Raw genomic sequence first — 57196 nt, forward strand, 5'->3', positions numbered from 1 at the left:
CAACGACGTCGCGCGCGAGAAGATCGACTCCCGGGCTCAGCCCGGCCGTTCGGTGGTCAGGTGCTCCGGCCGGACCGGGATCCGGTGGAGCGCCAGCCCGGTGGCGTCGCGGATGGCGGCCACGATGGACGGCGTCGCCGAGACGGTCGGCGCCTCGCCGACCCCGCGCAGCCCGTACGGGGCGTTGGGGTCGGGCAGTTCGAGCAGTTCCACCGGGATCGGTGGGGTGTCCAGGATGGTGGGGATCAGGTAGTCGGTGAAGGAGGCGTTGCGGACCTTCCCGTCCCGCAGGATGATCTCCTCCATCACCGCGAGGCCCAGCGCCTGGGTGCAGCCGCCCTGGATCTGGCCGACCACGGAGAGCGGGTTGAGCGCCCTGCCGACGTCCTGGACGGCGGACAGCTCGACCACCTTGACCAGGCCCAGCTCCACGTCCACGTCCACCACCGCGCGGTTGGCGCAGAAGGAGTACTGGACGTGGCCGAAGCCCTGGCCGGTCTCCTTGTCGAAGGGCTCGGTGGGCCGGTGGCGGTACTCGCGGGTGGACTCGACGGCCTCGTCGCCGAGCAGGTCGACGATGGAGACCAGCACGCCGGCCCCGGCCGAGACCACCTTGCCGCCGGCCAGCGCCAGGTCGTCGTGGGTCCAGCCGTAGCGCCGGCGTCCCTTGTCGAGCAGGGCCCGGCGCACCGCCTCGGCGGCCAGCTTCACCGCGCCGCCGGTCATGTACGTCTGGCGCGAGGCGGAGGTCGAACCGGCCGACCCCACCGCGGTGTCGGCCGGCTGGATGGTGACCTGCTCGACGCCCAGCTCGGTGCGGGCGATCTGGGCGTGCACGGTGACGCCGCCCTGGCCGACCTCGGCCGCCGCGGTGTGCACCAGGGCGACCGGCTCGCCGCCGATCGCCTCCAGCCGCACCCGGGCGGTGGAGTAGTCGTCGAAGCCCTCGGAGAAGCCGACGTTCTTGATGCCGACCGAGTAGCCGACGCCGCGGACGATCCCCTCGCCGTGCGAGGTGTTGGACAGCGCGCCGGGCAGCCGGCGCGGGTCCGGGTGCTCGGTGTCCAGCGGCGGCGGCAGCGGCATCTCCTTGGCCCGGCGCAGCAGTTCGGCCACCGGTGCGGGCGCGTCGATCCGCTGTCCGGTGGGCATGAAGTCGCCCTGGGCGACGGCGTTGAGCTGCCTCAACTCCACCGGGTCCAGGCCGAGTTCGGTGGCCAGCCGGTCCATCTGCGACTCGTAGCCGAACGCCGCCTGCACCGCGCCGAAGCCGCGCATCGCCCCGCAGGACGGGTTGTTGCTGTACAGCCCGACGGCGTGCATCCGCACGTTCGGGATCACGTACGGGCCCATCCCGAGCGAGGCCGCGTTGCCGACCACGGCGGGGGTGGTGGAGGCGTAGGCGCCGCCGTCCAGCACGATCCGGCAGTCGGCGAAGACCAGCTTGCCGTCCCGGGTGGCGCCGTGCTCGTAGTGCATCCGCGCCGGGTGGCGGTGCACATGGCCGAAGAAGGACTCGTCCCGGGAGTAGACGATCTTGACCGGCCGGCCGGTGCGCAGGGCCAGCAGGCAGGCGTGGATCTGCATCGACAGGTCCTCGCGGCCGCCGAACGCGCCGCCGACACCGGCCAGGGTGAGCCGGACCTTCTCCTCCGGCAGGCCGAGCACCGGCGCCATCTGCCGGCGGTCGGCGTGCAGCCACTGGGTGGCGATGTAGAGGTCGACGCCGCCGTCCTCGGCGGGCACCGCGAGGCCGGACTCCGGGCCAAGGAAGGCCTGGTCCTGCATGCCGACCTCGTAGTCGCCGCTGACCACGACGTCCGCCAGCGCCCGCACCTCGTCACTCACGCCGCGGCCGGAGACCAGCCGCTGCTCGTGGCAGATGTTGCCGTGCCCATGGGACTTGTACTCGTGCGGCTCGTGCACATAGCCGTACGTCCCCGGGTCGAGGCACTGCTCCTCGGTGACGATCGGGGTGAGCACCCGGTACTCGACCGCGATCCGCTCCACCGCGCGGCGGGCCGTCTCCGGGTGGTCGGCGGCGACCAGCGCGATCGGCTCCCCCTGGTAGCGGACCTTGTCGATGGCCAGGGCCGGCTGGTCCTGGATCTCCAGGCCGTAGTACTTGGTGCCGGGGATGTCCTCGTGCGTCAGCACCGCGTACACCCCGGGCACCTTCAGCGCCTCGGAGACGTCCACCGAGAGGATGTCGGCCCGGGGGTGCGGCGAGCGCAGCGCCATGCCCCAGAGCATGTCCTCGTGCCACAGGTCGGAGGAGTAGGCGAACTCGCCCCGGACCTTCAGGTTGCCGTCCGGGCGCAGCGGCGAGCCGCCGACGCCGTCCTCGGACGCCTGGTTGATCTTCTGGAGGTTCTTCTGGCCCTGGATGGCCCGAGCGTTCACTCCGAATCCTCCGCCCCCGCGGACCGGCGGGCCGAGGCCAGCCGCACCGCGTCCATGATCTTCTCGTAGCCGGTGCAGCGGCACAGGTTGCCGGACAGCGCCTCGCGGATGTCCTCGTCGCTCGGCCGCGGGTCGCTCGCCAGCAGCGCGTCCGTCTGCACCAGCAGGCCGGGCGTGCAGAAGCCGCACTGGACGGCGCCGGCGTCGACGAACGCCTGCTGGACGACGCCGAGTTCACCGTCCGGCCCGCTCAGGCCCTCGACCGTGCGCACCTCGCGGTCCTGCGCCTGGCCGGCCGCGACCAGGCAGGCGCAGACCGGGACGCCGTCCAGGTAGACGGTGCAGGAACCGCACTCGCCCTGCTCGCAGGCGTTCTTCGAACCCGGCAGGCCGATCCGCTCGCGCAGCACGTACAGCAGGCTCTCGCCCTCCCACACGTCGTCGGCCTCGACCGGCTTGCCGTTGGCGGTGAACGTGACCCTCATGCCGCGCTCCTGATCTGCTTGCCGTAGTCGTTCCAGGTCCAGGCGAGGGTGCGGCGGGCCAGCACGGCGAGCGCGTGCCGCCGGTATTCGGCGGTGCCCCGGACGTCGTCGATCGGCGAGGCCGCGGCCTTCACCAGCTCGCCGAAGCGCTGGACGACCTCGGTGCCCAGCGCCTCGCCGGACTCCCACAGGCCGCGCTCGGCGAGCACGCCCCGCAGGTACTCCTCGGCCTCGACGGCGCGCCGGGGCGTCGGGGCGGCCGACCCGATGCCGGTGCCGACGGTCCCGCTCCCCGGGTGCAGGGCGAAACCGAACGCGCAGACCGCGATCACCATGGCGTTGCGGGTGCCGATCTTGGAGAACTGCTGCGGCCCGTCCGCCACCGGGACGCGCACGGCCCGGATCAGCTCGTCGGCCGCCAGACTGTTGCGCTTCACCCCGGTGTAGAAGTCGTCGATCGGGATCAGCCTGGTGCCGCGCACCGAGGCCGCCTCCACGCACACGTCCCGCCCGGCGGCCAGCAGCGCCGGGTGCGCGTCGCCGGCCGGGGAGGCCGCACCGAGGTTGCCGCCGACGCTGCCGCGGTTGCGGATCTGCGGTGAGCCGACGGTGCGGGAGGCCAGCGCCAGACCGGGCAGCGGGCCGGACAGCTCCGCGATGATCCGGGCGTACGGGACGGCGGCGCCGAGCCGCACCACACCGCCGTCCTGCGACCATTCGGCGAGTTCGGCGACCCGGTTCAGGTCGAGGATCGCGGACGGCCGGTGCACGTCGAAGTTCAGCTCGACCATGACGTCCGTGCCGCCCGCGATGGGCAGCGCGCTCGGGTGCTCGGCCTTCGCCGCGAGCGCCTCGCCCCAGGTGGCGGGCCGGAGGAACTCCATCCGGGTGTCTCCTTCGCGTCGTCGCCGTACACGTCGCCGGCTTCACGTCGCCGGCTTCACGCCGCCGCTTCACGCCGCTGCCCGGCGGCGTGCCGCCGGTCGTGCCGCCGGTCGTTTCGCCAGTGAACCGCTGTGACGCGCCCCACTGGCAGTCACCGATGGCATGAAGCCCCGGCTGTGAGCCGACCCGGCATCCTGTACGTTCCTCTAAGGAGGAGAGTCCCGCAGCCCAGGTGTCCGCCGGGTGCTACCTACGACCGTAGATCCGGCCGTGGTGCGCGGGCTACGGGCCGGGCGTACTCCGTCCGGCCAGGCCCTATCGTTACCCCTTCATCCCTCCCCCCAAGCCCCGTTAAGGAGTCCGCGGATGCGTGTCCGTGATCTGCTCGCCCCCGGCGCCCCGCGACTGCGCCTGCTCGCGGCCGAGGAAGAGCTGGACCGGCAGATCAGCGGCGTGATGACCACGGACCTCCAGGACCCGGGCCGCTACCTGCACGGGGGCGAACTGGTGCTCACCGGCATGCTCTGGCGTACCGTCCCGGCCGACTCCGAGCGCTTCGTGCGCACCCTCGCGGCCGGCGGGGCGGTGGCCCTGGCGGCCGGCGAGGCCGAGGTCGGCCCGGTGCCCGAGGACCTGGTCGAAGCCTGCCGCCGGCACCGGATGCCGCTGCTCGCCGTCCCCGACGACATCGCCTTCGGCACCGTCACCGAGTTCATCGGCCGCCAGGTCTCCGCGGACCGCGCCGCCGACCTCGCCGCCCTGGTCGACCGGCACCGGATGCTGGTCTCGGCGGCCGGCGGCGGGGGACTGGACGCCGTGCTGGACCTGCTCGGCGGCGACCTCGACCTGGACTGCTGGGTGCTCGCCCCGACCGGCGCGGTGATCGCCGGCCCCGCCGACCGGCTCTCCGCCCAGGACCGCGACCAGCTGGTGCGCGCCCACCTCACCGCCCAGCGCCAGCGCCGCCGCCCCCCGCACCGGGTCAAGCTGGCCGCCGGCTCCTACTCGCTCCTGCCCGCCCCGGCCTCCGCCGGGCACGAGGCCCCGCACGACACCCCGCCGCGGGCCGCGCACGACACACCGCAGGCCGGTTCGCCGCTGGCCGACTGGGTGCTCGCGGTGGCCGGCGACGTCACCGAGTGGACCACCAAGCGCCAGCAGCTCGCCGAGAACCTGGCCCGGCTGGTCGCCGCCGAGCGCCACCGCCGCGACGAGGGCCGCCGGCTGCGCCGCGGGCTCGCCGACGAACTGCTCGCCCTGCTGCGCCGCGACGCCGACCCGGCGGAGATCGGCCGCACCCTGTACGCCTCCTCGGCGATGGCCGCCCGCTACCCGGGCCCCGGCTCCAAGTCCCCGGCGGAGCAGGGTTCTTGGCTGGTGCTCAGCGCCGAGGGCGGCGGCCTGCCCGAGGGCACCGTACGGGCCGTCCTGGAGGAGGTGCTCGGCGGCACCACCGACCGTGCCCTGGTCGCCGGGACGGGCACCGGCGCCGTGGTGGTGCTGCCCGCCCCGGCCGGTCCGGTGCCCGCCGACACCCTGCGCGACCTGCTCGCCCCGCTGGAGGCGGGGCTGGGCCCGGAGAGCCGGATCACCCTCGGCGTCTCCGCTCCCGCCGCCGAGGCGGGCGGCCTGCGCGGCGCGCTGGAGGAGTCCCGGCACGCCCGCCGGATCGCCGCCTCCCGGCCCGGCCGGGTGTGCGTCGCGGGCCCCGAGGAACTCGCCTCGCACGTACTGCTGCTGGCCGCCGTCCCGGACGAGGTGCGCCGCGCCTTCCGCGGCCGGCTGCTGGACAAGGTGATCGCGTACGACACCGAGCACCAGGCGGACCTGGTCCGCACCCTGGAGGCCTTCCTGCGCTCGGACGGCTCCTGGACCCGCTGCGCCGCCCAGCTGCACGTCCACGTGAACACCCTGCGGTACCGGATCGGCCGGATCGAGGAGCTGACCGGGCGTGACCTCTCCCGGCTGGAGGACCGGGTGGACTTCTACCTGGCGTTGGAACTGGCCTGACGGCCCGCGCGTCGGAATGCGGAAGGGGCCCGCCGCGATCGCTTCGCGGCGGGCCCCTTCCGTGTCCGGTGAGCCGTTACTGCGCCGGGATGACCGAGGTCAGCCACTGGAAGGCGCTCGGGACCATCTTCTTCCACTGCTCGGTGGTGTGCGGGCCGGTGCCCTCCTCCACCTGGACGGTGGTCGGGGCCTTGGCCGCGGCGCGGAGCGCCTCGCCGTCCTCGTAGCCGTCTCCCTTGGAGCCGCTGACCAGCAGGGCGACCTTCGGCGGCTGCGGGGCGGCCTTGAGGATGTTGAGCGGGTTGCTGGCCTCGCGCAGCTTCGGGTCCTTGGCGACCAGCGAGTCCTGCTCCTGGATCGGGTCGTTGTAGCCGGACATCGCGATGGCGGCCCGGTAGCGGTTGGGGTGGGCCAGCGACAGCTTGGCCGCGCAGTGCGCGCCGGCCGAGTAGCCGGCGATCGCCCAGCGGTCCGGCGACGGGTCGGCGCGGAAGTTGTCCAGCACCATCTGCGGGACGTCACGGCTGACCCAGGCGTCGGCGTTGACCTTGCCGGGGATGTCGGTGCAGCCCGCGTCCTGGTTGAGCAGCTTCGTGCGGGGCGAGACCAGGATGAACGGGGCGACCTTGCCCTGCTGCATCAGCGGCTTGAGCTGCTCGGAGACCTTGAGGGTGCCGTACCAGGTGGAGGAGGAGCCGGGGAAGCCCGGGATCAGCTCGACCACGGGGAACTTCTTGTCCTTGAACGCCGGGTCGTTGTACTGCGGCGGCAGCCAGACCAGCACCTCGCCGTCGACGCCGGACACCTGGCCCTTGAGCTCGGTCTTCTGCACGTCGTTCGGGACCAGCGGGTCGTTCACGCCGCCGAAGCTCTGCTTGACCTTCGGCGGCTCCTTGGCGGCGTCACCGCTCTGGCCCGGGGTGGCGGCCGGGTCGACCGGCGCCACCACGGGCACCGCCCGGACGTGGTCGCCGGTGCCGAGCAGGTCGTCCCAGTTGCCGTAGATCAGGTTGGCGTTGTTGACCATCACGAAGACCATCAGCACGGCCGTGACCTGGCAGAACATGATCATGACGATGCGGGTGAGGTAGCGAACCGGCTTCGGGCCGCCGACCTTGCCCCAGAACAGCAACGCCACCGCGATGGACACCGGCACGAGGATGACGGTGAGGAGGAAGAACGGCGTACCTGTCAGTTGCATCGAGTTCTCGTATCCGGATCGCACGCCGCCCGGGCCCCACTCGCCCGAACGCACGTCAATGGCATCAGACGTGGTGAACCGGTGATCGGTTGCCGTCCGAAACTGTGCGGAACCTGAGAGGAACATCACTTTCTCGTGATGAACCTCCTTCGGATCGGCGCTAAGTCTGCCATCCGGACACACGTGGTCCTGACCGGATCTCCAGCGAACTGCCAGGAAGGGTCCCCTGGGGCACCTTACCTCCCAGGCCGATCGCCCTGCCGGGCGAGGCGGTGCGATCCCGCCAGGCCCGGGCAGGGAGACTATGGGGATGAGCATCACCCGCTTTCGCCCGTCCCGCCGCTTCTGGCCCGTCTGCGCCGTCCTGGCCGTCGCGGTCACCGCGGCCGGTTGCAGCAGTACCGGAGGCAGACGCGCCGAGGAGGCCCGCGCCAAGGCCGCGGCCACCGGCGGCAGCGCCGTCACCACCCCGCGCTGGAAGGTCGCCATGGTGACCCACGCCGGCGCCGGCGACGCCTTCTGGGACACTGTGCGCAAGGGCGCCGAGCAGGCCGCCGCCAAGGACAACATCACCTTCCTGTACTCCAACGACGCGCAGACCCAGAACCAGGTCCAGCTCGTCCAGGCCGCCATCGACCAGAAGGTCGACGGCCTGCTGGTCACCCTCGCCAAGGGCGACGCCATGGCCGATGTCCTCGGCAAGGCCAAGGCCGCCGGCATCCCCGTGATCACCATCAACTCCGGACAGGAGTACTCGCAGAAGTTCGGCGCGCTCACCCACGTCGGCCAGGACGAGTCCACCGCCGGCCAGGCGGCCGGCGCCGAGCTGGCCTCGCGCGGCCGCAAGAACGTCCTCTGCGTGATTCACGAGCAGGGCAACGTCGGCCAGGAGCAGCGCTGCTCCGGCGCCCAGTCCAAGGCCGGCGGCGGCTTCCAGGTGCTCTACGTCAACGGCGTCGACATGCCCGACGCCCGCGCCGCGATCTCCGCCAAGCTCCAGGCCGACCCGGCCATCGACACCGTGCTCACCCTCTCCGGCCCGCTGGCCGCCACCGGCCTCCAGGCCGTCCAGGACGCCCACCGCAGTGTCGAGCTGGACACCTTCGACCTGGGCACCCAGGTGGTGGCCGGGCTGAAGTCCGGCAGTGTCGGCTTCGCCGTCGACCAGCAGCCCTACCTCCAGGGCTACACCGGCGTCGACCTGCTCTGGCTGTACAAGTTCAACCTGAACATGCTCGGCGGCGGCCGCCCCGTCGAGACCGGACCGCAGATCCTGACCAAGGACAACGCCGACGCGCTCGCCGAGTACGTCGCGAGGGGGACCCGGTGAGCACCCCCGACCTCCTCGCCCAGGACGGCCTCGTCGACGGGCGCCCGGCGGCCCTGCGGCGGCTCCTCGCCCGCCCCGAGCTGGGCTCGCTGATCGCCGCCATCGCGGTCTTCGTGGTCTTCGCCGTCGTCGCCGAGCCCTTCCTGCGGGTCTCCTCGCTGGGCACCGTGCTGTACGCGGCCTCCACCATCGGGATCATGGCGGTGCCGGTCTCGCTGCTGATGATCGGCGGCGAGTTCGACCTCTCGGCCGGTGTGCTGGTCACCACCGCCGCGCTGACCTCCTCGATGGTCTCGTACCAGTTCACCGCGGTGACCTGGGTCGGCGTGCTGGTCTCGCTGGCGACCACGCTGGCCATCGGCTGGTTCAACGGCTGGATGCTCGGGCGCACCAAGCTGCCCAGCTTCATCGTCACGCTCGGCACCTTCCTGATGCTGACCGGCGCCAACCTGGGCGTCACCAAGGCGATCTCCGGGACGGTCTCCACCAAGTCGATCGCCGACATGCAGGGCTTCGCCGCCTGCCGCTGGCTGTTCGCCTCCGAGGTGAACATCGGCGGGCTGGCGATCAAGGCCACCGTCTGGTGGTGGCTCGGCCTGCTCCTGGTCGGCAGCTGGGTGCTGCTGCGCACCCGCTTCGGCAACTGGATCTTCGCCGTCGGCGGCGACGCGGACGCGGCCCGCGCGGTCGGCGTGCCGGTCGCCCGGACCAAGACCGTGCTCTACCTGGGCGTCGGCTTCGGCGCCTGGGTGCTCGGCCAGCACCTGCTGTTCTCCTTCAACACCGTGCAGTCCGGCGAGGGCGTCGGCAACGAGCTGATCTACATCGTCGCGGCGGTCATCGGCGGCTGCCTGATCACCGGCGGCTACGGCTCGGTGGTCGGCTCGGCGCTCGGCGCGCTGATCTTCGGCATGGTGAGCAAGGGGATCATCTACGCCCAGTGGAACCCGGACTGGTTCAAGTTCTTCCTCGGCGCGATGCTGCTGCTGGCCGCGCTGCTGAACGCCTACGTCAAGCGCCGGGCCGAGCGGGGGCCGCGATGAGCGAGCGAAGCGAGCGACTCATGAAGAGGCACGTACGGGCGAATGCCCCTGCCGAGCGGCGCGAGGTGGGCGCATGAGCATGGACGTTTCGATGAGCACGGACGTTCCGGTGGGCGCCGAGCTGCTCTCCCTGGACGGCGTCGGCAAGAGCTACGGCACCGTACGGGCGCTCCAGGACGTCTCGCTGACCCTGCGGGCCGGCGAGATCAGCTGCGTGCTCGGCGACAACGGGGCCGGCAAGTCCACCCTGATCAAGATCATCGCGGGGCTGCACCAGCACGACGAGGGCCGCTACACGGTGGACGGCGAGGAGGTCCGCCTCGCCTCCCCGCGCCAGGCCCTGGACCGCGGCATCGCCACCGTCTACCAGGACCTCGCGGTCGTCCCGCTGATGCCGGTCTGGCGCAACTTCTTCCTCGGCTCCGAGCAGGGCATGCGCCGCTGGGGCGGCCTGCGGTTGGACGCCGAGGGCATGCGCGCCACCACCCGCGAGGCGCTCGCCAAGATGGGCATCGACCTGTACGACGTCGACCGGCCGATCGGCACCCTCTCCGGCGGGCAGCGCCAGTGCGTGGCGATCGCCCGCGCGGTGCACTTCGGCGCCAAGGTGCTGATCCTGGACGAGCCCACCGCCGCGCTCGGCGTCAAGCAGTCCGGGGTGGTGCTCAAGTACGTCACCGCCGCCCGCGACGCCGGGCTCGGGGTCGTGCTGATCACCCACAACCCGCACCACGCCTACCTGGTCGGCGACCACTTCACCCTGCTCAAGCGGGGGCGGATGGCGGGCAGCCACCCGCGGGCCGAGATCAGCCTGGAGGAGCTCACCACCGAGATGGCCGGCGGCTCCGACCTCGCCGAGCTCTCGCACGAGCTGGCCCGGCCCACGGTGTCCGGGCCGTCCGGCGCCGGCGACACCGGTTCCACTGACTCCGATCCCCGTGACTCCGATCCCCGTGACTTCGATCCCCGTGAGGAGCGTCCGCAGCCGTGAACGGCTCCCAAGGCAGCACCCGGCCGCCCGTCCTGCCCACGCTGCTTGGCCTCGGCCCGCGCGCCGAGCGCCGTCGCCGAGCCCTGCCCGCGGGGATACTGCGGCTGCCCACCATCGGCGTCGACATCGGCGGCACCAAGGTGGTCGCCGGGGTGGTGGACGGCGAGGGCAAGGTGCTGGAGAAGCTGCGCACCGACACCCCGCACAAGAGCAAGAGCCCCACGGTGGTCGAGGACGTCATCGTCGACCTGGTGCTCCAGCTCGCCGACCGGCACGACGTCCACGCCGTCGGCATCGGCGCGGCCGGCTGGGTGGACGCGGACCGCTCCCGGGTGCTGTTCGCCCCGCACCTCAACTGGCGCAACGAGCCGCTCCAGGAGGCGCTCAGCGAGCGGCTGCGGTTCCCGGTGATCGTGGAGAACGACGCGAACGCGGCCGCCTGGGCCGAGTGGCGCTTCGGCGCCGGGCGCGGCGAGGACCACATGGTGATGCTCACCCTGGGCACCGGCATCGGTGGCGCTGTGGTCCGGGACGGCTACGTGGACCGCGGCAAGTACGGCCTGGCGGGCGAGTTCGGGCACATGCAGGTGGTGCCCGGCGGCCACCGCTGCCCGTGCGGCAACCGCGGCTGCTGGGAGCAGTACTCCTCCGGCAACGCGCTGGTGCGCGACGCCCGCGAGCTGGTCGCCGAGGAGTCCCCGGTGGTGCAGCCGCTGCTGGCCCGCGCGGGCGGCACGGTGGAGGGCATCACCGGACCGCTGGTCACCGAGGCCGCCCAGGACGGCGACCCGACCGCCACCGAGCTGCTCTACGAGGTCGGCACCTGGCTCGGCGTCGGCATCGCCAACCTGGCCGCCGCGCTGGACCCGGGCCGCTTCGTCATCGGCGGTGGGGTCTCCGAGGCGGGCGACCTGCTCCTCGGCCCGGCCCGGGACACCTTCCGCCGCACCCTCACCGGGCGCGGCTTCCGTCCCGAGGCCACCATCGTGCACGCGGCCCTCGGCAACGAGGCGGGTCTGGTCGGTGCGGCCGACCTGGCCCGGCAGGTGGCGCGGCGCTTCCGCACCATCAAGCGGCGGCGGGTGGAGCGCAGCGCGCTGTAGCGGCGGAGGGCCGTCGGCGGACAGCTGACGACGAACACCGAACACCGAACAGCGAACAACGAACAGCTAACAGCCGACAGATTTCAGATAACAGATTTCATCTTCTGTTATCTGAAATCTGTCGGCTGTTCTGCTTCAGCGCCGCACCCCCACGCCCCGCACCTCGCGCCCCACACCCCATCGTTCAGTCAACTACCCATTGGTAGCCGCGCGGTGTGGTTGTCCGATGATGACTCCTGTGGAACAACTGATGAGTTGACGTCGACTCAGGAGGACTTGGATGAGGGCTCTGACCCGTTTCGCGCCATCTCTGTTACTCACCACCGCACTGGTCTGGTCCAGCGTCGGGCCGGCCGGGGCCGCGGCCCCGCCGACGAAGGTGCCGGAGGCGGTGGGCTGGGGCGGGGCGGTGGCCACCGTCGACGCCGACGCCACCGCCGCCGGGATCGAGGTCCTGCGCAACGGCGGCAACGCGGTGGACGCGGCCGTCGCCGCCGCCGCGGCCCTCGGGGTCACCGAGCCGTACTCCTCCGGTATCGGCGGCGGCGGGTACTTCGTCTACTACGACCACGCGACCGGCCGGGTGCACACCATCGACGGCCGCGAGACGGCCGGCCGCACCGCCGACACCGGCCTGTTCCTGGAGAACGGCAAGCCGCTGGCCTTCGCCGACGCCGTCACCAGCGGCCTGTCCGTCGGCGTCCCCGGCACCCCCGCCACCTGGGACGCCGCGCTGCGCCAGTGGGGCACCCGATCGCTCGCCCAGAGCCTCGAACCCGCCGAGCGGATCGCCGACCAGGGCTTCGTGGTGGACGACACCTTCCGCAACCAGACCGCGGACAACTACGCCCGGTTCAAGGACTTCCCGGCCACCGCCAAGCTCTACCTGCCCGGCGGCAAGCCCCCCGAGACCGGCAGCGTCCTGCGCAACCCCGACCTCGCCGCCACCTACCGGCTGCTCGCCCAGAATGGCGTCAAGGCCTTCTACCAAGGCGAGTTGGCCAAGGACATCGCCGACACCGTGCAGCACCCGCCGGTCGACCCGGCATCCGGCCGCAACGCCCGCCCCGGCAAGGTCGACACCACCGACCTCGCCGACTACCGGGTCCGCGACCAGGCCCCCACCCACGTCTCCCACGGCGCGTACGACGTCTACGCGATGGCCCCCTCCAGCTCCGGCGGCACCACCGTCGGCGAGGCGCTCAACATCCTGGAGGACGGCGGCGACGTCTCGTCCTACAGCAGCACCCAGTACTACCACCACTTCCTGGAGGCCTCCCGGATCTCCTTCGCCGACCGCAACCGCTGGGTCGGCGACCCGGCCTTCAGCGATGTCCCCACCAAGCAGCTGCTGTCCGAGCGCTACGCCGCCTCCCGGGCCTGCCTGATCAGCCCCGACCACGCGCTCACCAGCCCGCTCGCCCCCGGCGACCCGCGCCACCCGGCCCGCTGCGCCGACACCGGCCAGGCCGTCGCCGAGCCGTACGAGGGCCCCAACACCACCCACCTGACGGTCGCCGACCGCTGGGGCAACATCGTCTCCTACACCCTCACCATCGAGCAGACCGGCGGCAGCGGCATCACCGTCCCGGGCCGGGGCTTCCTGCTCAACAACGAGCTGACGGACTTCGACTTCGCCCCGCTCGCCCAGGGCGTCCCCGACCCCAACCTGCCGGGACCGGGCAAGCGGCCGCGCTCCTCGATGTCCCCGACGGTCGTGCTGCGCGACGGCGAACCGCTGCTCGCCACCGGCAGCCCGGGTGGCGCGACCATCATCACCACCACCCTCCAGGTGCTGCTCGGGCGGCTCGACCGGGGCCTGAGCCTGGAGCAGGCCATTGCCGCGCCGCGCGCCAGCCAGCGCAACACCGCCGCGACCCAGGCCGAGCCCGCCTTCCTGGCGCTGCCCGAGCGGGCCGCGCTGGAGGGCCTCGGACACAGCTTCGCCAGCGGCGGTGAGATCGGCGCCGCCACCGGGGTGGAGCGGCTGCCGGACGGGCGCTGGGTGGCCGCCGCGGAACCGGTGCGACGCGGCGGCGGCTCGGCCGCGGTGGTCCGGCCCACCCGCTGACCGGGCCGGCCTGTCGGTGCCGGGCGGTATGTTCGGGGTGGGCCTCCCTTCTGCGGGGGCGGCCCACCCCGTCCGCACGTCCGTCCGCATGCCCGTCCGCACCGAACCACCGGGAAGGCCGCCCGCCGTGACCGTCCGCATCGCCACCTGGAACATCAACTCCGTCACCGCGCGGCTGCCCAAGCTCCTGGAGTGGCTGGAGAGCGCCAAGCCCGACGTGCTCTGCCTCCAGGAGCTCAAGTGCGCGGCCGACGCCTTCCCGTACCAGGCGGTGCGCGAGCTCGGCTACGAGACGGCCGCGCACGGCAATGGCCGCTGGAACGGCGTCGCGATCGTCTCCCGGCTCGGCCTGGACGACGTCGAGCGCGGTCTGCCCGGCCAGCCCGGCTTCCTCGCCGACGGCGCCCTGCTGCCCGAGGTCGAGCCCCGCGCGATCGCCGCCACCTGCGGCCCGGTCCGGGTCTGGTCGGTCTACGTGCCCAACGGTCGCGAGGTGGGCCACGCGCACTACCAGTACAAGCTGGAGTGGCTGGAGGCGCTGCGCAAGGCCGCCACCGAGGACGCCGCCGGCTCCCGCCCGTTCGCCGTCCTCGGGGACTTCAACATCGCCCCGACCGACGAGGACGTCTTCGACACCGCCGCCTTCGAGGGCCTCACCCACGTCACCCCGGTCGAGCGCGCCGCGCTGACCTCCCTCGGCGAGATCGGCCTCCAGGACGTGGTGCCGCGCCCGCTCAAGTACGACCGCCCCTACACCTACTGGGACTACCGCCAGCTGGCCTTCCCCAAGAACCGGGGCATGCGGATCGACCTCACCTACGCCAACAAGGCCTTCGCCGACGCCGTCACCGACAGTTATGTGGACCGCGAGGCCCGCAAGGGCAAGGGCACCTCGGACCACGCGCCGGTCGTGGTGGACCTCGACCTCTGAGCGACGGCCGCCCGGTGAGCCTTCCAACGAGCCTCCGGGTGACGGCCTTCGGGTGACTTTGCGTGACGGGCGGTCACCCGAACGGCCGTGAGCGCTGGCGGAGCGTGGGGCGGGTGCCTACCGTCGGTGAATGACCGGGTGCGGTTGATCGACCAGTGGACATGGGAGTCCCCGGCCGCGCCCGAGAATCCCGGAGGTTCCGGCATGCGCCCCATGCGTACGGCCGCCGCCGCCCTGATCGGCGCGACGGCGTTGACCGGCCTGACGGCCCCCCTCGCATCCGCCAGGGACGGCGCGGCCTCGGTCAGCCCGTCGAAGGCCGCACCGGGCCAGACCGTGACGGTCACGGTCTCCTGTGAGAAGTCGGACAAGCCCGACGCCAAGAGCATCACCGCCCACTCCGCCGCGTTCGAGGGCGGCCCGGCGACCCTCACCCTGGGCCCCGACGGCAAGCACAGCGGATCCGCCCGACTGGCCGGCCAGCACGCCGGGGACAGCAAGGTCGACGGCACCTGCCCGGACGGCGGCGCCTTCTCCACCAGCGTCACGGTCACCACTGTGGCCGCCACCAACCCCGACAGGGGTCCGGACAAGGGCCCCGACAAGGGCCTCGGTGACTGGGGCCAGGCCGCGGGGGAGTGGGCCGGCTCGCTCGGGCAGTCCGGCGCCGGCGGCCAGCAGGGCGGCCCCCACGGCTCCGTGCAGACCGGCCTCGGCGGCTCGGTCGCGACGAACCCGGCGGAGCTGGCCGGCGGTCTCGCGCTGGTCGCGGGCGGCGTCGGCGGCTTCTGGCTGCTGCGGAGGCGCGGTGCCTGACGGCCCCGCCCCCGCGTGCCACTGCGCGCCCCCCTGCACCGCGCCGCCGGACCCGACGGGACCCGCGGCGCGGCGGTGTGTCAGGCGGGCTGTTCCCCGTACGGCTCTTCGTCTTCGCCTGCCAGGTGGCGGAGGGTGCCGTCGGCCAGCAGGAACTGGGCCAGCACATAGGTCGCCATGATCCAGAACTGATGGCCCGGCAGCTCCCGCCACTTCGCCAACTGGGTGGCGATCAGGGTGTCGGAGAGCAGGAACAGACCCCCGCCCAGCCCGGTCCGCCAGCCCAGCCCGGCCGAGGTGACGGCCGTCGAGGCGAGCAGCAGGCTGTAGCCGGCCACCGGCACCCGCAGGTCCCCGAGGTCCGGCCAGAGCCGGCCGACCAGGGCCGCCCAGGCCGTCGCGTACGCGGCCGCGACCACCAGGGCCCGGCGCCGGTCGGTGAGCGCGCCGCGCTTGACGAACATCGTCACGTAGCAGACGTGCGCCGCCGCGAACGAGCCCATGCCCGCGAGGAACGCGGTGTCGTTCTTCAGCTGGAGCAGCACGTCCCCGCCCGCGCTCAGCAGCAGCGCCGGCGCCAGCAGCTTCGGCACCTGCCGCCCGGCCGTCCGGGCCGCCGTCACGCTGTGCGCGGCCAGCAGCGGCATCAGGGCCGGCTTGGTGGCGTTCTGGAGCACCGAGGCGCCGGACACGATCGCGCCCAGGTGGGCCGCCGAGGTGGCCGCGAAGCCACCCAGCAGGCCGGTGGCCGAACGCAGCCGCGCGCCGAGGCCGGCACGGGTGGTGGTGCGGATACTCATGCGCCCACCTCGCCGCGCTTGGCAGGGGCATCGGCCCACGCGCGCCTCTTGATGATTCGCTCGCTCATGCGCACAGACCTCTCGATGACTCGCTCGCTGGTTCGGACCGACCCTAAGGGAGTCGAACGGCCTGGCGGAAGAGTCGGTTACCGGTGCGTAACCCGGGTGGGGCGCCGCGCAAGGACGGGCGGTCGGCAGGCGGAGCGCGGGCGCCCGCTTCGAGGGCTCTTGCGGAGACTTCCTCAGGAGAGCGGTTGCTGCCCTCGGGTGGCCCGGGCACCGTCTAGTCTGGACCTCGACATGAATCAGCAGGACTACGCGGTCGGTGCCACCCGAGTGGCCGCCGACCGGCCGGACCGACGTAAGGGCGGGGCAGGACGGGGAACCGCCGCCGCCGTCCTCGCCGTACGCCAAGCCGGTCCCGCTGACCGGGTGCCTGCGGCGGTCGCGGGAGGCGGCGCTGACGACGCGCAGACGGCGGAGCGCTCGGCGGACGACGTGGCGGCCGGCGCTGCCGCCGACGTGATGCTCTCGCCCGATCCGGGGCTGCTGCGGCTGGCCCACTGGTTCGCTGCCGCCACCTCCGGCACCGCCGACGACCTCTGCACCGCCTCGTTCGGCCTCTACCCCGCCCGCCACCTCGGCGCCGCCGCCGAGCCCGCCGCCGACCCCGGCGTGAGCTGGTGGCACGGCCCCAGCGCGCACTTCGCCACCTCCCTGCGCGCCCGCGAGGACCGCCCCGATGGCGGTCTGCGTCGCGCCCGGCGGGACGGCGCGGAGCTGCCCGTCGTCCGGTCAGGCGCCAAGCCGGGCAGGCCGGGTCGGCACCGCAAGCCCGAGCCCGCTCGGGTCGCGCCGCTCCCCGTGCCGGCGCAGGACCGTACCGGCGAGGAGCTCCCGGCCGCCGAACGCCGGATCGCCGCCCGGCTGTTGCTCGCCCATCCGCTGGTCACCGCCTCCGGCCCGCACGCCGACGGCTTCCCGCTGATCCGCCGCCACCGCGACTGGCTCACCGAGCGCTTCGACACCCTGCTCGGCTACCGCCTGGTGGTCGGTCCCTGGCACGCCCGGCTCTGCAAGGCCGGCCTCGGCCCCGGCGCCGCCCGCCGCCTTCAGCACCCCGTCACCGGCGTCCCGTTCACCCCGGGCGGCTACGCCCAACTCGCCCTCGCGCTGGCCCTGCTGGTCGACGCCCCGGAGGAGCTGGGCTACCGGCGGCTGCTCGACGCGATGCGGGCCGCCGCCCCCGAACTCGCCGCCGAACCGGCCGACCTGGCCATGGCGTTGGCCGCGCTCGCCGACTGGCAGGTGCTCGGTGAGCTGCCGGCCGACGTCGACGATTCCTTCGTCCTGACCGTCGACCGCGAACTCGCCCGCGCCGTCCCGGCCGGCCCGCCCGCCCTCGCCGACGACCCGGCCGACCAGATCCGCCGCGCCGCCGAGGCCGAGCCCGCCACCGCCGTCCGCCGCCTGCTCGCCGAGACGCCCGCCGTCCTCGCCGCCGACCTTCCCGAGGACCACCGCGCCTGGCTGGACGAACACCGGCTCGGCGGCCCGGCGACGATCGCCGAGTTCCTCGGCCTGGACACCGAACTGCGGGCCGAGGGCGTCGCCCTGCTCGACCCGGCCGCCGAACTCACCGACCTCGCCCTCCCGGGCGCCGGCACCCTCGCCCAGGCCGCCCTGCTGCTGGTCGAGCGGCTGGTCGAGGAGGTCCGCCCGCTGCCCGGCGAGACGGTCGCCGGCGACGTCCCGATCCCGGACGCGTTGATAGACGGCGTCCTCGGCGACATCGCGGACGAGTACGGCCTGCCCGCCCGCTACCTCGCCGACCGCACCGCCCTGCGGCGCGACGCCCTCGACCTGCTGCACCGTCTCGCCCTGATCGTCCCCACCCCCCACCCCACCCGGCCCCCGGCCTGGCGCCTGCGCCCCCCGGCCGCCCGCTACGCTCCGGCCCCGGACTTCCAGCCCGCCCCCGGCACCGGCCGCCACTCCCGCCCCGACCCGCTGATCCCGGCCCCGGCGGCTCCTTGTTCCGAGCGGCGGGTGTAGCGAGGGCGTTGTCCTTCCCCGGGGGCGACGGTCCGTGGGGCGACAGCGAGAAGCACCGCGTCCGGGACGGGGACCGCGGTGCCGGGTGGGGCGGGTGCTACTTGCTGGCGGAGGCGCTGGTGAGGGGGCCGTGTTCGACGGTCTCCACGGTGGCGCCGACGCCCAGGGTGCCGAGGGCGACGGAGGCGAGGACGGCCGTGACGGCGAGGAGGCGGCGGTGCCGCTGGGGCAGGGGAAAGCGCGGGTCCTGGTAGGGCGCCTGAGGGTTGGCGTTCATGACAGGGAGGTTCGCAGGGCGGTGTGAACGCCCGGTACGCGCGGGTGAAGTCCGGACGGGGGTTGGACGTCGTTTGGCCGCATACGCCCCACCCGTCACCGGCCGCGGCGTATCCGCTGGTCAGCGGCTCGGGCGGGGTTCCGTCAGGCCGCGCGCAGCGCGCCGGAGTCGTGTGTGGTGTCGAGGAAGCGGGAGAGCGCCCGGCGGTTGCGGGTGAGCTCCTCGATCCGGGCGTCCAGGTCGGCGAGTTCGCCGCGCAGGGTGGCGATCAGCTCCGGGCAGGGCTCCAGGACGGGGGTGGCGCCGGTGACGCAGGGCAGCAGGTCGCCGATGACCCGGGTGTTCAGACCGGCCGCGAGCAGGCTGCGGATCTGCCACACCCGTACGGCGTCCTCCTGGTCGTACTCGCGGTAGCCGGCCGTGGTGCGGTCCGGCCGGAGCAGGTCCTGCTCCTCGTAGTAGCGGAGCAGGCGGGTGGACACTCCGGTCAGACGTGCGAGTTCTCCGATGCGCATGATCGGGCAACGCGGCCGTCTGCCGGGGTGTTCCCGGCGGGCTCAGCTCTTGAGGAAGTCCAGCATCACGTCCCGCAGTTCGGGCAGTGCCTCGACCATCGGCAGGTGGCCGCTGGGGAGTTGGACCAGGCGCGCGCCGGGGACGAGCTCGGCCGCCAGCCGGTGCTGGGACGGCTGGACGAGCATGTCCTGGGCGGTGCTGACGACCAGGGTGGGGACGGTGACCGCGGCCAGCTCGGCGCGCACGTCGGCGCGGGCGACCAGCCGGAACTGCTGCCGGAAGCCGTCCGGCTGCGGGGACGTGAGCTGTTCCCGCAGCCGGGCGAACTGCTCGGCGGACAGGGCGTCCAGCCAGGGCTGGCCGAAGACGATGCCGAGCATCAGCGAGGCGAGGTCCTCCGGCCGGTCGGCCAGGTCGATGAACAGCTCGGCCGTGGTCCGCAGCCGCGCCGAGCCGTCGGTCACGCCCGCGAGCAGCAGCAGCGAGCGGACCCGCTCGGGGTAGCGGTCGGCGATCGTGAGCGTCCGCGGCGGACCGCGCGCCCGGGCGGCGGGCGTCCTCAGCCGGTGGAGTGGACCTCGTACGGGGCCGGGTACCTCGTCTCGTACGGGGTCAGTACCAGTCGCACCACGTCCTCCAGCCGCCGCCGGGCGTCGCCGAGGGTGGTGCGGCCGGTCACCCACGCGGTCAGCTCGCCCTGCCAGGAGTGGGCGACGATGTGCCGCACCAGGTCGCTCGCGGAGGCCGGGACCTCGGCCGTCACCGCTTGCAGGGCGGTGCTGTCGGCCCGGGCCATGCCTTGGAGGGCCTCGCTGGCGAACGGGTCGGTGGAGGCGGCCACGGCCACCCGCAGCCGGGCGAGTTCGGGCTGCCGCTGGTAGGCCCGCATCCCGCCCCGGACGAACCGCACCGCCCGGTCGGTGGCCCCCAGCCCGGCCCGGGGCCCGCGCAGCTCGGCCACCAGGTCGGCCAGCAGCAGGCGGTGCCATTCGGCGATCGCCGCAGCCAGGAGGTGGTCCTTGGAGGAGAAGTAGCGGTACGCCGTCCCCAGGGCGACTCCGGACCGCTCGCAGACTTGCTTCATCTGCATCCGCTCGACGCCGATCTCGTTCACCAGGGCGAGCGCGGCCGCGATCAGGCTTTCGCGGCGTTCGAGCTGACGCGGAGACATCGCCTCCACCGGCCGTGGTGACAGGTCAACCTTGGTCACCCGCACCATGATACGGGCCGGGGCCGCTGAGGAGTATGACGCCGTCCGGCCCCCGTCCGTTCGTCCGGAGGCCACCGGGGTGCCGGGGCGGGCGGTCGGGGCGTCACGAGGGGTCGCGGATCAGCGCTTCCTGCACGGCGGAGGCGACCAGCCGGCCGTCCAGGTCGTAGAACTCGCCGAGGGCCAGGCCCCGGCCGTCCGAGGAGGACGGGCTGCGCTGGGCGAACAGCAGCCACTCGTCGGCCCGGAACGGGCGGTGGAACCACATCGCGTGGTCCAGTGAGGCCATCACCAGCCGGGGCGGCTCGGTGCGCTGGAAGAAGTTCGGCTGCACGTTCAGCCCGGCGGTGGAGGCCAGGGTGAGGTCGGACAGATAGGTGAGCGCGCCGGCGTGCAGCAGAGGTTCGTCCTGCGGGAGCGGGGAGGCGGTGCGCATCCAGACGAACTGCTGGAGCAGGCCGGGGACGGCCGGCGGCAGGCCCGGGGCGTCCGACGGGACGAACCGCACGTCGAGGTCGCGGAAGCCGCCGGTGGCGGCGAGCGCCCGGCGGACCTCCTCGGGGCCGCGGGCGAGGGCGTCGGGCAGCGCCTCCGGGCGGGGCAGCGGTGGCACCTCGCGCTGGCGGTCGGGGGCCGGCTCGGGGTGCTTGAAGGAGACCGAGAGGGTGAAGATCTCGTTGTCCTGCTGGAGCGCGGTCACCCGGCGGGTGGTGTAGGACAGGCCGTCGCGGACCCGTTCGACCGCGTAGTCGATCGGCCGGGACGGGGAGCCCGGCAGCAGGAAGTAGCCGTGCAGCGAGTGCACCGGTCGCCGGTCCCCGCAGGTGCGTCCGGCGGCGACGAGGGCCTGCGCCGCGACGTGGCCACCGAAGGTGCGCATCGGGGCGCCGGCGTGGCAGTGGCCCCGGAACGTGTTCTCGTCCAGCCGTTCGAGCTCCAGCAGCTCGGCGAACGGGCCGGTCGTTCCGGTGTGCCGTTCGGCCCGGACGTGCTGTTCGGTCAGGTCAGTCACCAGGCCATAGTGGCAGAAGCCGACCGGGCGGTGGTGTGACCTCGGTAACGCCTTCGCCGACCGCCGTTCGATGCCATAGAACACGTTCCAGTCCGAGGCCGTCCCGGAGGGTTGTCAGACCCTTCACCTAGCGTGCTCGGCATGACGCAATCCGCACACGCGTACGCCTATCTGCGCCCGTCGGCCGTCCTGGAGGGCGCCGACGGCCGGCACCTCGACCTGGCCACCTCCGGCGGCGCCACCCCGCTCGGCGCCGCCGCCAACCCGCGCTTCTTCGCGGGCTTCCTGGCCGATCCGGCGCCGGCCGCCGCCGCGCTGCTCGCGGTCGCGGACGTCGCGGCCGCGCGCTACTACCAGCCGCAGCTGCGGGCCTCGCTGGACCCGGTGGTCACCGCCAACGGGGACCGGCTGCGCTTCGAGTCCTTCTCGGGCTGCTGCGGCGTCTACGCCCGGCTCGACGTGCTCCAGGCCGGGCTCGACGGTGGCGAGATAGGCCACGGCACCACCAACGTGGACGTCAACAGCCCGCTGCGCGAGGCGCTGACCAGGATCGGCCCGGCCGATCCGCTGCACCTCGCGGTCGGGCCGGACGCGCTGGAGGTCACCACCTTCGACGGCCCGCTGGTCGAGAAGAAGGTCCCGCTGCCGGAGCGCTGGCTGCGCGGCTTCGCCGAGACCCAGGTGGTCGCCGCCGGCTTCGAGCTGCGCGCCGAGCTGCCCGCCGCCGAAGCGGTCCGCTTCCTGCGCTCGCTGCCGCGCGCCGGGCGCGGCGGGCGGGCCGGCGCCGGCTGGGTCGTCCCGGCCGGGACGACGCTGCGGCCGACCACCCGGCCGGTGCCGGGCGCCGTCTGCCTGCCCGGTCCCGAGCGGCTGGCGGCGCTCCAGCGGGTGCTGCGGCACGCGCTCGCCCTGCGGGTGTACGGGCCGGTGGCGGCCGGGCAGCCGACCGCCTCGGCCTGGGAGGTGGTGCTGCCCGGCATGCGGCTGACGCTGACGCTGTCGCCGGACGCCTCCCGGGGCTTCTCCGGCGAGGGCGGGGTGCTCGACTCGCTCGCCACCGCGGCGGCCGAGCGGGACGCCGAACTGGTCGCGGTGCTGCTCGCCTGGGAGCCCCGGATCGAGGTCGGGGACCTCGCCGCCCAGGCCGGGCTGAGCCCCGAACGGGTCCGCGCCGCGCTCACCCGCCTCGGCACCGCCGGGCAGATCGGCTACGACACCGCCGAGGCCGCCTACTTCCACCGACAGCTCCCGTACGACTCCGGGCGGGCCGAGGCGGCCAATCCCCGGCTGCGGGCCGCCCGGGCCCTGGTCGAGGCGGGCGCGGTGCGGCTGGAGGAGGGCGGGGCGACGGCCGTCGTCACGGTGGACGACCACCTCCAGCGGGTGCGGACGGACGAGTCGGGGCGGCTGAGCTGCACCTGCCTGTGGTGGGGCAAGTACCGGGGCGGACGCGGGCCGTGCAAGCACGCGCTGGCGGTCGCAATGGTGCGGGAGCCGGCTCTCCCGGCCGAGTCCGTGAAGGGGGCCGGAGCGTGAGCACGACGCTGGATACCGACCGGCAGGGCCCGGTCGACGAGCTGGTGACGGCCGTCCGGTTGGGGCGCCTGGCACGGATACCGGAGCTGCTGGCCGCCCTGGACGCGGCCCAGCGGCGGGCCTGCCTGCCCGGCCTCAAGGCGCTGCGCAAGGAGGTGCGCGATGACTGGTCGCAGGAGGGGCAGGCGGTCAGGGCCCGGCTGCTGGTGGCCGGGGCCGGCTGCCACGCCGGTCCGGCCGGCGCCGCCACCTGGCTGGCCGGCGGCGACTTCGGCTCCCGCGAGTGGGCCCGGAACTCCGTGCTGCACCAGGTCATCGAGGCGCAGCCGGTGGAGTGGCAGGTCGAGGTGGTCACCCGGCTCGCCGCCCGCCCGGCGCGCTCCTGGGGCTGGTCGGCGTACCCGGTGATCGAGGCCGTGGTCCGGCGCACCGGCTGCGAGGTGCCGCGCAGCGAGTCCTTCGCCCGGAGCTGGATGGAGCGCAGGGGCGAGTCGGGCGGCCCGCGTCCGACGCTGGCCGGGAAGCTGCGCGAGGACGCCTTCACCCCGGTGCTGCTGCCGGAGCTGTTCGAACTCGCCGACATCGGCTGGGAGCTGACCTACCGGCTCAGCCCGCGCCCCGGCGACGTCTGGACGGAGGCGATCGCCGAGCTGGCCGCGGCCGGCGTGGTCGACCGGGCGGACGTGCTGGACCGCTGCCTGGCCCGGCTGCTGCGCGGCGGCAAGTCGACCGACCAGCGGGCCTTCCTGGAGGTGCTGCGGGCGCTCGACCCGACGCCCGAGGAGTACGCGGCCCGGGTGCGCGACGTGGTGGCGCTGCTGGACGGCCTGTCGGTGCTCGCCGGGCACGCCCAGGAGGTGCTCGTCGGGCTGGACGAGGCCGGGCTGATCGAGCCCGAGGTGTTGGCCGAGGCCTCGGCGGTGCTGCTGTTCCGGGCCGAGAAGAAGCTGGTCCGTGCCCAGCTGGCCTGGCTGGACAAGGCCGCCCGGCGGGCGCCCGAGCGCTCCGGCCCGGTGGTGCTGGCGGCGGCCGAGGCCTTCGGGCACCCGGACGCGGCCCTCCAGGAGCGGGCGCTGAAGGTGGTGGCCCGGCATCTGAAGGCGGCGGGGGAGGCGGTGCTGCCGGAGCTGCGGAGCGCCGCCGAGACGCTGAACCCCGTTCACCACGGACGCGCGGGCGAGCTGTTCGGGGCCCCGGTCGGCGGCGACGACGATCAGGACACCGGATGGAGCGAGTTCCTGCCGCCGGCCCCCGAACCGCGGCCGCTCGGTGCGCCGATCGGCTCGGAGGCCGAACTCGCCGAGGAGTTGTCCGCGCTGCTCGCCGCGGGCGAGCCCGAGGTCGACGTCTTCGAGCGGGTGCTGGACGGGCTGGTCCGGCTGGCCCACCGGGACCGGCAGGCCCTGATCGAGGCGCTGGAGCCGGTCCGCCGGGTGAACCCGTGGAGTTTCAGCAGCAGGGCGGACTGCACGCCCCGGGACATCCTCCACGTGGTGGCCGCGGTGGCCGGTGAGATCCCGCCGCACCGGTTCCGGGACTCCCTGCGCGGACGGGGCGGCTCGGCGCTGCGCGGCCCGCACACCACCGTGCCCGGGGCGGTGCTCGCCGCCCGGCTGGAGGAGGCGGCCTGGCAGGTGACGGCCACCCGGCCGCCGTACCTGCTCGCCACCCCGACCGACGCCACCGGCGCGCTGGATCCGGCCGTCCTGGTCGAGCGGCTCGCCGGGTACCGGGCGGTGGGCGTCGCCCCGGGGGAGACCGACCTGTCCCAGGCCCTGCTGCGGGTCGGGCCGACGGCGGACGAGGCGGTGCTGCGGGCCGCCGAGGCGCTCACCTCCCCGGCCGGACGCCGACTGGCGCACTGGCTGCGCACCGGCGGCCTGCCCGGTCAGCCGTCCGAGCGGGTGCTGTTCGCGCCCGGCAAGGACGTACGGCGCGCCAACGTGTACGGGGACCGCTGGTGGGAGGACGTCCGGCGGACGGCCGTCGCCCAGCCGGGCATCGGCGCCGGGCCGAAGGGGCCGGACGGCGAGCGGCTCGGGCCCGAATTCAGGGTGCTGCTGGACGGCACCGAGCCCAGCGTGGCCCGGGCGCGCCGGGTGTACGACTGGAGCCGGCGGCCCGTCGCGCACTGGTTCGCGATGCTGCCCTGGCACCGGGAGGAGCTGGCCGCGCGCTGGCTCGACCCGTTCGCCGAGGGCGCCGACCGGGACGAGCGCGGCGCCGCCCGCTACCTTCCGCTGCTCGCCGAGGCCGGCGGCCCGGCCGGGCTCGCGCTGCACCTGGCGCTGGCGTACGGCCTGGGCGCCCGGCACGCCGAGGACCGGACGGCGGCGGTGGACGCCCTGCTGGTGCTCGCCGCGCGAGGGGACCTGGACGGCGAGCTGCTCGGGCGTGAGCTGAGCGTCCTGGTGGCCTACGGGACGGTCCTGGCGAGCCGGCTGGGGGCGGCGCTCGCCCTGGTGGCGGAGACGGGCGCCCGGGGGACGGTCTGGTCGGTGCTCGGGCCGGCGCTGCCGGGTCTGCTGGGGGAGGCCGACCAGTCGGCGCGCGGGCTGGGCGACCTGATCGCGCTGGCCGCCGACTGCGCCCGGCGCACCGGGGCCCGCGGGCCGGTCGCCGAGGTGACGGCCGCGGCCGGGCGCGCGGGGTCGGGCCGGGTGGTCAAGGAGGCCCGGGCGCTGCGGGACGTGCTCGCGGGGTGAGTTCGCTGAAAGTCGTCACCCGCCCCCGCACCTCCGCGTCCCCCGGCGCCGCCGCCTCGTCCGGCTCGTCCCCGACCAGCGGCGAGATGCCGCGCGGGGTGGCGGCGACGGCGCGCCACCACAGGCGCAGCGCCGGCGGGGCGGCGGGCTCGAAGGGCTTGCCCGGTCGGGGCACTGCGAGCCGGGCCCCGAGGGCCTGGGCGGCGGCCACCACCCGCTCGGCGGGCTCCTCCCAGGGGTGCAGCGCGAGGTTGAAGGTGCACCAGTGGATCGGCAGCAGCAGCTCGCCGGACAGGTCCAGGTGCGCCCGCACGCCCTCCTCGGGCGTCATGTGCACCTCGGGCCAGAAGTCGCTGTACGCGCCGACCTGCATCATCGTCGCGTCGAACGGGCCGAGCCGGCGGCCGATCTCGGCGAAGCCGGGGAAGTAGCCGGTGTCCCCGCTGTGGAAGATCCGGTGCCCCTCGCCGGCCACCACCCAGGACGCCCACAGGAACAGCGCGCTGGTGCGTGGGCCGCGGCTGCAGTAGTGCCGGGCCGGCGTGGCGGTCAGGGTCAGCCCGGCGACCTCGGCCGACTCCCACCAGTCCAGTTCGACGATCCGCTCGGCCGGCACGCCCCAGCACTCCAGGTGGGCCCCGACCCCGAGCGGGACGGCGAACACCGCGCCCGTCCCGATCAGCGCCCGGACGGTGTCCATGTCCAGGTGGTCGTAGTGGTCGTGGGAGACCACCACGACGTCCACCGGTCCGAGTTCGGACAGCGGCAGCGGCACCGGGTGCAGCCGCTTGGGCCCGGTCCAGGAGAAGGGGGAGCAGCGCTCGCCCCAGACCGGGTCGAGCAGCACCCGCCGTCCGCCGATCTCGGCGAGCACCGTCGCGTGCCCCAGCCAGGTCAGTCGCAGCCCGGATCGCGGAGGCTCGGCCAGGTCGACCGGGAGCAGCCGGTGCACCGGCACGGCGGCGGCCGGCGCCCGGCGGGTCTTGTCCCCGGTCAGCTGGGCCCGGGTGATCTCCAGCGGGCTGCGCTCGTACACCAGGCGGCGGGTCGGCACCGGGTTGCGGAAGGCTCCGTCGGTGAAGTGCGGGGAGCGGCGGATGCGGGCCAGCCGTTCGCCCCGGGGTTCGGCGCCGAAGGCCTCGGCGCGGACCCGGTGCCAGACGGCCCGGGGCAGCCCGGCCAGGCCGGGCACGGCGCGCTCGGCGGGTGGCGGGACGAACTGCGAGGACAGCCCGGCGAGGCGGGAGAACCACGGGGCGGGGCGGGGCACGGCTCCTCCAGGGACGGTCACGGCTACCCGGCTTGCCGGGGCGCGCAGCGCGGCGGCGGGCGGGGCCGCTGCGAGACGACAACCATCTCGTCGGACGTTACTCGCCGTGGGCCGTCCGGACCTGGTGGAGAGCCCCGCACGGTCCAATCGGCGTACCCGGGCGGGGGCGGGCCGGCTCACCGGATCCGGGCGGCTTCCCGCCCGGCCGAGCGCCCGGGTACGCCTGGCCGAGCGCCCGGCTCGCGCCCGGTCAGGCGTAGAAGCGGGTGATCGTCTCCGCGACGCAGTGCGGCTTGGCGCTGCGCTCGCTGGTGACGGTGAACCGCACCACCGCCTGGACCCCGCCCGGCACCTCGGTGGCCGAGAGCAGTTCGGCGGTGGCCCGGATCGCCGTGCCCACCGGCACCGGCGCCGGGAAGCGGACCTTGTCGGAGCCGTAGTTCAGCGCCATCCGTACGCCCTCGACGGCGTAGCACTCCTTGGCGAGCACCGGGATCATCGACTGGGTCAGGTAGCCGTGCGCGATGGTGGAGCCGAACTGGCTGTCCTTGGCCCGCTCCGGGTCCACATGGATCCACTGGTGGTCGCCGGTGGCCTCGGCGAACAGGTCGATCTGCCGCTGCTCGACGGTGTGCCACTGGCTGGTGCCCAGCTCGGTGCCGACGGCGGCGGTCAGCTCGGCGAGGGACGCGAAGGTCGTCACGGTGCGCTCCTGGTGGGGGACGGGCCCGGGGAGGGATCAGGACGCCGGAAGCGTATGCCTACCCACCGGTATCTGTCAGGAGCCGAGCGGAAAACCGGTGTTCACGGACCCGGAGCTGACCGGTCGGCCCGGCCCGGTCGGGAACAGCCGACGGCCGCTGACCAGCTCCGGCACCAACGCGACGAACAGCGGCTCCGGATCGCCCACCCAGGGCCGCAGACCGGAGCGCAGCACCCGCCGGAGCTGGTCGGGCTCGCTCACGACGTCGGCCCGCCCGTGCACCAGCACGCTCCACCCGGTACGGGTGACCGGGTCCAGCAGATCGGCCTGGAAGGCCACCACCGTGCCGTCAAGCCCGCGCGCGGTGGCACTTCCCCGGCGCACGGCGAGCACCAGCCGCCCGTCCAGGACCTCGAAGGAGACCGGCAGGACGGCCGGCAGCGCATGCTCGGTGTACACCACGCGCCCGACGGGCACGGTGCTGAGCAGTCGCAGGCACTCGGCCTCGCTGAGGGTCTCCACCCGGTCCTCACGCTCCATGCGTCCGATCGTCCTCGGCCGGCGCGCACATCGATAGGGCCCATGGTCCCTGAGCGGACGGGCCGGGAGCCCCGTCGGCGGCCGCCCGGGGCGGTAGCCTGCCCGGCGGGTGGAGGAACCGTGGAGGAGGGGGACGGATGGCGGGCGGGGTCGATCTGGTCGTGATCGGGGCGGACGCGGGGCCCGACCGGGCCTTCGGCGGGGCGGCGCTGGCACCGGACGGTGCCCGGCTGCTCGCCGACGTGCTGCCCGGGATGTGCTTCGACACCGGTGCGGCCGGCTGCCGGGTCACCGTGGTGCCGCCGGACGCGGACGCCAACGCGATGCTCACCGCCGTCCGGGACGCCGCCCAGCACCCCGGCCGCTGGCTGCTGGTCTGCCTGGTCGGCCAGCTGGCGGCCGATCCGCGCGGGCGCAGGCTCGCCCTGGTCACCGCCGGCAGCACCGCCGACAACGCCTACCGCCGGGGCCTGGCCTGGGACTGGGTGGTCAGCGCGATGGTGCACGGGGACCAGGAGGAGGCGCTGCTGCTGGTCGACGCGGTGGCCGACCGGGACACCTGGGCGGCGCTGGAGCGCGGCGAGGACGGCGCGGGCGAGCTGCTGAGCTACTCAAGGGTCCCCCTGTGGGGCCGGATCGGCCGCTACACCCCGGGCAGCCGCTACGCCCCGGGCAGACGCGGCCGGGACGCCGTACGGCCGGGCGGGGAGGGCTCGTTCAGCACGGCCCTGACCACTGTTCTGCGCCAGGGCGTCCCGGGTGCCCCCGCGGCCGTCGCCCCGCACGATCTCCAGCCCGCCGTGGCCGCGCTGACGGACGGTGCGGAAGCGGCCGGTAGTTCGGGTGCGCCTGGCGCGCGCCTGCTCGTTCCGCCGCACGCCGGGCGGCTCTTGATGCGCAATCGAGCCGCGGTTCGGGGCGCATTGGCCGGATTGTCGCTTTCCGAAGAACTGTTGGCCGTTCTGTGGCGGGAAAGCGCCCCGACGGAACCGCCTTCCGCGTAAGGTCAGGGGGCCTGAGGTGTTGCCGTGATGGGGTGGGTTGGCGAAGAATCGATCCCCAGCGGAAACACCGGCGGGACGGCGTAATTCTTCTGGCGGCCGTGGATCAGCGGATCGGTTCGGTCGCGACGAGGTGGGGCCATGCGGCAGCGCGGAAATGTGTTGCGCCCTGGGGCGGTTGGGGTCAGTGGGGCGGTTCTGGTGTTGCTGCTCGGTGCTTGTGCGAGCGGTGGTGCCGGTGGTTCCGTCGATCGCATCGGCTCGGCCGCGCCCACCGTTGCGGGAGTGGACCCGGTAACTCCTTCGGGTGGTTCGGCAAACGGCTCGATCGCGCCGACCGAGGGCCCGGAGGGGGCGATGGGGCGGCTGGCCCTGAAGACCTATCAGGACTGGTGGCAGGCGCAGGCCGAGGCGTTCGGCCGTACGGATTCGGACGGATTCTCGCTGGAGGCCTACTCCTCCGGCCGGGCGCTGTCGGACAACCTCGTGAGCCTGCGCCAACTCCACGACGCCAAACTGGTGATGACCGGATCTCCGCGCAATTCCGCGGTGGTCAAGGCGATTGATCTGAAAGCCGATCCGCGGACCGCCGTGATCGAGGACTGCGTCGACGTATCGGGCTGGCACCGCGTCGATGCCGCCACCGGGGCCGCGAAAGATCCGGGCCGGCGACTGAACCGTTACCTGGCGACGGCGTCCCTGCGCTGGTTCCAGGCGCGTTGGCTGATCTACGACTTCAAGCGGGAGGTGGACCGCACATGCTGAACAGACGTCATCTGGTCCGGCGAATCGCGTTTCTCGCACCGTTGTCCGCCGGATTGCTGTTCTCCTCGGCGCTGACGGCGGCGGCGGACGATCCGGGAGGGGGCGCCACCCAGTGCGCTCCCGACAAGATCTGCTCGGACGTCCACACCGGCGGCAGCACACCCGCCCCCGGGTCCACCGGTTCGGGCGGGGGCGGTTCCTCCGACGGTCCGCTGGTGTGCAGCTACCACGGGGTGGAATGGGCCTGCCACGACCCGGAACTCGGCTGGTTCAACAGCGACCAGGGCTGCTACTACAAGGTGCTGGACCCCCAACTCCCGGAGGGCGCGCCGGAGTGGGCCGACCACAAGCCCTCGGAGGGCGCGCTCTACTCGAAGGTCTGTCCGCAGACCGGCGGCGGCGCGGACGGCGCCCAGATCGTCTTCGAGTCCAACGCGCCGGCCGGCCCGCCGGTGCTGGACCTGCGCGCCATCGGCATCAGCCTCGCCCACGAGATGACGTTCCCCAAGCCCGCCGCGGGCGTCGCGCCCAAGGGCACGGCCGTGGTGAAGTCGCCGGTCTGGCTCTGGCTGGACGGGGTCAAGGCGCCCGAGCCCAAGACGCTCTCGGTGCCCGGCGCCTCGGTCACCGTCACGCCCGTGCTGAAGAACGTGACCTGGACCTTCGACCAGGGCATGGAGGTGACCTGCGACACCGCCGGGACGCCGTACGACCCGAAGTACGGCGGCGCCAAGTCCCCTGACTGCGGGTACGAGTTCGCCGTCGGCTCGGGCACCAAGCCGAACGGCGTCTTCGACGGGACGGTGACGGCGCACTGGCAGGGGCACGTGGTCGTGACCGGGCCGAACGCCAAGGTCTTCGACGTCGACCTCCCGCAGTCCTCGGCCTTCGAGCTCAAGGTCGCCGAGATGCAGGTGCTCAACTGACCTTGCCGGAGCGGCGATCCGCGCACTGACCAGCCAGGCGAACCACACGAGCACACGAGCACACGAGCCAGAGACGAACGAGGGAAGGGCGGAACCCGGTGGAGAACCGTACGTTCGCGACGCCGGGAACCGGCACCTCCGCGGGCGCCGCGGCGTCCGTGGCGCTCCCGGAGCAGCAGGAGCAGGGCGGTCAGGGCAAGGGCGGCGGGCGGGCCGCGCCGCACGCGCCCGGGCGGACCATGCGGGCGCGGCGGCGGCGCCCGGCGGTGCTGGCGATGGCGGTCGCGCTGATCGCGGCCGGCGGGCTGGGCGGGGCCGTCCTCTACAACAGCACCGGCCAGCGGGTCGCCGTGCTGGCGCTGGCCCGGGACGTGCCGTGGGGCCAGGTGATCACCGAGGAGGACCTGGTGGTCGCCCGGATCGCGGGGGACCCGGCGTTGCACCCGGTGTCGGCCCAGGACCGGGCGAAGGCGGTCGGCATGCGGGCCGCCACCGACCTCAAGCGCGGCGCCATGCTCACCGGCTCCGACCTGGCGCAGGGCCTGTCGGTGCAGCCCGGACAGATCGTGGTCGGGGTGTCGGCCAAGCGCAGCCAGCTGCCCGCCAGCCGGCTCCAGCCGGGCGTGCAGCTGGTCATCGTCTCCACGCCCGACAACGGCCGGGCCGACTCGCTGGCGGCCACGGTGATCACCGTCGGCCGGGTGGACACCGACGGCAGCCAGGTGATCGACGTGGCGGTCGGCACCGCCGACGGGCCCCGGCTCGCGCAGTGGGTGGCGAGCGGGCGGATCCAGGTGCTGCTGGCACCGCGCGGCGCGGCGGCGGGCGGCCCCGGCGCCGCCGCACCGAGCCCGGCGCCGAGCGGCGCGCCCACGGAAGCCGCCCCCACGCCGGGCAAGGCCGGCACGCCGGGCGCCACGACCCCCGGCGCCTCGACCGGGTCGGGAGCCCCGGCCCCGACGGGTGGCGCCTGATGGCGGTGATCGCGGTGGTCGGTGGCCCGGGCGCACCGGGGGCCACCACCACCGCGCTGGCGCTGCTGCTGGCCTGGCCGCTGGCGCCCGGCCGGCGGATGCTGCTGGTCGAGGCCGACCCGGACGGCGGCGCGGTGCTGGCCGGCGCCCTGGAGGGCCGGGTCGAGGCGGTGTACGGGCTGCGCAATCTGGCCGTCGCCGACCGGCGCGGGCTGCTCGCCCAGACCATCTGGGAGCAGCTGATCGACCTCTCGCCCGAGGGCAACGCCGAACGGCTGCTGCTGCCCGGACTGACCGACCCCACCCAGGCGCCCGGCCTCGCCTACACCTGGGAGCCGCTCGCCGACCTGCTGCACGGCGTGGAGCAGCAGGGCTACGACGTGATCGTGGACCTCGGCCGCTCCGGCGCCACCGGCCACAGCGCGGTGCTCGCCCGCCGGGCGGACGTGGTGGCGGCGACGGTGCGCACCACGCTGCGTGGGCTGAGCTCGGCCCGGCCCCGGCTGGCCGCGTTGGCCGAGGACCTGGCCGCGGCCGGCACCGGGGCGGACGCGCTCGGGCTGCTGCTGGTCTCCGAAGGGCCGTACTCGCGGGCGGAGGTGTCCCGTGAGCTCGGGCTGCCCGTCCTCGGGGTGCTGCCGCACGCCGTCCGGACGGCGAAGGTGCTCTCCGACGGCGGGGACACCACCGACCGGCGGTTCATCCGCTCGGAGCTGATGCGTACGGCGCGGTCGGCGGCGGACGAGGTGCAGCTGCTGGTCCGCCGTCGGCGCGAACGGCTCGCCCCGGGGGCGGCGCCCGCGCAGCTGACGGCGGGCGGCCCGGCGGCTCCGGTCGCGGGGGCGGGTCCGACGCCCGCGATGCAGGCCCCGCCCGCCCCGCCGATACCGGCCCAGCCCGTGCCGTCGGCGCCGCAGCCGCCGACGCCCATGCCCGGTCCGATGCCTCCGTCCGCGCCGGGGTCCGTGCCGTCGCCCGCGCCGGGCCCGTACGGGCAGCCGGGGTACGGGCAGGGCGGCTACGGTCAGACCTCGTACGGTCAAGTCCCGTACGGCCAAACCTCGTACGGGCCGGGCGGGTACGGCTCGACGGCGTACGGACAGCCGGCGCACGGCCGTTCGGCCCAGGGCCAGTCCGGCTACCCGGCGGCCGAGAGCGAGCAGCCCTCGTACGCCCCGCCGCAGCCCGTCCCGCCGGTGATCACCACCGGCCCGGTGGCGCCGCTGGCCGGGCTGGCGCCGCAGCCGGCCGCACCGGCGCCGTTCCCGGCGCACGTCCAGTCCGCGCCGCACGGCGATCCGGACGACCAGTATCCGCTCCAGCAACCGATCGTGACGAATCGTCAGGACAGTGTGAACGGGCAGTATCCGCACAACCCCGGGGAGGTGCTCCGTGCGCGGTAGCCCCCTGCATCAGCGCCCCGCTTCCGATCCGGCCGGCCTGCCCTGGGCCGCGCCGACGCCCGCGCCCGGCCCGGCGCCGGTGCCCGGTCCGGTCGCCCCGCCGTACGGGTACCAGAGCGGCCCGGTCGCACCCCAGCCCGTCGCGCCCCCGCCCGCCGCGTCCCGGCACGGCGCGGCGCAGCCCGGCCCGACCGGTCCCACCGCCGTGCCCCCCCAGCTGCCCTCGCTGGACCTGCGCGGCGCCGCCACCCGGCCGGCCGTCGACCCGCAGGTCGCCCGCGAGCTCAAGCGCCAGGTAGCGGCCGAACTGCACCAGCAGATCAGCCGCTTGACCGCCACCTCCGGAGCCGAGCCGGACCGCGCCACCCGCCGCCAGCGCGGCCGGGCGCTGATCGAGGAGGCCGTCGCCCGCTGGTCCGACGCCTACGCGCAGACCCACGGCATCCCGCCGACCAGGGAGCAGGACCGCGCCCTCGCCGAGGCCGTCTTCGACCTGCTGTTCCGGGCCGGCCGGCTCCAGCCCTACCTGGACGACCCGGAGATCGAGAACATCCTGATCAACGGCTGCGACGACGTCTGGGTCTCCAAGGTGCACCAACCCCTGCGCCAGGTACCGCCGGTGGCCGACAGTGACGCCGAACTCATCGAGCTGCTCCAGGACTTGGCCCGCCAGCACGGCGGTGGCGAGCGCAGTCTGTCCACCGCCAGTCCGACCCTGGCACTGCGCCTGGAGGGCGGCATGCGCCTCCAGGCGCTCACCGAGGTCACGCCCCGCCCGTACGTGGCGATCCGGCGCCACCGGGTGGCCTCCGCGACGCTGCCCGAGATGGTCGAACTCGGCACCCTGGACGCCACCCTGGCCGCCTTCCTGGCCGCCGCGATCCGGGCCCGGAAGAACGTGATGATCACCGGCACCCAGGGCGTCGGCAAGACCAGCCTGCTGCGCGCGATGGCCGCCGAGATTCCGCCGGACGAGCGGATCGGCACCCTGGAGTCGGAGTTCGAGCTCTGGCTGCACACCCTCGGCCACCTGCGCCAGGTCGTCCCGATGGAGTCCCGCGAGGGCAACGGCGAACGCGTCGAGGGGCGCCTGGCCGGGGAGTTGACCATCGGCGACCTCATCCCGGCCGCGCTGCGCATGACGCTCTCCCGGATCATCGTCGGGGAGGTCCGCTCCGGCGAGGTCGTCCCGATGCTGCGGGTGATGACCAACGGCGAGGGCGGCTCGATGTGCACCCTGCACGCCCGCGGCCCGCACATGGTCGTCGACCGCATCGCCGAACTCTGCCTGGAGTACGGCTCGCACATGACCGACTCGCTCGCCTACCGGCTCACCGCCAACGCCCTGGACCTCATCGTGCACGTCACCATGGTCGACGAGACCGCCGTCGGCGGCCGCCGGCACCGCTTCGTCTCCCACGTCCTGGAAGTCACCGGCCTCGGGGAGAGCGGCCGGCCCGCGCTGAACACCGTCTTCGGCCCCCGGCCGGACCTCGGCGAGCCGCGGGCCGTCCCGCACACCCCGCCGCAGTGCCTGGACGACCTGCGCCGGGCCGGCTTCGACGCCTCGCTGCTCGGCTCCCGGTACGGGAGTTGGGCCGCCCCGCTCCAGCTGCGGATCGGCGGTGGCGCGCGATGATGCTGCTCTTCGCCCTGTGCGGGCTGGCGGTCGCGGGCGGCCTGGTCGCCCTGGTGCTCTGGGCCCGCGGCGGCGAGCCCGAGGAGGAGGACGGCGCCGAGCAGGCCGCCAACCCGCTGGCCGGCCGCGCCCACGTGTTCTGGTACGGCGCCCCCGGGACGGCCGGGCACCGGATGGTGCGGCTGCGCCGGCTCCAACTGCTGCTCGCGCTCGCCGGCGCGCCGCTGGCCTGGCTGTTCACCGGCATCCCGCTGACCGCGCTGCTGGTGCCGCTGGCCGTCTTCGGCCTGCCCTGGCTGTTCGACACCACCCGCCCGGACACCCACCGGATCGAGCGGCTGGAGGCGCTGTCCGAGTGGACCCAGCGGATCGCCGACGTGCTGCTGCTCGGCGTCGGCCTTAACCAGGCCATCGTCACCAGCCGCCGCACCGCCCCGGCCGCCCTGGAGGACGAGATCGGCGAACTGGCCGCCCGCCTGCAGGCCCGCTGGCGGCCCGAGGAGGCGCTGCGCGCCTTCGCCGACAGCATCGCCGACGCCACCGCCGACAAGGTGCTCGCCGCGCTGGTGCTGCGGGCCGGCGACAGCGGCCCCGGCCTGGCCCGCACGCTCTCCGACATGGCCGACTCGGTGCGCGAGGAGGTCCGCCAGCGCCGCGCCATCGAGGCCGACCGGGCCAAGCACCGGACCACCATCCGCTGGCTGGTCGGCATCATCGTGCTGGTCGTCACGGTCGGCTCCTTCAACACCGAGTACACCCGGCCGTACGGGACCGTCCTCGGCCAGCTGGTCCTCGCCGTGGTCGCCGCCCTGTTCGTGGCGATCATCGCTTGGATGCGGGCGCTGGCCTCCCACCCGCCGGTGCCCAGGCTGCTGACGCCGGACCGGCGCAGCAGGAGCGGGCGGCGGTCCGCCACGGCGGTTTCCGCGACGGAGCCCGCCGAGCAGCTCGGGGAGGTCCGGTGATCTCCCCCTGGTCCGTGCTGGCCGGCGCCGCCGCGGCCGGTGGCATCGCCCTGCTGGTCTCCGAACTTCGCCCGGCTCCACCGGACCTGAGCCAGGCGCTGGACCGGCTGCACGCCACCCCCGCCGACCGCGAGCAGCACCCGGACGAACGGCCGCGCTGGTACGACCGGATCGGCGAACGGTCCGTCCAGCTGCGCGGGGTCTCCGTCCCGCGCCGCGAACTCGCCCTGATCGGCCGCACCCCGGCCCGGTTCATGGTGCACAAGCTGCTGTTCGCCGCGCTCGGCCTGCTGCTGCCCGCCTACCTGGGCGCGATGGCCCTGCTGATGGACGTCGGCCTGCCGTTCGCGCTGCCGCTGGTCGCCGGGCCGCTGCTGGCCGGCCTGCTCTGGTTCGTCCCGGACGCCATCGTGCGCGGCGAGGCGAAGGAGGCGCGCACCGAGTACCTGCACGGCATCGCCGCCTACCTGGAACTCGTCGCGATGGAACGGGCCGCCGACTGCGGCCCCGCCGAGGCGCTGCGCCGGGCCGCCTCGGTCGGCCAGGGCGCGGTGTTCCGGCGGATCCGCGACGCGCTGGAGCGCGCGACCACCGACCGCCTTCCGCCCTGGTCCGGACTCGACGCTCTGGCCGAGGAGTTGGGGCTCAGTCCGCTCCAGGACGTGGCCGACATCATGCGGCTGTCCGGCACCGACGGTGCCGCCGTGTACGACACCCTGCGGGCCCGCGCCAAGGGCCTGCGCGGGGAGCTGCTCGCCGAGGACCTCGCCCGGGCGAACGCCGACAGTGAGCGGATGGTCGCGCCCGGGGCGGCCCTGACCCTGCTGATGACCGTCCTGATCGTCTTCCCCGCGCTGCACCAGATGCTCAACTGACCTCCGTCCGGCGCCAGTCCAGTCCGTCCAGAGCAGTCGGCGCCACCCACCACACCAGACCGTCAGATCCTCCGGAGAACCCCGATGACCGTACGACTCGTCCAACTGGCAGACCGGGTGCTGCGACCCGTCCTGCTACCGGTCCAGTTCGCGCTGCTGCTGTTCACCTTCCGGCTCGGCCGGCTGCGGGCCGCCCGCGCGCGCGGCGACCGCGGCGCGATCAGCATCGAACTCGCCCTCGCCATCATCGCCTTGGTCTTCGTCGCGGGCGCCGTGGCGACCGCGCTCTACCTGCTGAAGGACAAGGTCGTCAAGAAGGTCGAGCAGGACCCGAACATGCCCGGCGGCGGTGGCGCGGGCGGCGCCGGCAGTGCGGGCGGCGCCACCCCGTGACGCGTCCCGCTCTCCGCCGCAGGAGCGACCGGGGATCGATGAGCGTGAGCCTCGCCATCGTCTTCCCGGTCGTCCTGCTGCTCCTGCTGCTCGTCGTCCAGGCCGCGCTGTGGTGGTACGACCGGCAGGTCGCGCTCACCGCCGCCCGCGAGGGCGTGGACGCCGGACGGGTGCAGGGCAGCGCGACGGACGGCGAGAAGAACGAGGCCGCCCAGCGGCAGGCCCGCGACTTCCTCGACCGGCAAGGCGTGCACGGGTACACGGTGCGCACCGACGGGAGCACGGCGGTGACCATCCGGGTCACCGTGCGGCTGGCCCCACCGCTGCTGCTGCCCGGACTCAAGGGGCCGGAGATCAGCCAGTTCGCCGAGGCGCCGCGCGAGCGCTTCGTCCCGCCGGTGGTGAAGCCGTGACCCGCGCGCCGCGGGGGCGCCGGCGACCGTCGTTCCGGTCGCGGCTGCGCAGGCGGGACCGGGGCGGGATCGCGATCGAAGCGGCGATCGTCGTACCGGGGGTGGTCGGACTGGTCCTGCTGGCCGTCGCCGCCGGGCGGGTGCAGACCACGGCCGGCACCGTGGAAGCCGCCGCCCGGGCCGGGGCCCGGACCGCCTCCCTGCAGCGCAGCGTGGACGGGATGGACCAGCCGGCCAGGGAGTCCGCCCTCGCGACGCTGCGCCAGCAGGGCGTGTCCTGCCGCAACGGGGACATCCGGGTCGCCAGGGGGGAACTGAACCTGCCGGGCGGACCGGTCGCCACCGTCACGGTCACCGTGGCCTGCGACGTGGAACTGGCCGACCTGCTCGGCGGACCGTCCGGGGTACCCGTGACGAAGCACCTCGTCGGCGAGTTCACCTCGGTGGTGGACCGTTACCGGGGCACCTGACGGCGTGCGGTGCCGCCGCCGGGAAGACGGGGGATTGGAGGAGGCCCGAGTGGGGGAGACGCAAGCGGAGAGCGCTCGGGGGATGACACAGCGGTACCGAGTGGCGCCCGGTTGGGGCCGGTGGGGAGAGCGGCGTGCGGAGTGGGGGGAGGGGATGAGGATGGTGAGCCGTCCGCGGCGACGGCTGTCGGCGCGCCGGTCCGACCGGGGCGCGGTGGCGCTCTTCGTGGCGATCTGCGCGGCTTACGTCGTGCTCGTCATCGCCCTGGTGATCGACGCCGGAGGCCGGCTGCGGGTCGCCGAGCGGACGGACGCCTACGCCCTGGAGGCCGCGCGGGTCGGCGGCCAGCAGCTCGACCAGGCCGCAGTCCTGCAGGGCCAGGGCTTCAAAGTGCAGGAGAGGTACGTCCGGGACGCCGCCGACGCCTACCTCGGCCTGTACGGCCTGCGGGCGGGCGGCATCGAGTTCTCCGGTGACGGAAAGGTCGTCACCGTCACCGTGCAGGCCGACTACCACCCGGTCCTGCTGGGTGCCCTCGGGGAACGGAAGGTAACGGGCAAGGGCAGTGCGACCCTCGTCCACGGAGTCGAGAAAGCGGAGACCGACTGATGGCCGCGCCACCTGCCAAGGACCAGGCCCGAACCGCCCAGGCCCGTACCGGCCGGGCCGGGAACTCCCATCGAGCGGGCGGCGCGCGGGGGCCCGCCGCCCCGGCGCCCCGACCACCGCGCGGGCGCGGCCGGGCCGTGATCACCGCGCTCGCCGCGCTGGTCACCCTGCTCGCCCTGCTGCTCGGCGTCCCCGCGCTGCTGCTGTACGGCACCGACGCGGTCGCCGGGATGGGCGACGTCGCCTCGGGCGGGGTGGGCGAGGCGCTCACCGGTCCGGACGACGGACGGCTGTTCCTGTGGGCGCTGGTGGTGGTCGGCTGGCTCGCCTGGGCCTGCTTCGCGCTCTCCGTCCTGCTGGAGATCCCCGCTCAGCTGCGCGGCCGGATCGCCCGCCGCATCCCGGCCTTCGGCTGGAGCCAGCGGCTCGCCGCCGGGCTGGTCGGCTCGGTGCTGGCGCTGCTGCCGGTGGCCGGCTCGGCCTTCGCGGCAGTCCCCGAACTGAACCACAGTCCGGCCGTCCAAGCGCAGTTGACGCCGGGTGTGCAGCGCGCCGCCCTGCCCGCCGCGCAGTCCGCGCCGGCCGTGACCCCGGCCGCCGAGCAGCAGAGCACGTACACCGTGCGGGACGCCCGGCCCGCCGACAGCCTGTGGTCCATCGCCGAGCGCCAACTGGGCTCGGGGGAGCGGTGGGTGGAGATCGCCAAGCTCAACGACAGCCGGGTGATGGGAGATTCGGGCGTCCGCTTCGACGCCGACCGGCCGATCCAGCCCGGCTGGGAGCTGCTGATGCCGGCCGACGCCAAGCCGGACGAGGCGAAGGCCCCCGTGCCGGCCCCCGCGCCCGCCCCGGACCAGGCTCCCGCACCTGCCCCCGCGCCCGCGCAGGGCGTGCCGCAGTCCGGGACGGAGACCGGCTCCGGCGGGCAGCGGACCGTCACCGTCCAGGCCGGGGAGAGCCTGTCCGCCATCGCCCAGCGGGAGTTGGGGGACGGTGAGCAGTGGCCGAAGCTGTTCGAAGCGAACAAGGGGGTGCAGGCACCGGACGGGGAGCAGCTGACGAACCCGGACGTGGTGGTGCCCGGGATGGTGCTCACGGTGCCGGGGGCCGCGGCCGCCTCTCCGGCTCCGGCTCCGGCCGACCAGGCTCCGGCCCAGACTCCCGCTCCCGCTCCGGCCGATCAGGCTCCGGCGGCGGGCGCCCCCGCTCCGGGCGCGCCGCAGTCGGCTCCGGCCCCGGCGCCCACGCACGCGCCGACCAAGGCGCCCGCCCCCGCCGCGCACGCCGACCCGGCCTCCGACGGCGACTACACCGTCGCCCTCACGGCCTCCACCGTCGGCGTCCTGCTCGCCGCCATCATGATCGGCACCGTCGCCCACAAGCGCGGCACCCAGCAGCGCGCCCGCCGCCCCCGGCACCGCATCGCGATGCCCGGCGCCGAGGCCGCCGCCTTCGAGAACGAGCTGATGGCCCGGCAGGACAACGCCGGACTGGACCTGCTGGACCGCGCCCTGCGCACCCTGGCCCGCAACACCGTGCGCGGCGGCAAGCGGCTGCCCGCCATCGTCGCCGCCCGGATCACCCAGGGCCAGACCGTCGAGCTGCACCTGTCCGGCCCGGCCACGCCGATCGCGCCGTTCCGCGCCGCGCACGCCGCCAACGTGTGGTGGTGCAGCGCCGACTCCGGCGACCTGCTCAGCCCCGGCCAGGCCCGGAAGACCCCCGCGCCGTACCCCGCCCTGGTCACCCTCGGCACCTCGCCGGACGGCTCGGTGGTCCTCGCCGACCTGGAGGCCGTCCGGCTGCTCCACCTGTCCGGCCACCCGGACGACGCCCGCGACGTGCTGCGCACCCTCGCCATCGAGCTGGCCCACAGCCCGCTCGCCGACCGGCTCCACCTGCACCTGGTGGACCTCGCCGAGGAGGTGCCGATCAGCGGCCCGGCCGCCGAACGTGTGCACCGCCACCCGACCCTGGAGGCCGCGCTCGCCGCCCTCGGCCCGCGCACCGCCAAGGCCCGCGCCACCCTGGTCGCCGCCGAGGCCACCAGCCCGCGCGAAGCCCGCAGCCGGGGCCAGGCCGACGAGTCCTGGACGCCCGAGATCGTGCTCTGCGCCCACCAGCCCGGCGGGGAGATCCCGGCCGAGCTCGGGCGCCTGCTCGACGCCCGTCCGCGCACCTGCGTCGCGGTGGTCACCCGCGCCCCCGAGCGCGGCACTGGCCCGGTCGCCCGCTGGACCCTGCCGACCTCCGGTCAGGCGGCGATCCCCGGTCTGCACCTCACCGTCGAGCTGCAACGGCTCAGCGGGCAGCAGTACGACCAGGTCGCCGAGCTGCTCCGGGCGGCCGACGACACCACCCAGCACCCGGCCCCGGCCTGGACCCTGGACGGGCCGGAGGACGACCCCGACACGACCGAACTGCCCGTCGCCGTACCGGTGCTGGCCGCCGTCGGGGCCTCGGGTATCGGGGCTTCGGGCATCGGGGCTTCGCGCATCGGGCCGGAGCCGGACGGGGAAGCGGCCGGGGTCGCCGGGCCGCGGCTGGTGGCGCGGGTCATCGGCACCGGGGCCAGCCCGTTCGCGGGCACCGATCCGGTGACTCCGGCCCCGACCCTCGCCTCGGGCTCGGGCTCGGGTGTGGACGCCGTGCCCGGTCCGGCTTCGGTGCCGGCGCAGGTGCCGGCCGGTCCGGCGCGGTTCGCCGTCAACGGGCAGGGCCGGCAGGCGGCCACCGACGAGACCACCCGCGACCTGCGGCGGCCGGGCCCGTCGGAGGGCGAGGAGGGCGCCTCCTCGGAGTCCACGGCCACCGTCGTCCTCGCCGTGCAGCCGGTCGTACCGAAGCCGGCCGTGGAGCCGGAGGAGGAGTCCGCGCAGGCCGAGGCCGTCACGGCCGAGACGGCGGACGTGCCGGAGGCCGCCGAGACCGCGGAGCACGCCGAGACCGGGGGCGCCGCCGGTACGGCCGAACCCGAACCCGAACCCGAACCCGGGCCCGCGGCGGTCGCCCAGGTCGCCCCTGCGGCCCGGACCACCACCGGCCGCAGCGACAGCGACGACCTGCTCGCCATCCTCCGCTCCCCGGAGGCGCACGCCCCGCGCAACGCCCCCCGGATCCGGCTGCTCGGCCCGGTGGACGTCGCCGGAACCCTCGGCGTCGCCGCACCCGGCGCGCCGCCCAGGCTCACCGAACTGGCCGTCTACCTGGCGCTGCGCCCCGGTTCCGACCGCCACGCCCTGGACCACGACCTGCACCCCGGTGCGGCACACCTCGACCCGCACCCCACCGCGGCCGACGCCCAGAGCCCGCTGCCGGCCAAACTCGCCGACCTGGCCGCCTGGTTCGGCAGCTCGCCCGAGGGCCGCGCCTTCCTGCCCACCGAGGGCGCCGAGGGCTACTCCTTCGCCCCTGCCGTCACCTGCGACTGGGACGAGTTCCGCAGCCTCTACCGGCGCGGCATGCGCAGCACCAGTGCCACCGCCGACGCCGCCCTCGCCCACGCCCTGGCCCTGGTCCGCGGCGCCCCGTTCGCCGAGGCCCCGCCGGCCTCGTACGGCTGGGCCGAGGCCGAGCGGCAGGACATGATCGCGGCGATCGTCGACACCGCCCACGAACTGGCCGCCCGCCGGCTCCAGTACGGCGACCACCGCAGCGCCGAGGCCGCCGTCTTCCGGGGCCTCGCCGTCGCACCGGACGTCGAACTGCTGCACCGGGACCTGTTCTACGCGTACGCCTCGGCCGGCGCCCGGGACCAACTCCTGCGCGCCGTCAACCGGTTGGACGCGCTCAGCCGCCGTACCGGGCGGGATCTGGACGCCGACACCGTCGCCCTGCTGCGGGACCTGCTCGCGGGTTCCTGACCAGCCTCGCCGACTGCCCGGCCACTCCCACGGGGGTGGTCGGGCAGTCCTGTCGACGGGCCGACGGCGCGGGCGTGCGGCCGGTCAGACGCTCCGCAGCCAGGCGTCCAGGGCGCTGAAGTCCGCCTCGGTGAGCCCGCGTCGGGGGTCCACCCGGTGGAGGAGGGCGCGGGCGGGGTAGTGGGCGTCGACCCAGCGGCGGTCTGCCCCGGTGATCTCGTCGTCCACCCAGGCGAACGGCCGCCCGCCCGCCCAGGCGGCCAGCCCACGGGTCTTCCAGTGCAGGCCGGGCGGCTCGTCGATGTCGCCCGTCTCCTCCAGCGACCAGTCCACGAAGGGCAGTCGGGGCAGGCCGAGCCAGGGCGCGAGGCACTCATTGGCGTCCTCCAGCCATGTCGTGGCCCAGACCGGCTCGCCCGGCAGACTCAGCAGCCGAGGCCCCAACTCCGGGTCCACACGGGCGATCAGCGGACTCCAGCCCTGGGCCGCGCCGGACGGGACGTACGGGCTGCGGAAGGTCGGGTAGCCGCCCGCGGGCGGGTCGCCGAAGGGGATCAGCGGACCGTCGACGTCGAGGAACACAAAGGGGCGTCCGGCATCGATCATGACGGCACCTTAGCCAGGGCGGCGTGGGCGCTGTGGCGCGCCGATCGGCGACCCGGCCTGGAACGGGCGAGCCGGGATCTCGTAGGGTGGCGCGCACGGAGTGTGGTGGCAGGCACCACGCAGGCAAGGGCATCAGACGCCGCGGGAGCGGCGGGGCGGGGCGGTGACCAGGAGATGGCGGAGACGACAGCGGTTTCCGGAGGTCCCGACCCGGCAGCGGACTCGGGTCCCTGGGACGTCGTACCGCCGCCGCGCCTGCCGGCCGAGGAACATCCGCCCGGTCCGGCCGCGCTGTACGAGCCGCCGCCGGCGCCTGCGGCGGTTCCCGCTCCGATCGCCGCCCCGACTTCCGCGCCGGTTGTCGGGACGGGCGCGCAGGGGGGTGCGCAGCCGGTCGGGCAGGCGCCCGTGCCGCCGCCCGCGCCCCCGGCCGCGCCGCCTGTCGCGCCCACCGGGTGGACCCTTACCGGAATGCCCGCCGTCGGGGCCGCGGCCCCGACGAGCCCGCCGCCGTTCCCGGCCCAGGGCGCGGCGCAAGGTGCCGCCGTCGGCGCGGGCGGGCTCGGGGCCGCGCCGCGCGGACGGATCCTGGTGATCGAGGGCGGGTACGGCAACTCCGGCCGCCGCACCTGGGGCCGCGGCGGCCCGACCCAGGCGCCGGTGCTCTCGGCGATGCTCGCCGCCGTCTCGCCGCAGGTGCTGCTCGCCGCGGACGCGGTGGACGCCGTCCACCTCCCCGGCGCCGGGGACCCGCACACCGTCCTCGCCCACCTGCGCGCCGCCTCCCGGCACCCCGGGCCGCTGCTGATCCACCTCGGCGGCCACGTCGTCGCCGACAAGCGCGGCGGGCAGCTCCAGCTGACCCTGCGCGACGCCAAGCAGGACGGCCTGCCCTGGCAGGCCATCGCCGCCGAGCTGAGCCACCGTCCGGCCGAATGGCAGACCCTCGTCATCGCCGACCTGAGCGCCGACCAGAACGTCTGGCCGTACCTCCAGGGCACCGTCTCGCCGCTCAGCGAGGGCATCCCGCTGTGGGCGGTGGTCAGCCCGGACCCGGAGCAGATCGGCACCTTCACCCGCGCCTTGATCGAGGCGCTGCACGGCGGCCGACCCGGCGCCGGCGAGGTGCTCGCGCCCGAGCAACTGCGGCAGCAGGTGTACTCGGTGCTGCGGCCGGACGTGGTCATCCTGGCCACGCACTCCCCGGACCGCCCGTTCTTCCGCAACACCGCCCGGCGCGGGGAGGGTGCGGTGGCCGAGGTGCCGCCGCCGCTGCCGTCGCGTCCGACGGAGCCGCGGGACGCCGGCGCCGACCGGCCGGTGCCCGCACCGCCGGTGGTGCCCGCGCCGTCGGCCGTGTCGGGCGCGTCCGCTGCGGATCCGGTCACCGTCGGCGGCCCGGTCAGCCTGGTCAAGCCGGGCGTACCGCCCACCCCGCCGCGACCGGCCCGTCCGGTCAGCCTGCTGAAGGCGGGCGAGGCCGCTGCGGCACCGGGTGTCACGCTGCGCAAGCCCGCCCCCGTCGACGCGGTGCCCGTGGAGACCGCGCCCCCGGTGGGCGTCACGCTGCGCAAGCCCCGACCGGAGCCGGAGGGCGTCACCCCGGAGCCCGAACTCCCGCTGGAGCGGGCCGTGGTGGCCTCCGAAGCGGTAGTGGTGGCGGTGGAGGAGACGGAGGCCGTGGAGGCGCCACCCGTGGACGCCGTCCCGGCGGAGCCTGTACCGACGAAGCCCGTTCCGACGGACGAGGCGCCCGCTGAGGAGGTTCCCGCCGCGGGGAATCCCGACAGGGATGCGCCGGTGGACGAATCGCCCGCGGCCGAATCGACGTTGGCCGAGGCGCCCGTGGCCGACGCGCCCGCCGAGGTCGCGCCGGCCGACGCTACGGCTGTCGGCGAGACGGCTGCTGACGAGGTGCCGTCCGAGGCCGCGCCCCGGAACGAAGGGCCGGCCGACGAGCCGCCCGTGGCCGATCGGCCCCGCGCGGACTACCGCGAGGTCATCGGACGGATCGTCCGCAGCGCCGATGCCGGGGACCACGCCGCCGCCACCGACCTGGCCTTCGCTCTCGAACTGGAGGCGATCGCCGAGCACGGGGCCGTGTCCGAGCCGGTGCTCCAGGTGCGGCAGGTTCGGGCGCACGTGTGCCGGCTCGCGGGTCGGCCGGCCGAGGCCGCGGACATCTACCGCGAGGTGGCGCTGACGCTGCTCCGCTCCCAGGGCGCGGACCACCCGGAGACCCAGCGGGCGGCCACCAACGCCGAGGCCTGTTGGCGCGCGATCGCCGACCGCGCGGAGGCCATCCGGATCGCCCCGGAGATCATCGAACTGCGCGCCTACCTCCCGGGCCCCGACAACCGCAAGCTCCGCGCCGCGGAACGCTACCTGGCCCAACTGGCCGCCACCGGCTGACGGGAGGCCGCTGACGGGGGACCGCCGACAGAGAGCGGCGACAGGGAGCGGCGGGCGGCTGGGAACAGCAGGCCGGTGACAGTGGGCCGGTGACAGCAGACAGAGAACAACGAACAGAAAACAGCGAACAGATGACAGATTTCGAAATCTGTCATCTGTTCGCTGTTACTTGTCACCCGCTACCGGGCAGCCCCTCGGCTCAGCGAGCGGCGATCGCGTGCACGAACTTGGCGCCGTCGATGGTGCCCAGGCCGCTGGCGAGGTCGTAGCCCGGGGTGGCGTTGTAGCCGGTGACGCCCTCCCAGCCGTTGTCGCCCTCCTTCACGTCCACGATGCCGCTCCACTGGCTCGGCAGCAGGTTCATGCCGTACAGGCGCCAGTTGAGCTGGCCGAGGCGGTGGCCGGCGAGCTGGTCGGCGAGCGCGACGACGCCCGAGAACAGCGGCGTGGCCTCGCTGGTGCCGCCGGTGAGGTGCCAGCCGACCGAGGTCGGGTCGTAGGACTCATAGGTCCAGGCGGCGCCGTCCACGGCCGCGCTCATGCTGATGTCCGGGGTACCGCGGTGGTTGCCGGTGACATTGGCGACGCCGGCCTGGTACCACGGGCGCTCGAAGATGCCCGAGACGCCACCGCCGCCGGCGCCGGACTTGTCGCGCCACACCTTGTCGGGCGCGGTGCGCTTGCCGGAGTCGTCCAGGGTGAGCTGGGTGCCGCCGATGGAGGTGACCAGCGGGTCCGAGGACGGCCAGGAGTTGACCTTGTACGGGTACAGGTCGGTGCCGTTCTCCATGGCGTCGGTGGCGCCGTTGTCGCCCGAGGCGGCGAGCACGGTCACGTTGTGGTCGGCGGCGGCCTGGAAGGCGTACCGCAGGTCGGTGAGGGACTTGAAGTCGCCCTTGTCGTAACCGGGGAAGGTGTTCTCGGTGGCGCCGAAGCTCTGCGAGATGACGTCGGCGCGGCCGGCCTTGATGAGGGCCTTCTCGGCGTCCATCATCTCGGGCAGGCCGGTGGTGCCCTCGGTCTCGGAGACGCCGGTCTCGACCAGGATGATGTGCGCGTCAGGGGCGACGGCGTGGGCGTACTCGACGTCCAGGGTGGTCTCGCCGGCCCAGCCGGTGTGGTCGGGGTTGGTCGGGTCGAACGCGGGGACGTCGCCCCACTTGACCACCTCGACGTTGGTGTCCTTGATGCCCCACTGCTTGTCGAAGACCTCCAGGTCGTGCTGGATGGTCGGGGAGCCGAAGGAGTCGACGATGACGATCGTGCGGCCCTTGCCGGTGATGCCCTCCTGGTACAGCGGGTCCAGGTTGTAGGCGGTCCGGTACTGGAGCGGCGAGTAGCAGTGGATGCCGATCTGGCTGACGCACTGAGTGGTGCTCAGCGGAGCGGGGCGGCCCTTGGCGCTCTGGTGTCCGAAGGAGGCGGGGCGGACGTGGACGCCCGAGAGGTCGTGCGTGGGGGCGGCGATCGCGGTGCCGGCGGCCGGTACGGCGATGGTGCCGGCCGTGAGGGCGGTGGCCCCCACGGCGAGCAGAGCCAGGGCGCGGCGGAGGGTGGCGGGGCTGCCCATGGGACTCCTTGGGACGCAGGGCCCGACCAGGTCCGGTCGGGTCGGTGCGGCCATCCCATCGATAGCTACATGATCATGCCATAGTCATTTGGAGGGGTCATATGATCAAGGGCATGGTCATGCTCGGCCACGCGAAAAGGTAAAGGCCGCCCCAGGGGAAGGTAACCTCCCACCCGGGACGGCCGGGTGACGCTTCGTCAGGCCTGCCCCTAGCGAGCCCCGCCGTTGACGTACAGGGTCTGACCGCTGACGTACGAGGCGTCCTCGCTGGCCAGGAAGGCGACCACCGAGGCGATCTCCTCCGGCTGTCCGACCCGGCGCAGCGGAGTCCGGGCGGAGACCTCGGCCTGGTGCTCCTCGGCGCTGCTGCCCACCCGCTCGGCGGTGGCGGCGGTCATCGCGGTGGCGATGTACCCGGGCGCGACGGCGTTGACGTTGACGTTGAACGGGCCGAGCTCGATCGCCAGGGTCGCGGTGAGGCCCTGGATGCCGGCCTTGGCGGCGGCGTAGTTGGCCTGGCCCCGGTTGCCGAGGGCGGAGCGCGAGCTGAGCGAGACGATCTTCCCGTACTTCTGCGCCACCATGTACTTCTGGGCGACGTGGCAGCAGTTGTACGCGCTGGTCAGGTTGACCGTCAGCACCGCGTCCCAGTCGGACTTGGGCATCTTGAAGAACAGGTTGTCCCGGGTGATCCCGGCGTTGTTGACCAGGACGTGCACCCCGCCCAGGTCCGTCGCGACCTGCGCGAACACCGCCTCCACGGCGTCGTAGTCGGCCACGTCGCAGCCGTACGCCCGGGCGGTGCCGCCCTTGGCGGTGATCTCGGCGACCGTCCCGGCCGCGCGCTCGGCCGTGAGGTCGACCACGGCGACCGCCGCGCCCTCCTCGGCCAGTCGGCGGGCGGTGGCCGCCCCGATGCCCTGCGCCGCGCCGGTCACGACCGCGACCTTCCCAGCGAACCGCGTCATGTGAACTCCTCGGAAGATTGGATCAAGAGGTGGGTGGGAGGTGTCAGACGTTCTCGACCAGCACGGCCGTACCCTGCCCCACGCCCACGCACATGGTGGCCAGGCCGCGCCGGGCGCCGGTCCGGCGCATCCGGTGCAGCAGGGTGGTGAGGATGCGGGCGCCGGAGCCGCCCAGCGGGTGGCCGAGCGCGATCGCCCCGCCGCTGGGGTTGACCACCTCCTCGGCCTGCTCCGGGTCGAAGCCGATGCCGTCGGCGGAGGCGAGCGCCTGTGCGGCGAAGGCCTCGTTCAGCTCGGCGGTGTCCAGGTCGGCGAGCGACCAGCCGGCCCGCGTGAGCACCTTCGCCGTCGCCGGGACCGGGCCGATGCCCATCACGTCCGGGTGCACCCCGGCCGAGGCGCCGGCCACGTACCGGCCGAGCGGCTGGAGCCCGAGGTCACGCAGCGCCTCCTCGCTGACCAGGGCCAGTCCGGCCGCGCCGTCGTTCATCGGCGAGGCGTTCCCGGCGGTCACCGTGCCCCCGGGGCGGAACACCGGCTTGAGCCCGGCGAGCTTGGCCAGGCTGCTGTCCTCGCGGATGCCCTCGTCCTGGCTCACCGTCACTCCGTCCGGCCGCTCGACCGGGATCAGCTCGGCGTCGAAGTGCCCGTCCTTGCGCGCGGCGCCGGCCCGCTGGTGGCTGCGCAGCGCGAAGGCGTCCTGGCGCTCCCGGCCGATGCCGTAGCGAGTGGCGACCTCCTCGGCGGTCTCGCCCATGCTGAGCACGCCGTGCAGTTCGGCCATCCGCGGGTTGGTGAGCCGCCAGCCGAGCCGGGTGTCGAAGGTCTCCATCCGGTGCGGCAGCGCCTCGTCGGGGCGGGGGAGGACGAAGGGGGCGCGGGTCATCGACTCGCAGCCCCCGGCCAGCACCACGTCCGCCTCGCCGGAGCCGATGGCCCGCGCGGCGAGGGTGACGGCCTCCAGGCCGGAGGCGCAGAGCCGGTTGACGGTGGCACCCGGTACGGTCTCCGGCAGGCCGGCCAGCAGGACGGCCATCCGGGCGGCGTTGCGGTTGTCCTCGCCGGCCTGGTTGGCGGCGCCCCAGTAGACGTCGTCGATCCGGGCCGGGTCGAGCGCGGGTACGTCGGCGAGCAGGGCGCGCAGCACGGTGGCCGAGAGGTCGTCAGGGCGGACCGTGGCGAGCGCACCGCGCAGCCGGCCGATGGGTGTGCGGCGGGCGGCGGCGAAGTAGACGGGACGCACGTCGTCGGGCTCCTTGTCGGGTGGCGGGGGTGCTCCGGAGGCGCTCGGGAGCGCCGGGGGGCGGGTCAGAAGGCGTTGACGCCGGTGAGGGCGCGTCCGATGAGCAGCTGGTGGATCTGGCTGGTGCCCTCGTAGAGGGTCATCACCCGCGCGTCGCGCAGGTACTTGCCCACCGGGTACTCGTCGATGAACCCGTAGCCGCCGAAGACCTGGAGCGCGTTGTTGGCGGCCCGGACGGCGGCCTCGCTGGCGTACAGCTTGGCGACGGAGGACTCGGTGGCGAACGGCAGGCCGCGCTCGATGTGGTCGGCGACCTTCCAGGTGAGCAGCCGGGCCGCCTCGACGTCCACGGCGATGCCGGCCAGCAGCTCCTGGACGAGCTGGTGCGAGGCGATCGGCTTGCCGAACTGCTCCCGCTCGCCGGCGTAGCGGACCGCGGCCTCCAGGCAGGCGCGGGCGATGCCGACGCAGCCGGCGGCCACCGACATCCGGCCCTTGGCCAGTGCGGCCATCGCCACCGTGAACCCCTTGCCGACCTCGCCGAGCCGGGTGCTGTCGGGCACCCGGACGTCCTCGAAGGAGAGCGCGGCGGTGGCCTGGCCGCGCAGGCCGAGCTTGCCGTGGATCTCGGTGCGGGTGAAGCCGGGCAGGTCGGTGGGGACCAGGAAGGCGGTGATGCCCCGGTGGCCCCGCTGTTCGGGCTCGCTGCCGCCGGTGCGGGCGAAGACCAGCGCGACGTCGGCCCAGGTGCCGTTGGTGATGAACGTCTTGGCGCCGCTGATCAGCCAGTCGTCGCCGTCCCGGACGGCCCGGGTGGTGAGGTTGGCGGCGTCCGATCCGGTGCCCGGCTCGGTCAGCGCGAAGCAGGCGAGCGCCTCGCCCGAGGTGAGCCGGGGCAGCCAGTGCCGCTTCTGCTCCTCGGTGCCGAAGCTGTTGACCGACTTGCCGACCAGCCCCAGCGAGACCGAGACGATCCCCCGCACGGCCGAGTCGCCGCGCCCGAGCTCCTCCAGGACGAGGCAGTACGCGAGGTGGTCGCCGCCGCTGCCGCCGTACTCCTCCGGGATGGTCAGCCCGAGGAAGCCGACCTTCGCCAGCTTGCCGACGATCGCGCGGTCGACGGACTCGGCGCGGTCCCACTCGGCGGCGTACGGCACGATCTCGCGGTCGGTGAAGGAGGCGGCGAGATCCCGGACGGCGCTCTGCTCCTCGGACAACTCCAGGTTCACGGTGGCTCCCGAATCCGGTGTCCAGGGCCCGGGCTGGGGCCGGACCCATTAAACTAGCGCTGCAAGTTTTATGGGGGGACTGTAGCCCCGCCGAGGCCGTGCTGGGAAGGGGCGCCTGCCAGAATCGGCCCCGACGCACTCGACCGGAGGAACCGGAGGCACCCGCCGCGATGGCCCGCCCACGCACCCCGCTGCTCAGCCGCGAGCGCATCGTCGCCGCCGCGCTGCGGCTGATCGACGACGAGGGGCTGGACGCCCTCTCCACCCGCCGCCTCGCCACCGAACTGTCGGTCAGCGGGCCCTCGCTCTACAACCACTTCGCCACCAAGGACGAGCTGCTGGACGCGGTGGTGGACAGCGTCATCGGCGAAGTCGACCTGTCGATGTTCTCGACCGACAGTGCCTCCGGGACCTCGGGGACCTCCGGGAGTGCAGGGGGCGTCGGGATCACTTGGCAGGAGGCGCTGCGCGACTGGGCCCGCTCCTACCGGGCCGCGCTGGCCGCCCACCCCAACATCGTCCCGGTGCTCGCCCAGGGCCCCGGGCGGCGGCCGAACGCGCTGCGCCTGGCCGACGCGGTCTTCGGCCACCTGGTCGAGTCCGGCTGGCCGCGCGGCCAGGCGACCCGGATCGGCGCGCTGATGCGCTACTTCGTCACCGGGTCGGCGCTCGCCTCCTTCGCGGCCGGCTTCCCGGCGGACGCCGAGGTCTACGACGCGGCCGACTACCCGCACCTGGGGGAGGCGCACCGGCTGGCCGGGCACCGGGGGACGGTCGACGAGGGCGCCTTCGAGACCGGGCTGGAGGCGCTGCTCGACGGGCTCGCCCTGCGCTACGCCCGGCTCGCCTGACGGCCCTGACCCGTCGGTACACCCAGCCGCGCGAACCGTCGCCCGGCGAGCGTCCGCCGCGCGGGCCCGGCTCCGCAGAAACGATTCGGCCCCTGCGCCGTTCGCGCCGACGGCGAGAACGGCGCAGGGGCCGAACGCCCGGCGGGCGGATCAGCCCATGTCCTCCAGCCGGACGCCCTTGGTCTCCTTCATGAACTTCGCCACGAAGAGGATGGACAGCGCCGCGAAGGCGGCGTAGATCAGGTACGTCGCCGAGAGGTTCCAGCGCGACATCGACGGGAACGAGACGGTGATCGCCCAGTTCGCGATCCACTGCGCGGAGGCGGCGACGGAGAGCGCGGCGGCGCGGATCCGGTTGGGGAACATCTCGCCGAGCATCACCCAGACGACCACGCCCCAGGACATCGCGAAGAACAGCACGAAGGCGTTGGCGGCGACCAGCGCGATGGTGCCCTGGAGGTCGGGCAGGGTCAGGTTGTCGCCGCTGCCGGTGGCCGAGGAGAAGGCCCAGCCGGCCGTGCCGAGCGCGACGGCCATGCCGGCCGAGCCGATCAGGGCGAGCGGCTTGCGGCCGATCCGGTCGACCAGCACGATGGCGATCACGGTGCCCAGGATGTTGATCACCGAGCCGACGAAGCTGATCATCAGCGAGTTGCTCTGGTCGATGCCGACCGACTGCCACAGGATCGACGAGTAGTAGAAGATCACGTTGATGCCGACCAGCTGCTGGAAGACCGACAGGCCGATGCCGACCCAGACGATCGGGAGCAGGCCGAAGCGGCCGCCGAGCAGGTCGCGGAAACGCGGGCGGTGGTCGGAGGCGATCAGGGCCCGGACCTCGGCGATCCGGGCGTCGGTGTCCACACCGTCCCCCTCGACCGCGGCGAGCACCTTGCGGGCCTCGTCCAGTCGCTCGGCCTGGATCAGGTAGCGCGGGGACTCGGGGATGACCGAGGCGAGCACGAAGTAGACCACGGCCGGGACGACGCAGATGCCGAGCATCCACTGCCAGGCCTCCAGGCCGAGCAGCTGGCCGCGGGTCTCGCCGCCGGCCGCCTGCGTCAGCAGCCAGTTGACCAGCTGGGATATCGCGATGCCGAGCACGATCGCGGCCTGCTGGAAGGAGGCCAGCCGACCCCGGTACCTGGTCGGGGCGACCTCGGCGATGTAGGTCGGGGCGATCACCGAGGCGATGCCGATGGCCGCGCCGCCGAGGACCCGCCACAGGGCGAGGTCCCAGGCGGAGAACGGCAGCATCGAGCCGACGGCGCTGACCGCGAACAGCAGCGCGCCCGCCTTCATGACCTTGATGCGGCCGTACCGGTCGGCGAACCGTCCCGCGAGCGCCGCGCCGATGGCCGAGCCCAGCAGGGCCGAGGAGACGATCAGGCCGGTCACGCCGCTGCCGACGCCGAACTTCTCCTGGATGCCCGAGACGGCGCCGTTGATCACGGAGCTGTCGTAGCCGAACAGGAAGCCGCCGAGGGCCGCTGCCGCGGTGATGAAGACGACGAAGCCGAGGCGGCCGGGCACGGGGGCCTCGACCGCCCCGGAGGGCTTCTGGGTGACGCTCACGATCTGACTCCTGGTACTCAACGCTGAGCTCGGTAGCCGCGATCGTAACCCCTATTCGTTCAAGCCTTGTACACCGGGAAGCTCAAGTTTTGCTCTGAGAATTCGTAAGGTGAACAAGCAAATTGAGCTGCCCTCGCCCGGCGCCCCGGATGCGGTGCTCAGGCCGGCGAGGCGAGCGAGAGCCCGAACCGGCCCTCGGGGTCGGTCCACCAGTGGCTCAGCCGCAGTCCGGCCGCGGCCAGCTCCCCGGCCACCCGCTCCCGGCGGAACTTCGCCGACACCTCGGTGCGCAGCTCCTCGCCCCGGGTGAAGTGCACCGGCAGGTCCAGGGCCGGGATCTTCACGGTCTGCTCGCGCAGCGAGCGCAGCCGCATCTCGATCCACTCCTGCTCGGCGTCCCAGCGCGCGACGTGCTGGAAGGCGTCCGGGTCGAAGTCGGCGCCCAGTTCGCGGTTGAGCACGTTGAGCACGTTCAGGTTGAACTCGGCGGTCACGCCGGCGGAGTCGTCGTAGGCGGCGACCAGCACCGCCGGGTCCTTGACCAGGTCGGTGCCGAGCAGCAGGAAGTCGCCCGGGTCCAGGGCGGCGCGCAGACCGCGCAGGAAGGCCGCGCGCTCCTCGGGCAGCAGGTTGCCGAGGGTGCCGCCGAGGAACGCGACCAGACGCGGCCCGCCCTCCGGGGGCAGGCCGAGCCGGGTGGTGAAGTCGGCGAGCACGCCGTGCACCCCGAGCCCGGGGTACTCGGCGGCGAGCGCCGCGCCGGCCGCGGTCAGCGCGCTCTCACTGACGTCCACCGGGACGTACGTCTCCAGGGTGCCGAGCGCGCGCAGCGCGTCCAGCAGCAGCCGGGTCTTCTCGGAGGAGCCGGAGCCCAGCTCGACCAGGGTCCGGGCGCCGGTGGCGGCGGCGATCTCGCCGGCCCGGGCGGTCAGGATGGCCCGCTCGGCGCGGGTCGGGTAGTACTCGGGCAGCCGGGTGATCTCCTCGAACAGCTCGCTGCCGCGCGCGTCGTAGAACCACTTCGGCGGCAGCCACTTGGGCGCGGAGGTCAGCCCCTGCTGCACGTCGCGGCGCAGCGCGGTGCTGAAGTGGTCGGCGGGCAGCAGTCGGACGAGATCGAAGGTGTCCATGACAGGGTGGTTCCTCTGTTCAGAAGGTGAAGGGAGAGTCGGGGGTCAGTCGCGGCCGGGAATTCGGTCCACGGTGATGCCGCGCGCGTCGACCAGCAGTAGCGAACCGTCCGGGACGGGCGTCCAGCCCGGCGCGTCGTCGTACGGCTCGGAGGCCACTACGGTGCCGAGGCCCGGCAGGGCGCGGTGGTACAGGGTGTCGCCCCAGGTGGTCGCGGCGATCGCGGCGCCGTCGGTGAGCAGCAGGTTGAGTCGCCCGGTGGTGTGCGCGGCGACGTCCGCGACGGTGCCCGCCAGCGCCTCGCCCAGTGCGGCGCCGGCCCGCAGCCGGTGCAGGGTGAGCGCCCACAGCAGCGCCGAGTCGGTGCGCGCCTCCAGCTCCAGCAGCTCGGCCGGGGGCAGCAGCGCGGCCAGGGCGTCCAGCTTGCCGGGCCAGCCGGCCACCGCGCCGTTGTGGCTGAACAGCCAGCGCTCGGCGGCGAACGGCGCGGCCGCGCCCTCGCCCGCCGCACAGCCCTCGGTGGCGGAGCGGACGGCGGCCAGCAGGGACCGGGTGCGGACCACCCGGGCGAGGTCGGCGAAGGTCTCGTCCGCCCAGATCGGCCCGGTCCGGCGGTAGCGGGCGGGCACCTCGTCCCCGTCCGCGTACCAGCCGAGGCCGAAGCCGTCCACGTTGACGGTGCCGTACTGCTGGACCCGGGGTGCCCAGGACTGCCGGTACAGCCCGCTCGGCGGGTGCACCAGCAGCTCCCGGGGTGCCACCGGCTCTCCCAGGTAGGCGATGTGACGGCACATCAGGCATCCTCCAGGCTGCGCGCGGTGCGGAAGCCGGCGAAGATCTGCCGTCGGACCGGGTAGTCCCAGTTGCGGAAGGTGCCCCGGCAGGCAACCGGCGCCACCGCGAAGCAGCCGCCGCGCAGCACCTTGTACTCGGGGCCGAAGAACACGTCCGAGTACTCCCGGTACGGCCAGGCCCGGAAGCCCGGGTAGGAGCGGAAGTCGCTGGCCGTCCACTCCCACACGTCGCCGATCAACTGCCGGACGCCGTAAGGGGACTGGCCCTTCGGGTAGCTGCCCGCCGGGGCCGGGCGCAGATGGCGCTGGCCGAGGTTGGCGTGCTCGGGGCCGGGGGGCCGGTCGCCCCAGGGGTAGCGGAGGGACCGGCCGGTGGCCGGGTCGTGCCGGGCCGCCTTCTCCCACTCCGCCTCGGTCGGCAGTCGCCGTCCGGCCCATCGGGCGTACGCGTCCGCCTCGTACCAACTGACGTGCAGCACCGGCTCGTTCGGTTCGACCGGGGCGAGCGTGCCGAAGTGGCGGCGGAGCCACTGGCCGTCCTGGTGGCGCCAGAAAAGCGGGGCGGTCAGGCCGGCCTGCCGTCGGTGCGCCCAGCCCTCCGGCGTCCACCAGCGCGGGTCGTCATAGCCGCCGTCCGCGATGAAGCGCTGGTAGGCGGCGTTGGTGACCGGGGTGGTGTCCAGCAGGAAGGCCGGAAGGTCGACGGTGTGGGCCGGGCGTTCGTTGTCCAGCGCCCACGGCTCGGTGTCCGTGCCCATGGTGAACGGGCCTGCGGGGATGAGGACTTCGGCGGGCAGCGTGGCCGCGTCGGCGGGCGCGGGCGGCGGTGGGGGAGCGGCCAGGGCCGGCTCGCCCTTGCGGAGCTGGTGGGTGATCAGCATCGTCTCGTCGTGCTGCTGCTCGTGCTGGGCGATCATGCCGAACGCGAACCCGGCCTCCAGCAGCGGCGCGCCCTCCAGCGGGCTGGCCGCCAGCAGGTCCAGCACCCGGCCGCGCACCTCGTGGGCGTAGGCGCGGGCCTCGGCGGGCGGCAGCAGCGGCAGGCTGGGGCGCTCGGCGCGGGGGTGCTGGAAGGCGTCGTACAGCGGGTCGATCTCGGGGTGCATCGGATCGCGGCCGCCGACGTTGCGCAGCAGCCAGAGCTCCTCCTGGTTGCCGATGTGCGCGAGGTCCCAGACCAGCGGGGACATCAGCGGGGAGTGCTGGGCGGTGAGGTCGCCGTCCTCGACGCAGTCGGTCAGCGCGGCGGTCCGGGCGCGGGCGGCCAGCAGCTCGGTGGCGATGCTCTCGCGCAGCGCCTCGGTGCCGAGGCCGTCCAGGGTGCCGAGGGCGCCGAGGACTCCGGCGGTGCGGTCCGTGCTGTCTGCCCCGGCATCCCCGTGGGGTCGGATGTCGGTCATGGTGCGGCCTCCTCCGGGGGAGTGCGTCGGGTGCCGGAGCGCAGGGCGTCCAGCTGGTCGTCGGCCGGGCAGCGGCCGCGCGCGGGGTAGCGCTCGGCGAACTCGGCGACGGTGGCGCGCAGTCGTCCGGCGCCGGGCAGGCGGCCCAGCGCCGCGTCGGCGGCGGCGAAGCAGGCGAGGGCGGCCCGGCGCAGCCCGGGGTCGGCCGTCGCCAGGGTGGCGGCGCGGCGCCAGGCGTCACTGCGCGGCGGGCGCGGAATGTTCGCTCCGGTCCGACCGGGGGGCTCCAAGGGCTCCAGCGCGGCCAGCGCGGCGTCGGCGGCCACCGGGTCGTCCAGCAGCGCGGTGACCAGCGCGGTCGGCACCACCCAGCCGTCCCCGGGCTGGGCGTCGATCATCCGCAGCTCCAGGTGGCCGCGCGGGCGCACCGGCGGGAAGAGGGTGGTGCTGTGGTAGTCCAAGTCGTCGAGCGTGGGCGGCCGTTCGCCCGCGCCGCGGATCCAGTCGCGGAAGGTCAGTCCGGGCTGCGCCGTCCAGGGCAGGCCCTCGGGGCGTCGTACGCACAGCACGTCGGCGTCCAGCACGTACTGGGCCCAGGCTTCGCGCGGGTCTCCGTGGTCGGGCTCCGGGGCTAGCGTTCGGGTCGGGTCCATCCGGGACCAGACGACCTGGCGGGTGGACCGGTGGCCGGTCGGACTGCCGTCCAGAATAGGGGAGTTGGCGAAGGCGGCGACGAGGACCGGGCCCAGCAGATGGGCCAGCCGCCAGCGGCGTCCGACCTCGTGGGGGCCGTCGGCTTCGCCGGCGTCCAGGCACACCTGCACCGACGCGGTACCGGTCATCATGATCCGGCCCCAGGGCCCGGCGGAGTCGAAGAAGCGCTCCATCGCGAGGTAGCGGGGGTGGTCCAGGACCATCCGTCGGGGGCGGGTCAGAGGGTCCGTCCCGGTGCCGGTGAGCCGCAGGCCCTGCGCCGCGAAGGCGGCCCGCAGGGCGGTCAGATCGCGTCGGGTTTCCTCGACGCAGGCCAGCAGGCCGGTGGCGGGCGGGGAGCTGAGCTCGACCTGTCCGCCGGGTTCGAGCGTGAGACGCGAACCGGAGGGGAGCGAGGTGCCGTCCGGGCCGCCCAGGGGCAGCGACTCCAGTGCGGCGTGGAGCAGTTCGGGCCGTACGGGCCGGGTGGGACATCGGTCGTCGTGGACGAACCATTCGACTTCCACCCCGACC

49 protein-coding genes (1 of these 49 cut by a window edge) are annotated in these 57196 nt (G+C 74.4%); 26 read left to right on the plus strand and 23 right to left on the minus strand.

Annotated elements, in window-relative coordinates:
• Window positions 1-36: 36 nt before the first annotated feature.
• From pucD to QWJ13_RS15680, 3 genes are read right to left on the minus strand one after another with little or no spacing between them, the layout of a single operon-like run.
• The gene (gene pucD / locus QWJ13_RS15670) at window positions 37-2388 is read right to left on the minus strand and encodes a xanthine dehydrogenase subunit D (protein ID WP_316525214.1); all 2352 of its coding nucleotides are present in this window, start codon (window positions 2386-2388) and stop codon (window positions 37-39) included.
• A gap of 11 nt (window positions 2389-2399) precedes the next feature.
• A complete protein-coding gene (locus tag QWJ13_RS15675; protein WP_316524972.1) occupies window positions 2400-2888 on the minus strand; it encodes a (2Fe-2S)-binding protein in 489 nt (162 codons plus the stop codon).
• On the minus strand, window positions 2885-3772 hold the full coding sequence (locus QWJ13_RS15680) for an FAD binding domain-containing protein (protein WP_316524974.1): 888 nt from the start codon (window positions 3770-3772) through the stop codon (window positions 2885-2887). The genes QWJ13_RS15675 and QWJ13_RS15680 overlap by 4 nt, the downstream gene beginning before the upstream one ends.
• Before the next feature lie 367 nt (window positions 3773-4139).
• On the opposite strand from QWJ13_RS15680, the gene QWJ13_RS15685 reads away from it, so the two are divergent.
• A complete protein-coding gene (locus QWJ13_RS15685; RefSeq protein ID WP_316524975.1) occupies window positions 4140-5783 on the plus strand; it encodes a PucR family transcriptional regulator in 1644 nt (547 codons plus the stop codon).
• A 76-nt stretch (window positions 5784-5859) separates the two neighbouring features.
• Here QWJ13_RS15685 and QWJ13_RS15690 read toward each other — a convergent pair whose 3' ends face one another.
• Window positions 5860-6984: an alpha/beta hydrolase gene (locus QWJ13_RS15690; protein WP_316524977.1), complete on the minus strand. Its 1125-nt coding sequence runs from the start codon at window positions 6982-6984 to the stop codon at window positions 5860-5862.
• A gap of 316 nt (window positions 6985-7300) precedes the next feature.
• Here QWJ13_RS15690 and QWJ13_RS15695 point away from each other — a divergent pair, with 316 nt between their 5' ends.
• The 7 genes from QWJ13_RS15695 to QWJ13_RS15725 all read left to right on the plus strand — a co-directional run bounded on the left by QWJ13_RS15695 (window position 7301) and on the right by QWJ13_RS15725 (window position 15269).
• Window positions 7301-8314, plus strand: coding sequence for a sugar ABC transporter substrate-binding protein (locus tag QWJ13_RS15695; RefSeq protein ID WP_489753396.1), 1014 nt, complete (start codon window positions 7301-7303; stop codon window positions 8312-8314).
• Entirely contained in the window at window positions 8311-9357 is a 1047-nt protein-coding gene (locus QWJ13_RS15700) for an ABC transporter permease (RefSeq protein WP_316524981.1), read from the plus strand. Before QWJ13_RS15695 ends, QWJ13_RS15700 begins: the two co-directional genes overlap by 4 nt.
• A gap of 79 nt (window positions 9358-9436) precedes the next feature.
• Window positions 9437-10348, plus strand: a complete 912-nt coding sequence (locus tag QWJ13_RS15705; protein WP_316525215.1) for an ATP-binding cassette domain-containing protein — start codon at window positions 9437-9439, stop codon at window positions 10346-10348.
• Window positions 10345-11451, plus strand: coding sequence for an ROK family glucokinase (locus tag QWJ13_RS15710; RefSeq protein ID WP_432277514.1), 1107 nt, complete (start codon window positions 10345-10347; stop codon window positions 11449-11451). The genes QWJ13_RS15705 and QWJ13_RS15710 overlap by 4 nt, the downstream gene beginning before the upstream one ends.
• A gap of 280 nt (window positions 11452-11731) precedes the next feature.
• On the plus strand, window positions 11732-13522 hold the full coding sequence (gene ggt, locus QWJ13_RS15715; protein WP_316524983.1) for a gamma-glutamyltransferase: 1791 nt from the start codon (window positions 11732-11734) through the stop codon (window positions 13520-13522).
• Between the two features lie 88 nt (window positions 13523-13610).
• The gene (locus QWJ13_RS15720) at window positions 13611-14453 is read left to right on the plus strand and encodes an exodeoxyribonuclease III (RefSeq protein ID WP_316524985.1); all 843 of its coding nucleotides are present in this window, start codon (window positions 13611-13613) and stop codon (window positions 14451-14453) included.
• Window positions 14454-14657: 204 nt separating this feature from the next.
• On the plus strand, window positions 14658-15269 hold the full coding sequence (locus QWJ13_RS15725) for a hypothetical protein (protein ID WP_316524987.1): 612 nt from the start codon (window positions 14658-14660) through the stop codon (window positions 15267-15269).
• 80 nt (window positions 15270-15349) lie between these two features.
• Here the strand turns inward: QWJ13_RS15725 and QWJ13_RS15730 are convergent, their stop codons facing one another.
• On the minus strand, window positions 15350-16069 hold the full coding sequence (locus tag QWJ13_RS15730; RefSeq protein WP_316524989.1) for a lysoplasmalogenase: 720 nt from the start codon (window positions 16067-16069) through the stop codon (window positions 15350-15352).
• Between the two features lie 300 nt (window positions 16070-16369).
• On the opposite strand from QWJ13_RS15730, the gene QWJ13_RS15735 reads away from it, so the two are divergent.
• Window positions 16370-18124 (plus strand): DUF2398 family protein, encoded by a 1755-nt coding sequence (locus tag QWJ13_RS15735; RefSeq protein ID WP_316524990.1) that lies wholly within the window; start codon window positions 16370-16372, stop codon window positions 18122-18124.
• Window positions 18125-18221: 97 nt separating this feature from the next.
• Here QWJ13_RS15735 and QWJ13_RS15740 read toward each other — a convergent pair whose 3' ends face one another.
• From QWJ13_RS15740 to QWJ13_RS15760, 5 genes are all read right to left on the minus strand, one after another.
• Complete coding sequence (locus QWJ13_RS15740; RefSeq protein ID WP_316524993.1) at window positions 18222-18401, minus strand: hypothetical protein; 180 nt, start codon at window positions 18399-18401, stop codon at window positions 18222-18224.
• 143 nt (window positions 18402-18544) lie between these two features.
• Complete coding sequence (locus tag QWJ13_RS15745) at window positions 18545-18916, minus strand: MerR family transcriptional regulator (RefSeq protein WP_316524995.1); 372 nt, start codon at window positions 18914-18916, stop codon at window positions 18545-18547.
• 42 nt (window positions 18917-18958) lie between these two features.
• Window positions 18959-19381: an alpha/beta fold hydrolase gene (locus tag QWJ13_RS15750; RefSeq protein WP_316524997.1), complete on the minus strand. Its 423-nt coding sequence runs from the start codon at window positions 19379-19381 to the stop codon at window positions 18959-18961.
• 95 nt (window positions 19382-19476) lie between these two features.
• Complete coding sequence (locus tag QWJ13_RS15755; RefSeq protein ID WP_316524999.1) at window positions 19477-20127, minus strand: TetR/AcrR family transcriptional regulator; 651 nt, start codon at window positions 20125-20127, stop codon at window positions 19477-19479.
• A 103-nt stretch (window positions 20128-20230) separates the two neighbouring features.
• Window positions 20231-21139, minus strand: coding sequence for an acyl-CoA thioesterase (locus tag QWJ13_RS15760; RefSeq protein WP_316525001.1), 909 nt, complete (start codon window positions 21137-21139; stop codon window positions 20231-20233).
• Window positions 21140-21280: 141 nt separating this feature from the next.
• On the opposite strand from QWJ13_RS15760, the gene QWJ13_RS15765 reads away from it, so the two are divergent.
• Window positions 21281-22675 (plus strand): SWIM zinc finger family protein, encoded by a 1395-nt coding sequence (locus QWJ13_RS15765; RefSeq protein WP_316525002.1) that lies wholly within the window; start codon window positions 21281-21283, stop codon window positions 22673-22675.
• On the plus strand, window positions 22672-25380 hold the full coding sequence (locus QWJ13_RS15770) for a DUF7824 domain-containing protein (protein WP_316525004.1): 2709 nt from the start codon (window positions 22672-22674) through the stop codon (window positions 25378-25380). The genes QWJ13_RS15765 and QWJ13_RS15770 overlap by 4 nt, the downstream gene beginning before the upstream one ends.
• Here QWJ13_RS15770 and QWJ13_RS15775 read toward each other — a convergent pair.
• From QWJ13_RS15775 to QWJ13_RS15785, 3 genes are all read right to left on the minus strand, one after another.
• On the minus strand, window positions 25340-26488 hold the full coding sequence (locus QWJ13_RS15775; RefSeq protein ID WP_432277530.1) for an MBL fold metallo-hydrolase: 1149 nt from the start codon (window positions 26486-26488) through the stop codon (window positions 25340-25342). The genes QWJ13_RS15770 and QWJ13_RS15775 overlap by 41 nt on opposite strands.
• 412 nt (window positions 26489-26900) lie before the next feature.
• The gene (locus tag QWJ13_RS15780; RefSeq protein ID WP_316525006.1) at window positions 26901-27353 is read right to left on the minus strand and encodes a MaoC family dehydratase; all 453 of its coding nucleotides are present in this window, start codon (window positions 27351-27353) and stop codon (window positions 26901-26903) included.
• 75 nt (window positions 27354-27428) lie between these two features.
• Window positions 27429-27893: a pyridoxamine 5'-phosphate oxidase family protein gene (locus QWJ13_RS15785; RefSeq protein ID WP_316525008.1), complete on the minus strand. Its 465-nt coding sequence runs from the start codon at window positions 27891-27893 to the stop codon at window positions 27429-27431.
• Window positions 27894-28030: 137 nt separating this feature from the next.
• Between QWJ13_RS15785 and QWJ13_RS15790 the strand changes: the two genes are divergently transcribed.
• From QWJ13_RS15790 to QWJ13_RS15850, 13 genes are all read left to right on the plus strand, one after another.
• Window positions 28031-28897 (plus strand): hypothetical protein, encoded by an 867-nt coding sequence (locus QWJ13_RS15790; protein WP_316525009.1) that lies wholly within the window; start codon window positions 28031-28033, stop codon window positions 28895-28897.
• Between the two features lie 138 nt (window positions 28898-29035).
• A complete protein-coding gene (locus QWJ13_RS15795; RefSeq protein ID WP_316525011.1) occupies window positions 29036-29659 on the plus strand; it encodes a hypothetical protein in 624 nt (207 codons plus the stop codon).
• Window positions 29660-29700: 41 nt separating this feature from the next.
• Window positions 29701-30585: a hypothetical protein gene (locus tag QWJ13_RS15800; protein WP_316525014.1), complete on the plus strand. Its 885-nt coding sequence runs from the start codon at window positions 29701-29703 to the stop codon at window positions 30583-30585.
• A 98-nt stretch (window positions 30586-30683) separates the two neighbouring features.
• Window positions 30684-31559, plus strand: coding sequence for an SAF domain-containing protein (locus QWJ13_RS15805; protein ID WP_316525016.1), 876 nt, complete (start codon window positions 30684-30686; stop codon window positions 31557-31559).
• On the plus strand, window positions 31559-32962 hold the full coding sequence (locus tag QWJ13_RS15810) for a CpaE-like family protein (protein ID WP_316525018.1): 1404 nt from the start codon (window positions 31559-31561) through the stop codon (window positions 32960-32962). Before QWJ13_RS15805 ends, QWJ13_RS15810 begins: the two co-directional genes overlap by 1 nt.
• The gene (locus QWJ13_RS15815; RefSeq protein WP_316525019.1) at window positions 32952-34601 is read left to right on the plus strand and encodes a TadA family conjugal transfer-associated ATPase; all 1650 of its coding nucleotides are present in this window, start codon (window positions 32952-32954) and stop codon (window positions 34599-34601) included. Before QWJ13_RS15810 ends, QWJ13_RS15815 begins: the two co-directional genes overlap by 11 nt.
• On the plus strand, window positions 34598-35566 hold the full coding sequence (locus tag QWJ13_RS15820; RefSeq protein ID WP_316525023.1) for a type II secretion system F family protein: 969 nt from the start codon (window positions 34598-34600) through the stop codon (window positions 35564-35566). Before QWJ13_RS15815 ends, QWJ13_RS15820 begins: the two co-directional genes overlap by 4 nt.
• A complete protein-coding gene (locus QWJ13_RS15825; RefSeq protein WP_316525025.1) occupies window positions 35563-36441 on the plus strand; it encodes a hypothetical protein in 879 nt (292 codons plus the stop codon). Before QWJ13_RS15820 ends, QWJ13_RS15825 begins: the two co-directional genes overlap by 4 nt.
• Before the next feature lie 84 nt (window positions 36442-36525).
• A complete protein-coding gene (locus tag QWJ13_RS15830; protein WP_316525027.1) occupies window positions 36526-36834 on the plus strand; it encodes a hypothetical protein in 309 nt (102 codons plus the stop codon).
• Between the two features lie 38 nt (window positions 36835-36872).
• Complete coding sequence (locus tag QWJ13_RS15835) at window positions 36873-37247, plus strand: TadE/TadG family type IV pilus assembly protein (protein ID WP_316525029.1); 375 nt, start codon at window positions 36873-36875, stop codon at window positions 37245-37247.
• On the plus strand, window positions 37244-37717 hold the full coding sequence (locus tag QWJ13_RS15840) for a TadE/TadG family type IV pilus assembly protein (RefSeq protein WP_316525031.1): 474 nt from the start codon (window positions 37244-37246) through the stop codon (window positions 37715-37717). Before QWJ13_RS15835 ends, QWJ13_RS15840 begins: the two co-directional genes overlap by 4 nt.
• Before the next feature lie 160 nt (window positions 37718-37877).
• The gene (locus tag QWJ13_RS15845) at window positions 37878-38327 is read left to right on the plus strand and encodes a hypothetical protein (protein WP_316525033.1); all 450 of its coding nucleotides are present in this window, start codon (window positions 37878-37880) and stop codon (window positions 38325-38327) included.
• Window positions 38327-42190: a LysM peptidoglycan-binding domain-containing protein gene (locus QWJ13_RS15850; protein WP_316525035.1), complete on the plus strand. Its 3864-nt coding sequence runs from the start codon at window positions 38327-38329 to the stop codon at window positions 42188-42190. The genes QWJ13_RS15845 and QWJ13_RS15850 overlap by 1 nt, the downstream gene beginning before the upstream one ends.
• A gap of 84 nt (window positions 42191-42274) precedes the next feature.
• On the opposite strand, the gene QWJ13_RS15855 is transcribed toward QWJ13_RS15850, so the two are convergent.
• A complete protein-coding gene (locus QWJ13_RS15855) occupies window positions 42275-42796 on the minus strand; it encodes an HAD domain-containing protein (protein ID WP_316525037.1) in 522 nt (173 codons plus the stop codon).
• A gap of 471 nt (window positions 42797-43267) precedes the next feature.
• On the opposite strand from QWJ13_RS15855, the gene QWJ13_RS15860 reads away from it, so the two are divergent.
• Window positions 43268-45208, plus strand: a complete 1941-nt coding sequence (locus tag QWJ13_RS15860) for a hypothetical protein (RefSeq protein ID WP_316525038.1) — start codon at window positions 43268-43270, stop codon at window positions 45206-45208.
• 199 nt (window positions 45209-45407) lie between these two features.
• Here the strand turns inward: QWJ13_RS15860 and QWJ13_RS15865 are convergent, their stop codons facing one another.
• The 4 genes from QWJ13_RS15865 to QWJ13_RS15880 form a co-directional block, all read right to left on the minus strand.
• Window positions 45408-46778 (minus strand): S53 family peptidase, encoded by a 1371-nt coding sequence (locus QWJ13_RS15865; RefSeq protein ID WP_316525040.1) that lies wholly within the window; start codon window positions 46776-46778, stop codon window positions 45408-45410.
• A gap of 209 nt (window positions 46779-46987) precedes the next feature.
• Window positions 46988-47746: a 3-oxoacyl-ACP reductase FabG gene (fabG, locus tag QWJ13_RS15870; protein ID WP_316525042.1), complete on the minus strand. Its 759-nt coding sequence runs from the start codon at window positions 47744-47746 to the stop codon at window positions 46988-46990.
• Between the two features lie 43 nt (window positions 47747-47789).
• Window positions 47790-48989 (minus strand): thiolase family protein, encoded by a 1200-nt coding sequence (locus QWJ13_RS15875; protein WP_316525044.1) that lies wholly within the window; start codon window positions 48987-48989, stop codon window positions 47790-47792.
• A 65-nt stretch (window positions 48990-49054) separates the two neighbouring features.
• A complete protein-coding gene (locus QWJ13_RS15880) occupies window positions 49055-50218 on the minus strand; it encodes an acyl-CoA dehydrogenase family protein (protein ID WP_316525047.1) in 1164 nt (387 codons plus the stop codon).
• A 170-nt stretch (window positions 50219-50388) separates the two neighbouring features.
• Here QWJ13_RS15880 and QWJ13_RS15885 point away from each other — a divergent pair, with 170 nt between their 5' ends.
• Entirely contained in the window at window positions 50389-51069 is a 681-nt protein-coding gene (locus QWJ13_RS15885; RefSeq protein ID WP_316525051.1) for a TetR/AcrR family transcriptional regulator, read from the plus strand.
• A gap of 150 nt (window positions 51070-51219) precedes the next feature.
• Here the strand turns inward: QWJ13_RS15885 and QWJ13_RS15890 are convergent, their stop codons facing one another.
• From QWJ13_RS15890 to egtA, 5 genes are all read right to left on the minus strand, one after another.
• Window positions 51220-52647, minus strand: a complete 1428-nt coding sequence (locus QWJ13_RS15890) for a sugar porter family MFS transporter (protein WP_432277531.1) — start codon at window positions 52645-52647, stop codon at window positions 51220-51222.
• 155 nt (window positions 52648-52802) lie between these two features.
• Window positions 52803-53774, minus strand: a complete 972-nt coding sequence (gene egtD / locus QWJ13_RS15895) for an L-histidine N(alpha)-methyltransferase (protein WP_316525055.1) — start codon at window positions 53772-53774, stop codon at window positions 52803-52805.
• A gap of 45 nt (window positions 53775-53819) precedes the next feature.
• The gene (gene egtC / locus QWJ13_RS15900) at window positions 53820-54569 is read right to left on the minus strand and encodes an ergothioneine biosynthesis protein EgtC (RefSeq protein ID WP_316525056.1); all 750 of its coding nucleotides are present in this window, start codon (window positions 54567-54569) and stop codon (window positions 53820-53822) included.
• Window positions 54569-55969: an ergothioneine biosynthesis protein EgtB gene (gene egtB / locus QWJ13_RS15905; RefSeq protein WP_316525058.1), complete on the minus strand. Its 1401-nt coding sequence runs from the start codon at window positions 55967-55969 to the stop codon at window positions 54569-54571. Before egtB ends, egtC begins: the two co-directional genes overlap by 1 nt.
• Window positions 55966-57196 carry the 3' portion of an ergothioneine biosynthesis glutamate--cysteine ligase EgtA gene (gene egtA, locus QWJ13_RS15910; RefSeq protein WP_316525219.1) on the minus strand. 74 nt of this gene lie beyond the right edge of the window, so only the last 1231 of its 1305 coding nucleotides appear in the window; its start codon lies off the right edge, out of view — the gene reads right to left on this strand; it ends in the stop codon at window positions 55966-55968. Before egtA ends, egtB begins: the two co-directional genes overlap by 4 nt.

Origin of the sequence: Kitasatospora brasiliensis, assembly GCF_032654805.1 — a bacterium.
Taxonomy (GTDB): domain Bacteria; phylum Actinomycetota; class Actinomycetes; order Streptomycetales; family Streptomycetaceae; genus Kitasatospora; species Kitasatospora brasiliensis.

Coding starts and splice junctions, on each gene's coding strand:
- QWJ13_RS15675 (WP_316524972.1), bottom strand. CDS start 2,888: ATGAGGGTCACGTTCACCGCCAACGGCAAGCCGGTCGAGGCCGACGAC.
- QWJ13_RS15855 (WP_316525037.1), bottom strand. CDS start 42,796: ATGATCGATGCCGGACGCCCCTTTGTGTTCCTCGACGTCGACGGTCCG.
- QWJ13_RS15790 (WP_316525009.1), top strand. CDS start 28,031: ATGGCGGGCGGGGTCGATCTGGTCGTGATCGGGGCGGACGCGGGGCCC.
- QWJ13_RS15810 (WP_316525018.1), top strand. CDS start 31,559: ATGGCGGTGATCGCGGTGGTCGGTGGCCCGGGCGCACCGGGGGCCACC.
- QWJ13_RS15725 (WP_316524987.1), top strand. CDS start 14,658: ATGCGCCCCATGCGTACGGCCGCCGCCGCCCTGATCGGCGCGACGGCG.
- QWJ13_RS15735 (WP_316524990.1), top strand. CDS start 16,370: ATGAATCAGCAGGACTACGCGGTCGGTGCCACCCGAGTGGCCGCCGAC.
- QWJ13_RS15705 (WP_316525215.1), top strand. CDS start 9,437: ATGGACGTTTCGATGAGCACGGACGTTCCGGTGGGCGCCGAGCTGCTC.
- QWJ13_RS15690 (WP_316524977.1), bottom strand. CDS start 6,984: ATGCAACTGACAGGTACGCCGTTCTTCCTCCTCACCGTCATCCTCGTG.
- QWJ13_RS15865 (WP_316525040.1), bottom strand. CDS start 46,778: ATGGGCAGCCCCGCCACCCTCCGCCGCGCCCTGGCTCTGCTCGCCGTG.
- fabG (WP_316525042.1), bottom strand. CDS start 47,746: ATGACGCGGTTCGCTGGGAAGGTCGCGGTCGTGACCGGCGCGGCGCAG.
- QWJ13_RS15820 (WP_316525023.1), top strand. CDS start 34,598: ATGATGCTGCTCTTCGCCCTGTGCGGGCTGGCGGTCGCGGGCGGCCTG.
- egtD (WP_316525055.1), bottom strand. CDS start 53,774: ATGGACACCTTCGATCTCGTCCGACTGCTGCCCGCCGACCACTTCAGC.
- QWJ13_RS15720 (WP_316524985.1), top strand. CDS start 13,611: ATGCCCGTCCGCACCGAACCACCGGGAAGGCCGCCCGCCGTGACCGTC.
- ggt (WP_316524983.1), top strand. CDS start 11,732: ATGAGGGCTCTGACCCGTTTCGCGCCATCTCTGTTACTCACCACCGCA.
- QWJ13_RS15835 (WP_316525029.1), top strand. CDS start 36,873: ATGAGCGTGAGCCTCGCCATCGTCTTCCCGGTCGTCCTGCTGCTCCTG.
- QWJ13_RS15795 (WP_316525011.1), top strand. CDS start 29,036: ATGCGGCAGCGCGGAAATGTGTTGCGCCCTGGGGCGGTTGGGGTCAGT.
- QWJ13_RS15845 (WP_316525033.1), top strand. CDS start 37,878: ATGGTGAGCCGTCCGCGGCGACGGCTGTCGGCGCGCCGGTCCGACCGG.
- QWJ13_RS15850 (WP_316525035.1), top strand. CDS start 38,327: ATGGCCGCGCCACCTGCCAAGGACCAGGCCCGAACCGCCCAGGCCCGT.
- egtB (WP_316525058.1), bottom strand. CDS start 55,969: ATGACCGACATCCGACCCCACGGGGATGCCGGGGCAGACAGCACGGAC.
- QWJ13_RS15685 (WP_316524975.1), top strand. CDS start 4,140: ATGCGTGTCCGTGATCTGCTCGCCCCCGGCGCCCCGCGACTGCGCCTG.
- QWJ13_RS15860 (WP_316525038.1), top strand. CDS start 43,268: ATGCCCGCCGTCGGGGCCGCGGCCCCGACGAGCCCGCCGCCGTTCCCG.
- QWJ13_RS15730 (WP_316524989.1), bottom strand. CDS start 16,069: ATGAGTATCCGCACCACCACCCGTGCCGGCCTCGGCGCGCGGCTGCGT.
- QWJ13_RS15885 (WP_316525051.1), top strand. CDS start 50,389: ATGGCCCGCCCACGCACCCCGCTGCTCAGCCGCGAGCGCATCGTCGCC.
- QWJ13_RS15740 (WP_316524993.1), bottom strand. CDS start 18,401: ATGAACGCCAACCCTCAGGCGCCCTACCAGGACCCGCGCTTTCCCCTG.
- QWJ13_RS15680 (WP_316524974.1), bottom strand. CDS start 3,772: ATGGAGTTCCTCCGGCCCGCCACCTGGGGCGAGGCGCTCGCGGCGAAG.
- QWJ13_RS15785 (WP_316525008.1), bottom strand. CDS start 27,893: ATGGAGCGTGAGGACCGGGTGGAGACCCTCAGCGAGGCCGAGTGCCTG.
- egtC (WP_316525056.1), bottom strand. CDS start 54,569: ATGTGCCGTCACATCGCCTACCTGGGAGAGCCGGTGGCACCCCGGGAG.
- QWJ13_RS15745 (WP_316524995.1), bottom strand. CDS start 18,916: ATGCGCATCGGAGAACTCGCACGTCTGACCGGAGTGTCCACCCGCCTG.
- QWJ13_RS15830 (WP_316525027.1), top strand. CDS start 36,526: ATGACCGTACGACTCGTCCAACTGGCAGACCGGGTGCTGCGACCCGTC.
- QWJ13_RS15765 (WP_316525002.1), top strand. CDS start 21,281: ATGACGCAATCCGCACACGCGTACGCCTATCTGCGCCCGTCGGCCGTC.